This window comes from Kribbella orskensis (genome assembly GCF_004342085.1).
In the GTDB taxonomy this organism is placed as follows: domain Bacteria; phylum Actinomycetota; class Actinomycetes; order Propionibacteriales; family Kribbellaceae; genus Kribbella; species Kribbella orskensis.
On sequence record NZ_SLWM01000012.1, the window covers coordinates 114,066 to 170,368 of the forward strand.

At 69.0% G+C, this 56,303-nt stretch carries 56 protein-coding genes (2 of these 56 cut by a window edge); 23 read left to right on the forward strand and 33 right to left on the reverse strand.

Annotated features, from left to right (window positions below; translation table 11 throughout):
* The 6 genes from EV644_RS27865 to purD all read right to left on the reverse strand — a co-directional run.
* A protein-coding gene (locus EV644_RS27865) for an ArnT family glycosyltransferase (RefSeq protein WP_132191919.1) crosses the window boundary here: on the reverse strand, positions 1 to 84 show its beginning. Its footprint begins 1,995 nt before the window's first position; the window shows 84 of its 2,079 coding nt (coding positions 1-84); it begins with the start codon at positions 82 to 84; the stop codon falls past the left edge of the window.
* A complete protein-coding gene (locus EV644_RS27870) occupies positions 84 to 1,316 on the reverse strand; it encodes a bifunctional glycosyltransferase family 2/GtrA family protein (protein WP_132191920.1) in 1,233 nt (410 codons plus the stop codon). Before EV644_RS27870 ends, EV644_RS27865 begins: the two co-directional genes overlap by 1 nt.
* A gap of 99 nt (positions 1,317 to 1,415) precedes the next feature.
* Complete coding sequence (locus tag EV644_RS27875; protein WP_132191921.1) at positions 1,416 to 1,820, reverse strand: hypothetical protein; 405 nt, start codon at positions 1,818 to 1,820, stop codon at positions 1,416 to 1,418.
* 1 nt (position 1,821) lies between these two features.
* The gene (locus tag EV644_RS27880; RefSeq protein ID WP_132191922.1) at positions 1,822 to 2,178 is read right to left on the reverse strand and encodes a hypothetical protein; all 357 of its coding nucleotides are present in this window, start codon (positions 2,176 to 2,178) and stop codon (positions 1,822 to 1,824) included.
* 3 nt (positions 2,179 to 2,181) lie between these two features.
* On the reverse strand, positions 2,182 to 3,627 hold the full coding sequence (gene purB / locus EV644_RS27885; RefSeq protein WP_132191923.1) for an adenylosuccinate lyase: 1,446 nt from the start codon (positions 3,625 to 3,627) through the stop codon (positions 2,182 to 2,184).
* A 299-nt stretch (positions 3,628 to 3,926) separates the two neighbouring features.
* Positions 3,927 to 5,210, reverse strand: a complete 1,284-nt coding sequence (purD, locus tag EV644_RS27890; RefSeq protein WP_132191924.1) for a phosphoribosylamine--glycine ligase — start codon at positions 5,208 to 5,210, stop codon at positions 3,927 to 3,929.
* A 214-nt stretch (positions 5,211 to 5,424) separates the two neighbouring features.
* Here purD and EV644_RS27895 point away from each other — a divergent pair, with 214 nt between their 5' ends.
* The 6 genes from EV644_RS27895 to EV644_RS27925 all read left to right on the forward strand — a co-directional run bounded on the left by EV644_RS27895 (position 5,425) and on the right by EV644_RS27925 (position 11,463).
* Positions 5,425 to 6,288: a carbohydrate ABC transporter permease gene (locus EV644_RS27895; protein WP_241998901.1), complete on the forward strand. Its 864-nt coding sequence runs from the start codon at positions 5,425 to 5,427 to the stop codon at positions 6,286 to 6,288.
* A complete protein-coding gene (locus tag EV644_RS27900; protein WP_132191925.1) occupies positions 6,285 to 7,133 on the forward strand; it encodes a carbohydrate ABC transporter permease in 849 nt (282 codons plus the stop codon). Before EV644_RS27895 ends, EV644_RS27900 begins: the two co-directional genes overlap by 4 nt.
* A 29-nt stretch (positions 7,134 to 7,162) precedes the next feature.
* A complete protein-coding gene (locus EV644_RS27905) occupies positions 7,163 to 8,572 on the forward strand; it encodes an ABC transporter substrate-binding protein (RefSeq protein ID WP_132191926.1) in 1,410 nt (469 codons plus the stop codon).
* Between the two features lie 862 nt (positions 8,573 to 9,434).
* Positions 9,435 to 10,301 (forward strand): alpha/beta fold hydrolase, encoded by an 867-nt coding sequence (locus EV644_RS27915; protein ID WP_132191927.1) that lies wholly within the window; start codon positions 9,435 to 9,437, stop codon positions 10,299 to 10,301.
* 46 nt (positions 10,302 to 10,347) lie between these two features.
* Complete coding sequence (locus EV644_RS27920) at positions 10,348 to 10,719, forward strand: FKBP-type peptidyl-prolyl cis-trans isomerase (protein ID WP_132191928.1); 372 nt, start codon at positions 10,348 to 10,350, stop codon at positions 10,717 to 10,719.
* A 126-nt stretch (positions 10,720 to 10,845) separates the two neighbouring features.
* Positions 10,846 to 11,463, forward strand: coding sequence for a DUF2238 domain-containing protein (locus EV644_RS27925; RefSeq protein ID WP_132191929.1), 618 nt, complete (start codon positions 10,846 to 10,848; stop codon positions 11,461 to 11,463).
* Here the strand turns inward: EV644_RS27925 and EV644_RS27930 are convergent.
* From EV644_RS27930 to EV644_RS27945, 4 genes are all read right to left on the reverse strand, one after another.
* Positions 11,460 to 11,981 carry a putative immunity protein gene (locus EV644_RS27930; protein WP_241998902.1) on the reverse strand — a complete coding sequence of 174 codons (522 nt, stop codon included), beginning with the start codon at positions 11,979 to 11,981 and terminating at the stop codon, positions 11,460 to 11,462. The two genes, EV644_RS27925 and EV644_RS27930, sit on opposite strands and share 4 nt — an antisense overlap.
* 114 nt (positions 11,982 to 12,095) lie before the next feature.
* Positions 12,096 to 13,004 (reverse strand): ABC transporter ATP-binding protein, encoded by a 909-nt coding sequence (locus EV644_RS27935; protein WP_132191930.1) that lies wholly within the window; start codon positions 13,002 to 13,004, stop codon positions 12,096 to 12,098.
* A gap of 1 nt (position 13,005) precedes the next feature.
* Complete coding sequence (locus EV644_RS27940) at positions 13,006 to 14,052, reverse strand: FecCD family ABC transporter permease (protein WP_132191931.1); 1,047 nt, start codon at positions 14,050 to 14,052, stop codon at positions 13,006 to 13,008.
* Positions 14,052 to 15,137 (reverse strand): FecCD family ABC transporter permease, encoded by a 1,086-nt coding sequence (locus EV644_RS27945; RefSeq protein ID WP_132191932.1) that lies wholly within the window; start codon positions 15,135 to 15,137, stop codon positions 14,052 to 14,054. Before EV644_RS27945 ends, EV644_RS27940 begins: the two co-directional genes overlap by 1 nt.
* Positions 15,138 to 15,266: 129 nt before the next feature.
* Here EV644_RS27945 and EV644_RS27950 point away from each other — a divergent pair, with 129 nt between their 5' ends.
* Entirely contained in the window at positions 15,267 to 16,103 is an 837-nt protein-coding gene (locus EV644_RS27950) for a siderophore-interacting protein (protein WP_132191933.1), read from the forward strand.
* Positions 16,104 to 16,265: 162 nt separating this feature from the next.
* Here EV644_RS27950 and EV644_RS27955 read toward each other — a convergent pair whose 3' ends face one another.
* Positions 16,266 to 16,856, reverse strand: a complete 591-nt coding sequence (locus EV644_RS27955; RefSeq protein WP_132191934.1) for a TetR/AcrR family transcriptional regulator — start codon at positions 16,854 to 16,856, stop codon at positions 16,266 to 16,268.
* A 104-nt stretch (positions 16,857 to 16,960) separates the two neighbouring features.
* On the opposite strand from EV644_RS27955, the gene EV644_RS27960 reads away from it, so the two are divergent.
* Positions 16,961 to 17,662, forward strand: a complete 702-nt coding sequence (locus EV644_RS27960; RefSeq protein ID WP_132191935.1) for an SDR family oxidoreductase — start codon at positions 16,961 to 16,963, stop codon at positions 17,660 to 17,662.
* A gap of 4 nt (positions 17,663 to 17,666) precedes the next feature.
* Here EV644_RS27960 and EV644_RS27965 read toward each other — a convergent pair whose 3' ends face one another.
* Positions 17,667 to 17,975 (reverse strand): hypothetical protein, encoded by a 309-nt coding sequence (locus EV644_RS27965; protein WP_132191936.1) that lies wholly within the window; start codon positions 17,973 to 17,975, stop codon positions 17,667 to 17,669.
* A gap of 134 nt (positions 17,976 to 18,109) precedes the next feature.
* On the opposite strand from EV644_RS27965, the gene EV644_RS27970 reads away from it, so the two are divergent.
* Positions 18,110 to 19,207: an SAM-dependent methyltransferase gene (locus EV644_RS27970; protein ID WP_132191937.1), complete on the forward strand. Its 1,098-nt coding sequence runs from the start codon at positions 18,110 to 18,112 to the stop codon at positions 19,205 to 19,207.
* A 162-nt stretch (positions 19,208 to 19,369) separates the two neighbouring features.
* Here EV644_RS27970 and EV644_RS27975 read toward each other — a convergent pair whose 3' ends face one another.
* The gene (locus tag EV644_RS27975) at positions 19,370 to 19,702 is read right to left on the reverse strand and encodes a DUF1330 domain-containing protein (protein WP_132191938.1); all 333 of its coding nucleotides are present in this window, start codon (positions 19,700 to 19,702) and stop codon (positions 19,370 to 19,372) included.
* A 154-nt stretch (positions 19,703 to 19,856) separates the two neighbouring features.
* On the opposite strand from EV644_RS27975, the gene EV644_RS27980 reads away from it, so the two are divergent.
* Positions 19,857 to 21,941: a serine/threonine protein kinase gene (locus EV644_RS27980; protein WP_132191939.1), complete on the forward strand. Its 2,085-nt coding sequence runs from the start codon at positions 19,857 to 19,859 to the stop codon at positions 21,939 to 21,941.
* A 49-nt stretch (positions 21,942 to 21,990) separates the two neighbouring features.
* Here EV644_RS27980 and EV644_RS27985 read toward each other — a convergent pair whose 3' ends face one another.
* Positions 21,991 to 23,283 carry an adenylosuccinate synthase gene (locus EV644_RS27985; RefSeq protein WP_132191940.1) on the reverse strand — a complete coding sequence of 431 codons (1,293 nt, stop codon included), beginning with the start codon at positions 23,281 to 23,283 and terminating at the stop codon, positions 21,991 to 21,993.
* Positions 23,284 to 23,708: 425 nt separating this feature from the next.
* Positions 23,709 to 24,194 (reverse strand): VOC family protein, encoded by a 486-nt coding sequence (locus EV644_RS27990; RefSeq protein ID WP_132191941.1) that lies wholly within the window; start codon positions 24,192 to 24,194, stop codon positions 23,709 to 23,711.
* 89 nt (positions 24,195 to 24,283) lie between these two features.
* Between EV644_RS27990 and EV644_RS27995 the strand changes: the two genes are divergently transcribed.
* Positions 24,284 to 25,105 (forward strand): AraC family transcriptional regulator, encoded by an 822-nt coding sequence (locus EV644_RS27995; protein WP_132191942.1) that lies wholly within the window; start codon positions 24,284 to 24,286, stop codon positions 25,103 to 25,105.
* A gap of 4 nt (positions 25,106 to 25,109) precedes the next feature.
* On the opposite strand, the gene EV644_RS28000 is transcribed toward EV644_RS27995, so the two are convergent.
* From EV644_RS28000 to EV644_RS28015, 4 genes are all read right to left on the reverse strand, one after another.
* Entirely contained in the window at positions 25,110 to 25,544 is a 435-nt protein-coding gene (locus tag EV644_RS28000; protein ID WP_132191943.1) for a MarR family winged helix-turn-helix transcriptional regulator, read from the reverse strand.
* Between the two features lie 567 nt (positions 25,545 to 26,111).
* Positions 26,112 to 27,458: an MFS transporter gene (locus EV644_RS28005; RefSeq protein WP_132191944.1), complete on the reverse strand. Its 1,347-nt coding sequence runs from the start codon at positions 27,456 to 27,458 to the stop codon at positions 26,112 to 26,114.
* A 163-nt stretch (positions 27,459 to 27,621) separates the two neighbouring features.
* On the reverse strand, positions 27,622 to 28,374 hold the full coding sequence (locus EV644_RS28010; protein ID WP_132191945.1) for a 2-phosphosulfolactate phosphatase: 753 nt from the start codon (positions 28,372 to 28,374) through the stop codon (positions 27,622 to 27,624).
* 43 nt (positions 28,375 to 28,417) lie between these two features.
* Positions 28,418 to 28,825, reverse strand: a complete 408-nt coding sequence (locus EV644_RS28015; RefSeq protein ID WP_132191946.1) for a DUF3151 domain-containing protein — start codon at positions 28,823 to 28,825, stop codon at positions 28,418 to 28,420.
* A gap of 145 nt (positions 28,826 to 28,970) precedes the next feature.
* Here EV644_RS28015 and EV644_RS28020 point away from each other — a divergent pair, with 145 nt between their 5' ends.
* Positions 28,971 to 29,420 carry an HNH endonuclease gene (locus tag EV644_RS28020; RefSeq protein WP_132191947.1) on the forward strand — a complete coding sequence of 150 codons (450 nt, stop codon included), beginning with the start codon at positions 28,971 to 28,973 and terminating at the stop codon, positions 29,418 to 29,420.
* A 79-nt stretch (positions 29,421 to 29,499) separates the two neighbouring features.
* Positions 29,500 to 30,522 (forward strand): type IV toxin-antitoxin system AbiEi family antitoxin domain-containing protein, encoded by a 1,023-nt coding sequence (locus EV644_RS28025; protein WP_241998903.1) that lies wholly within the window; start codon positions 29,500 to 29,502, stop codon positions 30,520 to 30,522.
* 22 nt (positions 30,523 to 30,544) lie between these two features.
* On the opposite strand, the gene EV644_RS28030 is transcribed toward EV644_RS28025, so the two are convergent.
* Positions 30,545 to 31,576, reverse strand: coding sequence for a saccharopine dehydrogenase family protein (locus EV644_RS28030; RefSeq protein ID WP_132191948.1), 1,032 nt, complete (start codon positions 31,574 to 31,576; stop codon positions 30,545 to 30,547).
* A gap of 97 nt (positions 31,577 to 31,673) precedes the next feature.
* On the opposite strand from EV644_RS28030, the gene EV644_RS28035 reads away from it, so the two are divergent.
* The gene (locus EV644_RS28035) at positions 31,674 to 32,621 is read left to right on the forward strand and encodes a helix-turn-helix domain-containing protein (RefSeq protein ID WP_132191949.1); all 948 of its coding nucleotides are present in this window, start codon (positions 31,674 to 31,676) and stop codon (positions 32,619 to 32,621) included.
* Between the two features lie 98 nt (positions 32,622 to 32,719).
* On the opposite strand, the gene fbaA is transcribed toward EV644_RS28035, so the two are convergent.
* A complete protein-coding gene (gene fbaA / locus EV644_RS28040; protein WP_132191950.1) occupies positions 32,720 to 33,745 on the reverse strand; it encodes a class II fructose-bisphosphate aldolase in 1,026 nt (341 codons plus the stop codon).
* Between the two features lie 395 nt (positions 33,746 to 34,140).
* Positions 34,141 to 34,860: a GntR family transcriptional regulator gene (locus EV644_RS28045; RefSeq protein WP_132191951.1), complete on the reverse strand. Its 720-nt coding sequence runs from the start codon at positions 34,858 to 34,860 to the stop codon at positions 34,141 to 34,143.
* A 111-nt stretch (positions 34,861 to 34,971) separates the two neighbouring features.
* Between EV644_RS28045 and EV644_RS28050 the strand changes: the two genes are divergently transcribed.
* Complete coding sequence (locus tag EV644_RS28050; protein ID WP_241998905.1) at positions 34,972 to 36,027, forward strand: SIS domain-containing protein; 1,056 nt, start codon at positions 34,972 to 34,974, stop codon at positions 36,025 to 36,027.
* A 56-nt stretch (positions 36,028 to 36,083) separates the two neighbouring features.
* On the opposite strand, the gene EV644_RS28055 is transcribed toward EV644_RS28050, so the two are convergent.
* Complete coding sequence (locus tag EV644_RS28055) at positions 36,084 to 36,761, reverse strand: hypothetical protein (protein WP_132191952.1); 678 nt, start codon at positions 36,759 to 36,761, stop codon at positions 36,084 to 36,086.
* Positions 36,762 to 36,893: 132 nt separating this feature from the next.
* Complete coding sequence (locus EV644_RS28060; protein WP_132191953.1) at positions 36,894 to 37,676, reverse strand: IclR family transcriptional regulator domain-containing protein; 783 nt, start codon at positions 37,674 to 37,676, stop codon at positions 36,894 to 36,896.
* Between the two features lie 60 nt (positions 37,677 to 37,736).
* Between EV644_RS28060 and EV644_RS28065 the strand changes: the two genes are divergently transcribed.
* The 6 genes from EV644_RS28065 to EV644_RS28090 are packed head-to-tail and all read left to right on the forward strand — an operon-like array spanning position 37,737 to position 44,257.
* Complete coding sequence (locus EV644_RS28065; protein WP_132191954.1) at positions 37,737 to 38,588, forward strand: CoA transferase subunit A; 852 nt, start codon at positions 37,737 to 37,739, stop codon at positions 38,586 to 38,588.
* On the forward strand, positions 38,581 to 39,333 hold the full coding sequence (locus tag EV644_RS28070) for a CoA-transferase subunit beta (protein WP_132191955.1): 753 nt from the start codon (positions 38,581 to 38,583) through the stop codon (positions 39,331 to 39,333). Before EV644_RS28065 ends, EV644_RS28070 begins: the two co-directional genes overlap by 8 nt.
* On the forward strand, positions 39,326 to 40,423 hold the full coding sequence (locus tag EV644_RS28075) for a maleylacetate reductase (RefSeq protein WP_132191956.1): 1,098 nt from the start codon (positions 39,326 to 39,328) through the stop codon (positions 40,421 to 40,423). The genes EV644_RS28070 and EV644_RS28075 overlap by 8 nt, the downstream gene beginning before the upstream one ends.
* Positions 40,420 to 41,634 carry a thiolase family protein gene (locus EV644_RS28080; RefSeq protein WP_132191957.1) on the forward strand — a complete coding sequence of 405 codons (1,215 nt, stop codon included), beginning with the start codon at positions 40,420 to 40,422 and terminating at the stop codon, positions 41,632 to 41,634. The genes EV644_RS28075 and EV644_RS28080 overlap by 4 nt, the downstream gene beginning before the upstream one ends.
* A gap of 11 nt (positions 41,635 to 41,645) precedes the next feature.
* Positions 41,646 to 42,518, forward strand: coding sequence for an intradiol ring-cleavage dioxygenase (locus tag EV644_RS28085; protein ID WP_241998908.1), 873 nt, complete (start codon positions 41,646 to 41,648; stop codon positions 42,516 to 42,518).
* Positions 42,515 to 44,257, forward strand: a complete 1,743-nt coding sequence (locus tag EV644_RS28090) for an FAD-dependent oxidoreductase (protein ID WP_132191959.1) — start codon at positions 42,515 to 42,517, stop codon at positions 44,255 to 44,257. Before EV644_RS28085 ends, EV644_RS28090 begins: the two co-directional genes overlap by 4 nt.
* A gap of 156 nt (positions 44,258 to 44,413) precedes the next feature.
* Here the strand turns inward: EV644_RS28090 and EV644_RS28095 are convergent, their stop codons facing one another.
* Positions 44,414 to 45,082, reverse strand: coding sequence for a TrmH family RNA methyltransferase (locus EV644_RS28095; protein WP_132191960.1), 669 nt, complete (start codon positions 45,080 to 45,082; stop codon positions 44,414 to 44,416).
* 24 nt (positions 45,083 to 45,106) lie between these two features.
* Here EV644_RS28095 and EV644_RS28100 point away from each other — a divergent pair, with 24 nt between their 5' ends.
* A complete protein-coding gene (locus EV644_RS28100; RefSeq protein WP_241998909.1) occupies positions 45,107 to 45,778 on the forward strand; it encodes a DedA family protein in 672 nt (223 codons plus the stop codon).
* Here the strand turns inward: EV644_RS28100 and EV644_RS28105 are convergent.
* The 8 genes from EV644_RS28105 to EV644_RS28140 form a co-directional block, all read right to left on the reverse strand.
* Entirely contained in the window at positions 45,749 to 46,156 is a 408-nt protein-coding gene (locus EV644_RS28105) for a hypothetical protein (RefSeq protein WP_132191961.1), read from the reverse strand. The genes EV644_RS28100 and EV644_RS28105 overlap by 30 nt on opposite strands.
* Positions 46,157 to 46,311: 155 nt before the next feature.
* Positions 46,312 to 49,296, reverse strand: a complete 2,985-nt coding sequence (locus tag EV644_RS28110) for an AfsR/SARP family transcriptional regulator (RefSeq protein ID WP_132191962.1) — start codon at positions 49,294 to 49,296, stop codon at positions 46,312 to 46,314.
* Between the two features lie 267 nt (positions 49,297 to 49,563).
* Positions 49,564 to 50,382 carry a LemA family protein gene (locus EV644_RS28115; protein ID WP_132191963.1) on the reverse strand — a complete coding sequence of 273 codons (819 nt, stop codon included), beginning with the start codon at positions 50,380 to 50,382 and terminating at the stop codon, positions 49,564 to 49,566.
* A 55-nt stretch (positions 50,383 to 50,437) separates the two neighbouring features.
* Positions 50,438 to 51,409 carry a quinone oxidoreductase family protein gene (locus EV644_RS28120; RefSeq protein ID WP_132191964.1) on the reverse strand — a complete coding sequence of 324 codons (972 nt, stop codon included), beginning with the start codon at positions 51,407 to 51,409 and terminating at the stop codon, positions 50,438 to 50,440.
* Positions 51,410 to 51,421: 12 nt separating this feature from the next.
* Entirely contained in the window at positions 51,422 to 51,781 is a 360-nt protein-coding gene (locus EV644_RS28125) for a hypothetical protein (protein ID WP_132191965.1), read from the reverse strand.
* Positions 51,778 to 52,641 carry a DODA-type extradiol aromatic ring-opening family dioxygenase gene (locus EV644_RS28130; protein WP_132191966.1) on the reverse strand — a complete coding sequence of 288 codons (864 nt, stop codon included), beginning with the start codon at positions 52,639 to 52,641 and terminating at the stop codon, positions 51,778 to 51,780. The genes EV644_RS28125 and EV644_RS28130 overlap by 4 nt, the downstream gene beginning before the upstream one ends.
* A gap of 26 nt (positions 52,642 to 52,667) precedes the next feature.
* The gene (locus tag EV644_RS28135) at positions 52,668 to 53,489 is read right to left on the reverse strand and encodes a citryl-CoA lyase (protein ID WP_132191967.1); all 822 of its coding nucleotides are present in this window, start codon (positions 53,487 to 53,489) and stop codon (positions 52,668 to 52,670) included.
* On the reverse strand, positions 53,486 to 54,706 hold the full coding sequence (locus EV644_RS28140; protein WP_132191968.1) for a CaiB/BaiF CoA transferase family protein: 1,221 nt from the start codon (positions 54,704 to 54,706) through the stop codon (positions 53,486 to 53,488). The genes EV644_RS28135 and EV644_RS28140 overlap by 4 nt, the downstream gene beginning before the upstream one ends.
* A 200-nt stretch (positions 54,707 to 54,906) precedes the next feature.
* On the opposite strand from EV644_RS28140, the gene EV644_RS28145 reads away from it, so the two are divergent.
* Positions 54,907 to 56,303, forward strand: the 5' portion of a protein-coding gene (locus tag EV644_RS28145; protein ID WP_199240028.1) for an amidohydrolase family protein. 121 nt of this gene lie beyond the right edge of the window; only the first 1,397 of its 1,518 coding nucleotides appear in the window; its start codon is at positions 54,907 to 54,909; the stop codon falls past the right edge of the window.

Below are 56,303 nucleotides of genomic sequence, written 5' to 3' on the forward strand. Positions count from 1 at the left end.
GTACGCCGTGACGAAGGGTCCCGCCCGACGGTCGGCGTGCGGGGACGCCGGGGGGACGTTGCGAGGTTCGGTGATCGTGCTCATCAGTTGCTCCGGGTGGTGTCGAGAACCGCCGGGGGTTCGAAGGTGGGAAGAGTGGGCGCGTCGTCGTCGAAGACCCAGGTCTGGAAGAGGCAGAACCGGACCACCGTGGCGGCCAGGTTGGCGACTGTGAGTACCGCGATCTCGACGCCCGGAGCCGGTACTGCGACCGCCGTATGCAGCAACCACAGCGACGAGGCGGTCAGGCTCCACCCGATGGCGAAGGTGACGAGGCCGCGCAACTGGTGGCGGCCGCGGTTCTCCACGCCGCGGACGCCGAAGGTGATCCGGCGGTTCAGTGCGGTGTTCCCGACGGCGGTGATGAGCAGTGCGAGAACGTTGGCGATCTGGGCCGGCATCGCGTGGCGCAGCCCGAGGTACAGCAGGGCATAGGCGACGGTGCTCAGCACGCCGATACCGGCGAAGCGCAGTACGCGAGTAGCCAGCGCGGTCCGCGGATCGGCGATCGCGGGACGCCCGAAGGCTTGCCGTACCGGCTCGAGCGGGATGCGGCCGCGGCCGAGATCCCTGCTCAGCCTGGCGATTCCGCGGAGGTCTTCGACCGCCGTCTTGACTATGGCGACCCGCGAGTCCAGGTCGTCCACCCAGTCCACCGGGACCTCGTGGATCCGCAGTCCCGCGCGCTCGGCCAGCACCAGCAGCTCGGTGTCGAAGAACCACTCGGTGTCCTGCACGAGCGGCAACAGCTCAGCCGCCACATCGGCACGGATAGCCTTGAACCCGCACTGCGCGTCGGAGAACCGCTGGCCCAGAGTCGCCCGCAGCAAGAGGTTGTAGCCGCGCGAGATGAACTCCCGCAGCGGCCGCCGGACCACCCGGGAGGCAGGGACCAGACGGGTGCCGATGGCAACGTCGCTGTGGCCGGCCACCAACGGCGCGACCAGCGGCAGCAGCGCGTTCAGATTTGTCGACAAGTCAACGTCCATGTAGGCGAGCACGTCGGCCGTGCTCTCGGACCAGGCCTGCTTCAGCGCGCGGCCACGGCCCGGCTGCTCGAGCCGGACGATCCGGACCCCGGGCAGCTCGGCCGCCAACTGGCAGCCGATCTCCCAGGTGGCGTCGGCACTGCCGCTGTCGGCGATGCAGACCTCGGCCGGGAACGGGAACGCGGTGTCCAGGAATTCCCGGAGCCGCCGGACGTTCGGGCCGAGGTCGTACTCCTCATTCAGAACGGGTACGACGATCTCGACCCGAGGGTGACCTGGTATCTGCATGCCACCGATGCTGTCCGGCGAACCTTAGGCAGCCCCTGCGCTCGGCTGGCAGTTCCCTGGGAGTCCACCGCAGCCACCACGACCGGCGGGCGGGTCAGCTCAACGCGTCCCACCAGCGGTACGCCGGAGCCAGAGCAGGCCGAGGACCGGAAGAACTACTGGGATGAAGAAGTAGCCCTGGCCGAAGTGGGACCAGACGGTCTGGTCCGGGAAGTCGTCGGGCGCCAGGTAGCTGAAGGCGCCGATCGCGAGGACGCCGACGAGCTCCACCACGATCGCGACAAAGGCGACCTTGCGGGAGACGACCGTTGCCTTCGCCAACGCGAAGGTGGCCGCGCAGTAGATCACCGCGGCAACGGCCGACAGGATGTACGCGATCGGTGCCTCGGAGAACTGCGTGGCGATCTGTACCGCGGCACGCGAGGTCGCCGCCAACGCGAAGATCCCGTACACCGCGATCAGGATCCGGCCCGGCCCGTGCCTGGTCGCCTCCGCATCCGCCATCTCAGGCGACCCAGATGTCGTGCAGCCGGAGTTCCAGCACCGGGATCACCAGACAGGCGACCGCCAGCGCGCCCGCTCCCCAGCGGCTGCTCTCCGCCAAGGCCCACAGGGCACCGACCGGCAGGACGATCAGCGCGCCGATCAGATACCCGACGAAGAACGGGCCCGACACGTCCCGGTCAGTGCCGACGAGCTGGACGATCCCGACCACCAACTGGGCCAGCAGCGCCACCTCGACGACACCCAGCAGGCCGAGCAACCACCAGTTGATCCGGCGATCGAGGGCAGCCAGCACCACGGCGAAGACCATCGCGGCCAGCGACAGGGCGACCAAGGCCCAGGTGAGCGGATCGAACACGAGCTAGAGGATGTCACCCGGCGTGTAGGCGGCGGCTTCGGGGTAGCGCTTGGCGAGCAGGTCGATCGAGGCGACCACGCTGTTCACCTGGGCGAGCGCCGCGCCGGTGAACGACAGCGGCTCGCCGACGATCCCGACGATCTGCTCCTCCGTCAGGCCGAGCCGGCCGTCCTCGCCGAGCCGACGGAACAGGTCGTTGCCCGGCAGGCCCTTGCGCAGGTCCAGCGCCGTCCCGACCGCGTGCTCCTTGATCACCTCGTGAGCGGTCTCCCGGCCGACGCCGTTCTTCACCGCGGCCATCAGCACCTTGGTGGTGGTGAGGAACGGCAGGTACCGCTCCAGCTCACGCGCCACCACGGCCGGGTAGACCCCGAACTCGTCGAGCACCGTCAGGAACGTCTCGAACAACCCGTCCAGCGCGAAGAACGCGTCCGGCAGCGCGACCCGCCGTACGACGGAACAGAAGACGTCGCCCTCGTTCCACTGGTTACCGGCCAGCTCGCCGGTCATCGAGGCGTACCCGCGCAGGATCACGGCGAGGCCGTTCACTCGCTCGCAGGACCGGGTGTTCATCTTGTGCGGCATCGCGGACGAGCCGACCTGGCCCTCCTTGAACCCCTCGGTGACCAGCTCGTGCCCGGCCATCAGGCGGATCGTGGTCGCCAGGCTGGACGGCCCGGCCGCCAGCTGCACCAGCGCGGTGACCACCTCGTAGTCGAGGGACCGCGGGTAGACCTGGCCGACGCTGGTCAGCGTCCGGCGGAACCCGAGGTGTTGAGCCACCTCCGACTCGAGCCCGGCGAGCAACTTCTCGTCGCCGCCGAACAGGTCGAGCATGTCCTGCGAAGTACCGACCGGACCCTTGATGCCGCGCAGCGGGTACCGGTCGATCAGCTCCTCGAGCCGCGCGATCGCCACCAGCAACTCGTCGGCGGCCGACGCGAACCGCTTGCCCAGCGTGGTCGCCTGCGCGGCGACGTTGTGCGAACGCCCGGTCATCACCAGCGCCGCGTGGTCCGCCGCCTTCTGCCCCAGCTGTACCGCGGTCGCCACCGCGCGATCGCGGACGAGCTCCAGGCTCGCGCGGATCTGCAGCTGCTCGACGTTCTCGGTCAGGTCCCGGCTCGTCATGCCCTTGTGCACGTGCTCGTGCCCGGCGAGCGCGTTGAACTCCTCGATCCGCGCCTTCACGTCGTGCCGGGTGACCCGCTCGCGCGCGGCGATCGACTCCAGGTCGACCTGGTCCATCACCCGGTGGTAATCCTCGAGCACCCCGTCCGGCACGGCGACCCCGAAGTCCTTCTGAGCGCTCAGCACAGCCAGCCACAACTGCCGCTCGAGCACGATCTTGTGCTCCGGCGACCACAGCTCGGCCATCGACGGACTGGCATAACGAGCAGCAAGAACGTTCGGGATCCGGGGCTTACGGGAAGTCGACACGTCCCCCATTGTCCCTGGTACCACGGGTTGGCCGGTACGGCGGGTAGAACCTCCCCACACAGCTCCTCCGTCCGCCAACACCGGGCGGATCCTCGGTGACGCCCCTCGGCGTACCGAAGGACAGGAAATAGTCGCCGATTGGACGGCCGCCGGGCACGGCGCACGCCTCAGCCCTCGGCGATCACCCCAGTACTACCTGCCGCTCCGTACGCTCCACCTCGGAATGAACTCCGACCGGCCCGGCCTGCGTGATCCACCCCGGGACAGAACGCCGCGACCCTGTGGGCCGCGGCGTTCTCAGTGGACTCTTACTGGGCGAGTTCGATCTCGCCGCGGGATGCCTTCAGGGCGATGTCGGTGCGGTGCTGCGAGCCCTTGATGAGGATCTGGCCGACGCCGGCGTACGCACGCTGGCGGGCCTCGTCGAGATCCTTGCCGGTCGCAGTGACCGCGAGGACCCGGCCGCCGGCGGTGACCAGCTCGCCGTCCTCGACCGCAGTACCCGCATGGAAGACGCGGACGCCACCCGCCTCGGCCTGCTCGATGCCGGTGATCACGTCACCGCTGCGGGGGTTGGCCGGGTACCTCTTGGCGGCGACCACCACGGCGACGGAAGCGCCTGTGCTCCAGTTGAGCGGTACCTGATCCTCCAGCTTGCCCGTCGCCGCGGCGTACAGGAGTCCGCCGAGCGGCGTCTTCAGCAGCGGCAGCAGGGCCTGCGTCTCGGGGTCGCCGAAGCGGCAGTTGAACTCGATCACCCGGACGCCGCGCGAGGTCAGCGCCAGGCCGGCGTAGAGCAGCCCGCGGAACGGCGTACCGCGGCGGCGCATCTCGTCGACGGTCGGCTGGAGCACCTTCTCGGTGATCTCCTCGACCAGCTTCTCCGGTGCCCAGGGCAACGGTGTGTAGGCGCCCATCCCGCCGGTGTTCGGGCCCTCGTCGTTGTCCGCGAGCCGCTTGAAGTCCTGCGCGGGCTGCATCGGCAGCACCGTGACGCCGTCGGTGATCGCGAACAGCGTGACCTCCGGGCCGTCCAGGAACTCCTCGATCAGCACCTGCTCGCAGCCGGCCGCGTGCTCGAGGGCCTCCTCGCGATCCGAGGTGACCACCACGCCCTTCCCCGCGGCCAGCCCGTCGTCCTTCACCACGTACGGCGGGCCGAAGGCGTCGATCGCCTCGGCGGCCTGCTCGGGCGTGGTACAGACGTAGGCGCGGCCGGTCGGCACGCTCGCGGCGGCCATCACGTCCTTGGCGAAGGCCTTCGACCCCTCGATCTGGGCCGCCTCCCCGGACGGGCCGAAGACCGCGATCCCCGCCGCGCGGAGCGGATCGGCGAGCCCGGCGACCAGCGGCGCCTCCGGTCCGACGACCACCAGATCGCAGCCGACCTCGGTCGCCAGGGCGACCACCGCGTTGTGGTCCGAGATGTCCACCGGTCGGCAAACGACCGTTTGTCCGTCGTACGCCGGTTGCAACGCCGCGATGCCAGGGTTGCCCGGGGCCGCGACGACCTGCTCGACATCAGGGTCCTGGCTCAGTGCCCAGACCAGTGCATGTTCGCGGCCGCCAGAGCCGATGACTAGAACCTTCACGACGCATGAGCCTAGGGCATCTCGTCCGCGGGTGCGCAGGCGCGAGCAGTCACCGGACGCATGTGCCGGGCTGCGTGAGCCCCGGGCGGTGTAAGACTGCGCCTTGACTGGAGGTATTCGCTTGACTACGACTTCCGCCCCGCTCCGCCCCAGCAGCCGGCCAACCGCCACCTCTGCACCGGCCCGCCCTAGCAGGCGGCCGACCGCCGGCTCAGTGGCTTCCTGGCTGATGCTGCTGCCCTGCGTGGTGATCTTCGCCCTGTTCATCGTCTGGCCGCTCGGCAAATCCGTCTCGCTGTCCCTGCACGGCTCTGACCTGTTCGGCCGCCCGGACGCGTTCGTCGGCCTGCAGCACTACCGCGACATGCTGGGCAGCGCGGAGTTCCGGCACGTCCTCTGGGTCACCTTCGCGTTCGTGCTGCTGACCGTGATCCCGGGCGTGCTCGGCGGGCTGGCGATCGTGTTGCTGCTGGAGCAGCACATCAGGGGGATCCGGATCTTCCGGACCGCCTTCGCGCTGCCGTTCGCGTTCTCGGTGGCCAGTGCGTCGGTCATCTTCGCGACCATCTACAACCCGGCGATCGGCCTGGCCAACGGGCTGCTCGGCCGGTTCGGCGTCGACCGGATCGGCTGGCTGACCGACCCTGACTGGGCGCTGATCAGCGTCTCCATCACCACCGTGTGGATGAGCATCGGCTACAACGTGCTGGTGCTGTCGGCCGGGATCGGCGCGATCCCGACCGAGATCAACGAGGCGGCCACCCTGGACGGCGCCGGCGGCTGGCGGGCGGCCCGGTTCATCACCGTGCCGATGCTCGGCCCGCAGTTGTTCTTCCTGATCGTGATCTCGACCATCCAGTCGCTGCAGGGCTTCGGCCAGATCAAGATCCTCACCCCCGAAGGCGGACCCGAGCAGTCCACCAAGACGCTCGTGTACTCGATCTACCACACCGCCTTCGCCAACAACGCCAGCGACTTCGGCGCCGCCTCGGCGCAGGCGATCGTGCTGCTCGTCATCCTGCTCGCCTGTACGGCGATCCAGTTCGGCGTACTCGAGAGGCGGGTGCACTACAAGTGAGGAAGCTGACCGTCGGCCGGCTCGTCACGTACGCCGTACTGGTGGTCGCCGCACTCGCGGTGATCTTCCCGGTGTACTACGTGATCGCGGGCTCGATCATGTCGCCCGGGCAGATCTCGGCGTATCCCCCGGACCTGTTCCCGCACGGCGTGTTCACCGGCAACTACGAGGGGGCCACCTCGACCACCGCGATCGGCCGGCAGTACCTGAACTCGATCCTGCAGACCTCGGTGATCACGCTCAGCCAGCTGATCACCAGCGTGCTCGCGGCGTACGCGTTCGTCTTCATGAAGATGTGGGGCCGGACCCTCCTGTTCGGGTTGTTCCTGGCCACGCTGATGGTGCCGTGGGAGTCGATCGTGCTGCCGAACTACCTGACCATCACCGGGTGGGAGCTCGGCGGCCAGCGGCTGACCACGTCGTACGCGGGCACGATGATCGCGCTGGTGCTGCCGTTCCTGGCGAACGCGTTCGGGGTCTTCCTGCTGCGGCAGTCGTTCCTGCAGTTCCCGACCGAACTACGGGACGCGGCCGTGATCGACGGCTGCGGCCACTGGCGCTTCATCCGGCGGATCCTGCTGCCGCTGAACAAGCCTGCCCTGATGGCTGTCGGTCTGTACGTCTTCCTGGCCGCCTGGAACCAGTTCTTCTGGCCGCTGCTGATCGGCGACAACGCCAACCGGCGGACGCTGCAGATCGGCATCAGCCAGCTGAACGACGTCGAGGCGGCCGACCCGGGCCTGATCCTGGCCGGCGTCACCCTGTCCATCCTTCCCACCCTGGCCATCGTGATCTTCGGCCAGCGCTTCATCGTCCGCGGCCTGACCGCGGGCGCGATCCGGTAAGTGAGCGTTCGATGAAAAGAGGCACAGCGATGCGATCTGTCCGACAACGGCGTACGGCGACCGCGGCGACCCTGCTGGCGGTGGTGGCGCTGGTCGCCGCCGGCTGCGGTGGCGGCGACTCCAGCGGCGACACCGCGAGCGGCGGCCAGGACGCTCCCGGCGCGGACGCGCTGGACAAGGCCACCGGCGTCACCAAGGTGACCTTCTGGCACGGCATGAAAGGCGCGAACGGCGAGGCCGTCGACAAGCTGGTGAAGGCGTTCAACGCCGAGCACACCGGCAAGATCGAGGTCACCGCCGTCTATCAGGGCGACTACGACGACACGATCACGAAGTACAAGACCTCCGTGCAGCAGGGCAACACGCCCTCGGTGGTCCAGATCTACGACATCGGTTCGCGGTTCATGATCGACTCCAAGCAGACCGTGCCGGTGCAGAGCTTCGCCGACAAGGACGGCTACACGCTGGACTCGATCGAGCCGAACATCGCGAACTACTACTCGATCGACGGCAAGCTCAACTCGATGCCGTTCAACACGTCGATGCCCCTGCTGTACATCAACAAGGAAGCGTTCGTGAAGGCCGGGCTGGACCCGAACAAGCCGCCGACAAACCTCGACGAGATCATGGAAGCCGCCAAGAAGCTCACCATCAAGCAGGGCGGCAAGACGGTCCAGTACGGCTTCAACGCCGCGATCTACGGCTGGTTCATGGAGCAGTTGATCGCCCAGTCCGGTACGACGTACTGCGACAACGAAAACGGCCGCAAGGACCTCGCCACCCAGGTGAACTTCGCCGACGAGCAGGGCGTCAAGGTGGCCACCTGGTACCAGCAGATGGTCAAGCTCGGCTACATGCCGAACACCGGCAAGAAGACCGATGACGCGCAGGCGGTGTTCAAGTCCGGCACCTCCGCGATGCACCTGGAGTCGACCGGTTCGCTGCGCGGCTACCTGGACGCCGCGAAGGGCAAGTTCACCGTGCTCACCGCGCCGTTCCCGAAGCTGACCGCCTCCGACACCGGCGGCCCGATCATCGGCGGCGCCTCCCTGTGGGTCGACGGCCCGGGCCACTCCGACGCTGAGAAGCGCGCCTCCTGGGAGTTCGTGAAGTTCGCCTCATCCCCCGCCCAGCAGGCCGCCTGGCACACCGGCACCGGCTACTTCCCGATCAACTCCAAGGCCCTCGACCTCCCCGAGGACAGGGCCTGGGTGGCGCAGTACCCGCAGTTCACCACCGCCATCACCCAACTCCACAACACCAAGCCCTCCAACGCCTCCTCCGGCTGCATCCTCGGCGTCATGCCCCAATCCCGCAAGGCCTCCGAAGACGGCCTAGAGAAGGCAGTCCTAGGCACCGACCCAGCCCAGGCAATGAAGGCCGCAGCCGACTCCATCAAGCCCCAAATCGACCAATACAACAAGACGGTTAAGAAGTAAAGAAGAGATTAGAATAATTCAGAGAATGGTGCGGTCGCGCGTGCGGCCGCACCATTCTCACAGAGAGAAGTGCACGAATGCCAGGCCGCTGGCCGAGGTCAACCGTCATGGAATTCCTCTCCGGCGAGCGAGAGCGCGTTCCGCACAAGAGCATCGCGCAGTGGACGGCTGGATCCAGTCGTCTCGGGCCCGAATCCAAACGGATTTCGGGCGGCGCCTCGCCGAAGCCGCTCTCACCACCTCACCGCGTGCGTGGCGAGATCGCTGACGACTGAGCAGTGTCGACTGATGCCCTCGGCAACGAGCCTCCAAGCGGGTCGGTGCGTTGGATGTTTGCACACATCGCTGCAAAGCGCTCTCCAGCAGCTATCAGCAGAACAAGCCGTCGAGAAGTAAGACGAGAAGCGTCCGCGGCGCCGCGGACGCTTTCTCTTTGATCAACAACGCAGGTACATCTTCGGCATCATCGTGTCGGGCTCACTTCACAGGGTGCCGATGACGTAGGCATAGCCATTGATAAAGGCAGTGCCGTACCAGTAGATCCCCCGGCCACGACCGGCCCAGCCCTCGCGGAGATATCGGAGATCGTGTCGCTCTGCGGGGACCAGGTCCATTGGCCTGCCGGGGTGCCACCTGCCCAGTATTGGCCGGCGGATCGCTCGAACATCAGGGAGTACTGACCGTCGTTCTCCGCCGGCGTCGCGGCAGCGGGCGTATACAGGCGGCTAGCGCGACAGCACTGAGGACTACGAGTTTCATCCCCATGAGCACTGAAAGTAGCGAGGCGGGGGCGGTGAGTGAAGCTGTCCAGAAGGACCTCGTCCGGTCTATGGTCCAGAAAAGTCCGACCTGAGGAGCTGAAATGCCGGATCCTGTCAGCCGCACGCTCGACGTCCCTGGGGCCGTCCTGACCTACGACGTCCGCGGTGATCTCGCCGACCGGCCGGTGTTGCTGGTGATCGGTTCACCGATGGGTGCGAGCGGCTTCCCGACGTTGGCGTCGCACTTCGCCGACCGTACGGTCGTGACGTACGACCCGCGCGGCGTCGAGCGCAGTACGCGGACCGACGGCACCGGTGAGCTGTCGCCGAACGACCACGCCGGGGACCTGGCGGCCCTGATCGAGGCCCTCGACGCCGGACCGGTCGAGCTGTTCGCCAGCAGCGGCGGCGCCGTGAACGCGCTCGCCCTGATGGCGCAGCGCCCCGACCTGGTCAAGACGCTCGTGGCCCACGAGCCGCCGCTGGCCGGAATCGTCCCGGACCGCGAGGCGGCCCTGGCCGCCTGCGACGACATCTACCAGACCTACCAGCGCGCCGGGATGGGCGCGGGGATGGCGAAGTTCATCGCCATCGTCAGCTACGACGGCGAGATCCCTGCGGACTACGGGAACCAGCCGGCACCCGACCCGGCGATGTTCGGGCTGCCGACCCAGGATGACGGCTCACGCGACGACGCGTTGATCGGACAGAACATCCGCGGCTGTACGTCGTACCAGCCCGACTTCGACGCGCTCACCAAGGTGAGCGACAAGATCGTCCTCGGGGTCGGCGAGGAGTCTGGCAACCAGCTCGCCGGCCGCGGCGGGAAGGCGGTTGCTGAGCGGCTCGAGCTCACCCCGGTGGTGTTCCCGGGCAACCACGGCGGGTTCCTCGGCGACGAGTACGGCCAGCCCGGCAAGCCGACCGAGTTCGCCGCCAAGCTGCGTGAGGTGCTGGCCGGCCGGTGACGCCCCGGGAGCCGGTCCAGTCCACTCCATCTGGTTAGCTGGTGACATGACTGAGAAGCCTGAGATCGATCCTCCGGACGGCCCGCCGCCGGCGGATCTGGAGATCACCGACATCACCGAGGGCGACGGCGCCGAGGCCAAGGCCGGCTCCCGGGTGAACGTGCACTACGTAGGCGTGGCCCACTCCACCGGCGAGGAGTTCGACGCCTCCTACAACCGCGGCGCGCCGCTGGCCTTCCAGCTCGGCGTCGGTCAGGTCATCCAGGGCTGGGACACCGGCGTCCAGGGCATGAAGGTGGGCGGCCGGCGCAGGCTCGTCATCCCGCCGCAGCTGGCGTACGGCGACCGCGGCGCGGGCGGCTCGATCAAGCCCGGCGAGACCCTGATCTTCGTGGTCGACCTGATCAGCGTCAGCTGACCCTCCAACCACTCGGTGTAACTTGCGGGACACGGGCCCCCTGATCCGTCACACTGACGGATCAGGGGGCCTTTCACGTAGTTGTACTCATGCGTGCTGCCGCCCCGGCGGGTTGACTCGGGAGGCATGACGACGATGGTTGCCACGAGTGTCCCGGCAACGCGCCAGACCGGCTGGACGAAGTACGCCGCTGTCGCCGCCAAGGGCGCACTCCTCCTGTTGTTGCTCACGGCCCTCATCTGGCCGGACCTCAGCGGCATCAAGGGCAAGGCCTCGACCGCCCGGCTGATCGTCTACCCGCTGGGCGCAATGGTGCTGCCGCTGTGGTGGTTCGCCTACGGCCGCGCGAAGAGCAAGCTGCACAAGACTTTCCCGTGGCACGCGGACCTGCTGATGACGCTGCCCTGGCTGATCGATCTACTCGGCAACCGCCTCAACCTGTTCGACACGATCGACTGGTGGGACGACGCGATGCACTTCATCCTGTGGGCCCTGCTCACCGCCGGTGTGCTGACCGCATTCGCCCCACGCACCCTCAGCCGCGGCCTGACCGCCTTCGTTGCCCTGGGCTTCGGCGCCACCGCCGCGGTGGTCTGGGAACTCGGCGAATACGTCGCCTTCGTCCGCCACTCCTCCGAATTCCAAACCGCCTACACCGACACCCTCGGAGACCTCACCCTAGGCACCCTCGGGGCACTCCTATCAGGCCTGATCGTCTTCCAGGCAAGGCGTACTGCGAACTAGCCGCGAAGGCCTGTCTCAAGCTGCTGAAGGAGCACGCTCCGCCGACTGTGACCAGGGTGGTTGCCGACCGGCAGCCGTCGTACGACCTCGCGAACCGCCGGCGACGCGTGCTCGATCGCCCATCGGATCTCCTCGTCACCGACCCTTGGGGCGTCGCTCGCCGCGAGTTCGCGGGCCTGCGCCTGGGAGAGCGCCGGGCCGAGGACATGGTTCACCTGGTGTGGCGTCGCCAAGGCGTGGATGTAGGCGATCCCCGCCGCGTAACCCGCGGCGCGAGCGGCAGCAGTAGCCACTGGATCACCGACCTCGCGTGCGGCCGCGAGAGCCGCCCAGGCAACAGTGCGCAGCCGGGCCGTCCGCTTCCCCCCGAGCGCGAAGACCCGCAGCTCGTCGATCGCCTCGCGCGGCCGGCTGTCACCGGGAGCCCTCACCTCGAACAGCGGCAACACCCGCTCCGCGCAGTCTGCAGCCCAGAGGCCCAGGAAGCGGCGATCGTCGTCGCTCAGATCCAAGCTCATGAGCCTCAATCGTATCGTTGAAGCAACGCGTTGAGACTTTCACCAGTCCGGCCACTCCGGGCGAGGGTTAAAGCCTCAACGCCGTACGCCGGTTGCCGGGCTGAGGTGGGGGCGTCAGCGGTCGGCGGGGCGGCAGATCCCGTTGGCTGCTGCGCTGGCGGCCAGGGCGCGCGCTGCGGGGTTCTCCGCCGCGGGGTTGTCCGGGGTGACCCGGTCTGTGCGGGTGGTGTGGCGGCCGATGGGGACGACCATGGGGGTGCCGGCGACGGGGTCGGGGATGACCTTCACCGCTAGGCCGAAGACGTCCTGGACGACCTGCTCGGTGATGACCTCGCTGGGGTTGCCCTCGCAGACGATAGCGCCGTCCTTCATCGCGATCAGGTGGTCGCCGAAGCGGCAGGCCTGGTTGAGGTCGTGCAGGACGAGCACGATCGTCCGCTCGTCGCGCTTGTTCAGGTCGACCAGCAGATCGAGTACTTCGAACTGGTGCGTCAGGTCGAGGAAGGTGGTCGGTTCGTCGAGCAGCAGGATGTCGGTCTCCTGCGCGAGCGCCATCGCGATCCAGACCCGTTGCCGCTGGCCACCGGACAGCTCGTCGATCGGCCGGTCCGCGATCTCCAGCACGTCGGTGGACGTCATCGCGTCGGCGATCGCCTCGTCGTCGCCCTTGGTCCACTGCCGGATCCAGCCCTGCCGCGGATACCGTCCGCGGCCGACCAGGTCAGCGACCGTGATTCCTTCAGGAGCAGTAGGTGACTGAGGCAACAGACCGAGCTTCAGGGCGACCTCTCGGGTCGGGATCGACTGGATGCTCTTGCCGTCCAGCAGCACCGTGCCCTTGCTCGGCTTCAGCAACCGGGCGAGCGTCTTCAGCAGCGTGGACTTGCCGCACGCGTTGGCGCCGACGATGACGCTGATCTTCCCGGTCGGGATCCGCACCGACAGGTCGTGGATGATCTCGCGCTGGTCGTAGCCGACGGCAAGGTTCTCGGCCGACAGACTGTGGTCCACCCTGGTCTCCATTTCAGCCACCGCTTCCCACCCGGTTCGTCCGGGCCAGCAAGAACATCAGGTACGGCGCGCCGACGACGCCGGTGACCACGCCGACCGGCAGCTGGGTGTCGCCCAGCGCGTGCTGCGCGATCAGGTCCGACAGCGCGACCACGAGCGCTCCGATCAGCGCGGAGGTGATCAGCGCCGGCCCCGGCGAGCGGGTCAGCCGGCGCGCGATCGGCGCCGCCACGAACGCGACGAACGCGATCGGCCCGGCCGCCGCCGTCGCGATGGCCGCCAGCAGTACTGCGACCACGATCAGCCCCAGCCGCGCCCACTCGACCTTCAGGCCGAGCCCGTACGCCGTTTCGTCGCCGAGCTGGAGGATCCTCAGCCGGTTCACCAGCATGATCATCGCCGGGGTGAGCACGACGAGCGTGATCGCCAGGGAACGCACGTTCGACCAGTCCCGCCCGTTCAGGCTGCCCGTCAGCCAAATCAACGCCTGCTGGGCGACCTCTACCCGCGCCTTGGTCAGCAGGTAGGACGTCAGGCTGGTGGCGATCGCCCCGATCCCGATGCCGACCAGGATCAACCGGTAGCTGGAGACTCCCTGCCGCCACGCGAGCAGGTACATGAGGAACGCGGTCAGCAGGGCCCCTGCGATCGCCAGTGCCGACACCGCCGTACCGGTGAGGCCGAGGGTGATGATGGCGAACACCGCGAACGCGCTGGCGCCGTACGTGACGCCGATGATGTCCGGGCTCGCCAGCGGGTTGCGGGCCACGCTCTGGAAGATCGCGCCGGACATGCCGAGGGCGACACCGACCAGGATCCCGGTCAGGGCTCGCGGCAGCCGGAGCCGGTTCACGATGAACTCCGTCGCCTTGTCGCCCGCGCCGAACAAGGTCTTCACCACGTCGATCACGGGGATCTTGAAGTCGCCGAGCGAGAGCGAGACGCAGAAGGTGACGAACAGGAGTACCGCGAGCACGGCGATGACTGCGAGCGACCTCGCCTGCCGGGCGGCCCGTGCTCGCGCGATGACCTGGCCGCGCTCGGCCGTCGCAGTCGCCATCAAAGGTCCGCCAGCTTGCGTCGGCGTACCAGGGCGATGAAGAACGGGGCGCCGATCACGGCGGTGACGATGCCGACCTGGAGCTCACCGGGCTGGGCGACGACCCGGCCGATCACGTCGGAGCCGAGCAGGAGGATGGGTGCCATCACCATCGAGTACGGCAGGATCCAGCGGTAGTCGGGGCCGGTGATCAGCCGGGCCACGTGCGGGATGGTGAGACCGACGAAAGCGATCGGTCCGGCGGCGGCGGTCGCCGCACCACAGAGCAGTACGACGGTCACCGCGGTGAAGAGGCGGGCCAGGCCGACCCGCTGTCCGAGGGAGCGCGCGACGTCGTCGCCGAGGGACATGGCGTTCAGTACGCGGCCTGAGACGAGGGCAAACACGATGCCGATCAGGATGAACGGCGCCACCTGACTGGCGACGTCCGAGCCACGCCCGGCCAGCGACCCCACCGCCCAGAACCGGAACTGGTCGAACGTGTTCACGTCGCCGATCAGGAGGCCCGTGGTGAGTGAGCCGAGCATCGCCGTCATCGCCGCGCCGGCCAATGCCAGCTTGACCGGTGTCGCGCCCTCGCGGCCCAGCGACCCGAGCATGTAGACCACCACCGAGGCGGCCGCGGCTCCGGCGAAGGCGAACCAGACGTACGACGTCAGGCTGGTGAGGCTGAACCAGTAGATGCCCACGACGACGAAGAGCGCGGCGCCGGCGTTGACTCCGAGGATGCCGGGATCGGCCAGCGGGTTGCGGGTGACGCCCTGCATCAGCGCGCCGGCCAGGCCGAGGGCGGCGCCGACGAGCAGGCCGATCACCGTCCGGGGGATGCGCAGCGAGTGGATGATCACGTGGTCCGTGTTCGCCGAGTTGTAGTGGCGGAGGGCATCGATCACGGTCGACAACGGGATCTGCTTCGAGCCGACGGCGATGCTGAGCAGGGACACCACGAGCAGCAGGGCGACGCAGCCGAGCAACCCGAGGATCAGGGTTGCGCGACGGGTACGCGGACGACGTCGGGGAGCGTCGGCGACAGCGGGTCCGGGTCGCGGCGCGGCGGCGGTCCGCTGGGCGGGCAGCGGTGGCATTGGACTTTGGGATCCTCTTAGGTAAGGCTAACCTCTAGGTGCTTCACCATAACCCGCTCGCCCTCCGGGTCGCACCTGAACCCCCGCTATGTCACGACTTTTGCAGAATACCCCTGACGGAGAGACGGCATGACGACAGTGCTCGAGCGGCCGATCGCGTTCGACTCGGTGCTCGCCACCGTGGCCGCGATCGACGACCTCAGCCCGCACCTGCGCCGGGTGACCTTCGTGGCGCCCCGGATCGCGGAGGCGGTGACCGCCGGCCCGGACCAGCGGATCAAGGTCCTGCTCTCCCCGCCCGACGGCGGCGAACTGCGGCTGCCGACCGGCCCCGAGTGGTACGCCGAGTGGTGCGCGATGCCGGTCGAGGAACGCTTCATCATGCGGACGTACACGGTGCGCGCGCTCCGGCTCGAGGTGGCCGAGCTCGACATCGAGTTCGTCCTGCACGGGGTGAACGGACCCGCCTCAGCATGGGTGAGCGAGGCGGCTCCCGGTGACGAGATCGGGCTGATCCTGCCGTTCGCGGTGGACACCACCAGCACCAAGGGTCTGCTGCAGTCCGGGGTGGACTACGTGCCTCCGGCAACCAGTGTCAGCCGGGTCCTGGTTGCCGACGAGACCGCCTTGCCTGCCCTCGCGGGGATCCTGGAGGAGCTGCCGCCCGCCGTACAGGCGACGGTCTTCGTCGAGGTACCGGACATCGCCGACATCCGCCGACTGCCGACGCCCGGACACGCGGACATCACCTGGATCGCGCACACCGGCGGCTCCGCCGACGGTCCTGGTTCGTTGCTGGAGGCCCTGAAATCGGCGGCCCTGCCCTTCGACGTCGACTACGCCTGGGTGGCCGGCGAGTCCGGCATGATCAAGCAGGTCCGCCGCCACCTGGTCAACACCGTCGGTCTCCCCAAGCCCGCCATCTCCTTCCAGGGCTACTGGAAACGCGGTGAGCCCCAGATCTAGTACTGCGGAACCGGGGCTCGCCGCGTCAGACGGTCAGCCCCGGCCCGGGCAGGGCTCTTCGGCCGCAGGTCTCGACCGAGGGTCAGCTCGGGCGCCGGGTGTCGCAGAACCCGGCAGAGGGCCTGGCGATGGATTGCCGCGCCGGCGTTTCTTGGCGTCGTACTAGCGGGTCTGGCCGGCTAACGCCGCCGCCTTGATTCCGGCGGAGTCCAGCACGGACGCCGCCAACGTGACACCGACGCCCCCGAGCGCCTGGGCCCGTACGACGGCCCGGGCGCTCGCGCCGTCGAACACCATCGTCAGCTGCACGGCGAGCAGTTGCGGATCCTCGGCGCCGGCAGCCACCAGCTCGGACTCGAAGAAGTCCGTCAGCCGCTGCTTGAAGTGCCGCGCGACCACGCTGCCCGGGTGCTCGGGGTTCTTCAGCTCGACCGCGGTGCTCACGAACGGGCAGCCGCGGAAGCCCCCATCGGTCAGCGCCGTGTCCTGCCGCTCGAAGACGGCCAGGATCCGCTCCCGCGGCGTGTTCCCGTCCTCCGGACCTGGCTCCAGCACCCGCTGGTACGACGGGCCGTGGCTGGCCAGGCTCTCGGCGATCAGCTCATCCTTGGACCGGAACAGCTGGTACATCGACTTCTTCGAGACCCCTGCCGCCTTGCAGAGCGCGTCCACGCCGATGTGCACGCCGTCGCGGTAGATGAGTTCGCCCGCCGCGTCCAGCAGCCGCTCGCGGGGTGTCGCCTGGGTCGTCATGGGATCGAGCGTACCGGCTCGACTTGCGGGAGGAAACAGATCGGTTTAGGCTCTGGAAACAGAACGGTTTCCTTCCGCACCTCCCATCTCTCTGGAGTTCATTCATGACCACACTCGAAGGCGCGACCGTGCTCGTCACCGGCGGCAACCGCGGCATCGGCAAGGCGATCGTCGACGACCTGCTCACCCGCGGCGTGAAGAAGGTCTACGCGACCGCCCGCGCCCCGCAGCCGAGCACGGACGACCGGGTGGTGAGCCTTCCCCTGGAGGTCACCGACGAGGCGTCGATCGACGCCCTGGTCGCCGCGGCGCCCGACGTGACCGTGCTGATCAACAACGCCGGCGGCAGTTCGCCGGACACCTATCTCGACGTCGACTTCGCAGACATCCGGACCGTCTTCGAGGTGAACTTCTTCGGCCCGCTGAACCTGACCCGTCGCTTCGTCCCGGTGATCGAGGCCAACGGCGGCGGCCACATCCTGAACGCCCACTCGGCGTTGTCCTGGCTGTCCGCCCACGGCGCGTACTCCGCCACCAAGGCCGCGTTCTGGTCCCAGACCAACGGGATCCGGCTGGAACTGCTCGACCGCGGCATCAGCGTCACCGGACTCCACATGGGCTACGTTGACACCGACATGACCACAGCCGTCACCGCGCCGAAGGAGAACCCCGCCGACATCGCCAGGGCGGCCCTGGACGGGATCGAGACCGGCGCTTTCGAGGTGCTCGCCGACGAGACCTCGAGGCAGGTCAAGGCCGGGCTGCCGGACGACCTGAACAACTTCTACCCGCAGCTCAAGGGCTGAGGAGTCAGTTCGCGAACTTCAGCAACCAGGCGGTCAGTTCGACCTTGCCGGTGGTCCCGATATCGGTGACCACCGGCCGGACGACCGGGGCAGCTCCCTTGCCTCGGGCAACGGACAGGTAGGTGCCGGCGACCGCGCCGCCGTACACCTCCACGGTGTTGCTCCAGGACACCGCCGCCAGGGCCGACTCGCCTTTGCCGAGCCGGATCCTGGCGGGTCCTGGATCCGTTGCCAGATAGAACGAACCGCGCGCGACGGCTACCTTCTTCATCACGAGGACCGCGAGCACGCCCGGCCATCCCCACCTCGTCACCTGTTGAACCTATGCGACACGTGGGCGCAGCCCGTCCCGCGAGGCTGAGCGAGTCACCGGCCGGACCTCTGCCGTGCGGGTTCCCGACACGCGTCGGACAGCTTTTCGTAGAGAGTTTGCATAAGATTGAGCGGATGATCGATGTCGTCGCAGTGCTCCGTCCGGAAGATGTCGTAACCGATTTCCTGTCAGTCCTCGATCCACGCCAGGGCCGTGAGGTGCACCTGGTCATCGCCGACCGCGGCGCCTACCTGAAGCTCCCCGCCGCAGTCCCGCTCGCCGGCCGCCTGGCTCCACTGGCCGAACTCCTGGCGACGACCGGCGCGGGTGACAAGCCGTGGCCGACAGGCGCAGTCGCGGATGCGATCGCCCTGGAGACCGGTGACGTCGCGGCGACCGTCTGGACACACTCGCCCGCCGATCCGCGGGAACGCCGCGGCCGCTGGGGACTCGACCTGGCCGGGCTGGTCCGGGCGCCGGTGAAGCACGCCGTCGGCGATACCCGCTCGTTCGAGTGGATCACCGATCTCGACGAACGACACGATCAGCCGTTGATCGACGCCAAGCTCGACTTCGTCAACTCCCACAGCCCGGAGCTGCTCGAGAACGACAACTCCCAGCGGGTCTCCTCGGTCGAGCGGTTCTTCGTGTCCGACCCGGAGGAACGCGCCCGGTTGTTCGCGCTGACCGCGAGCGATGCCGAGGAGCCCTGGGACTCCATCACCTCGCAGTACGAGAACGAACGGCTGGACGCGACCGCGGCGTGGGTGCGGAGTCACCTCGATCCCGCGGCGGGCCGGGTGATCGAGGTAGGCGCTTACGAGGGCGCGTTGACCAGCCGCCTGCTGCAGGACGGGTACTCCGTGGACGCGACCGAGCCGAACCCCACCTTCCTCTCCCGCCTTCGCGAAGCGGTCGAGGGCGACGGCGACATCCGGGTCCACCCGCACAGCTTCGAAGAACTCACGACCACCCGGCGCCTGACGGGCTCGGCGTACCTGCTGATCGAGTTGCTGTACTACGGCCAGGACCTCGGCCTGCTCGACCGGTTCCCCACGGACCGGGTGTTCGTGTCGATGGATCCGGCCGAGCTCGCCGAGCGGACGTGGCCGCCGGGCTGGTCGGTCGAGGAGGAACTCGACCTCGTCATGCCGCGGTTCGAGCCGGTCGTCGGAGGCCGCGTCTACCTTCGCAAACCGGGCAGCCGCGGTCTGCTCCTCCGCCGCCGCTGACAGGGCAGGCGACCACTGGGCGCAGGAATCGGACCGCTGGGCGCAGAAAGCTCGCACGATGGGTGATCGGTTCGCTACCCATGGTGGAGACACCCGCCCTCCGGAGGTCCGCCATGGCGGCCGGCGCCCACCGCCCCGAGGCACCGGCCGCGCCCAGTTGTGTCAGGTGAGGATCTCGGTGAGGACGTCGGTTGCCTGGTGGGAGCGGTCGACGCCTTCCAGGAGCATCGTGACGCCGTCGGCGTTGTCCGTGCGCAGCGGCAGGATCTTCCGGTACTCCGGCGAGTCGTACCAGCCCCGAGCGTGCCCGTAGCTCGGGAACTCGATCACGATGAGCGAGCCCTCCCAGACACCCTCCACATTCTCCGGGACGCCGCCGTGCACGATGAAGTGCCCGTCGAACGGCTCCAGCGTGGCGTCGATCCGCTGCAGGTACGTCACGATCTCGGCGCCCACCCGGACGTTGCGAAGGTTGGCGATCGCGTAGTGGGTCATGGTCTGGCTCCTTGGTCCCTGTCGTTGTCGTTGTCGATGTCGTTGCGACAAGGCTGCCGGTGATAGTGCGGCCCGGCGATTACGTCCGAGGTCATGCGGACGCGTTCGGTCACGGAGCCCGCCGGTGCACTGCTGCCGACGTACCGTAGATGGCATGTCAGCAACAGGGGGACAACCTGCGACGCCTGTCGAGGCGGAGGAACGGGTGGGGCCGTACCGCTTGATCAGGCGGCTCGGGCAAGGCGGCATGGGCGTCGTCTACCTGGCTGAGGGCCCGCAGCACAAAGAGGTCGCGCTCAAGGTACTGCGGCCGCACGTGGCCCATGACCCCACCGCGCGCGCCCGCCTGCAGCGCGAGGCGACCACGCTGCAGAAGGTGAATCACCCAGGGGTGGCAGCCCTTCTCGACCATGACCTCGAGGGCGACCGGCCGTACCTGGTGACGCGCTTCGTCCCGGGCCGGCCGCTGGACGAGCAGGTGGACGAGCGCGGGCCGCTGACCCCGCAGCGCTGGCTGCCGCTGGCCGGCTGCCTCGCCGAGTCCCTGCAGGCGATCCACCAGGCCGGTGTGATCCACCGGGACCTCAAGCCGGGCAACGTGATGATGTTCAACGGCAAGCCGGTGATGATCGACTTCGGCATCGCCCAGGCCGCCGATGACCTCCGACTGACCCAGACCGGCCTCGTGATCGGTACGCCGGGCTACCTCGCGCCGGAGCTGATCGAGGGCGAGATGGTGTCCGAGTCCGCCGACTGGTGGGGCTGGGCAGCCACTGTGGCCTACGCGTCCACCGGGCGGCGTCCGTTCGGCAAGGGACCCTTCGAGATCGTGCTACACCGGGTGCGCAGCGGCGAGGCCGACTTGGAAGGCCTCGACCCCCGCCTGAAGCCACTGCTCGCCGCGGCACTCTCACCCGACCGCCGCGACCGCCCGAACCAGGTCGAGATCATGGCCGGCCTCAACCGGTACGCCGAGGGCCGGGAGGCCCTGATCCCGAACCCGCACACCTCCACCGAGGAGGTCGCCAAGTCGCCCGAGACGGTGGTCATCAACCCGCCGACCTCGGTGATGACCCGGGTGATGCCGGAAGAGTCGGCCGCCGCCGCGCCGAACCGGCACGACCCGGCGGAGGTGGCGCAGTTGGTGCCGCCGGTGATCCCGCCGCTGTCCGCGTTCACGCCGCTACGGGACAAGCTGCGCGACGTGGCAGCTCAGCAGAAGGCGAAGAGCGCCGTCGTGCCGAGCCACCCGGCGACGTACAGCCCGAATCCCACCTCTGCGGCGCCGGCGGCTCTGCCCCTGCCGTACCAAGGTGCTCCTGCCGCTGGTCCTACGTTTGCCGGCCCTGGTACCGCGCCGAACTTCGCCGGGTACGCGGCGCCGCCCCTGCAGCCGACGAACTACCCGGGCCAGGGCCTAGCGCCGTACCAGGCTTCCTATCCGCAGAACTACCAGCAGCCCTATCGGCCGGAGCCGCAGCCGCAGTACCGGCCGCCGCAGCCTCAAGGCCCGTACAACAATCAGCCACCACAGCAAGGCACGGTGGCGAAGCGGCCGCAGGGTGCGGACGGAGTCGTGCGGCCTGAGCAGCAGGCCGCTCGCTCGGTGCTGCTGGTGGCGCTGATGCTGGCTCTGGCCGGGCTGATGGCGCTCGTTCCGGGCTTCGGGTTCCTGGTCACTGCCCTGTTGATCGTGCTCGCCCGGACTGTCGATCGCGGCAGTACTGCGTTGATGCGACGTCGGCAGGTTCGTGGCGGACGCGGCAAGTCGGACGGGCTGGTGGCTGCCGCCGCGAGCCCGGTCCACCTGATCGCGGCGACCTTGATCACGCTGTTCTGCCTGATCCTGCCGGTCATCGTGGGCTTCGTGGTCGGCGGGATGTTCACGGCCAGCGCGGCGAACACGCACGGGCTGGACTGGCAGCCGTTGTCCGCCGTGGGCTTCGCGACCGGAGGCATCGCCGGGCTCCTCTGCGCCTGGGTCGGGCCGGGCGGCACGTCGCTACGGCGCGGCTCCAAGATCACCCTCCGCAACCTCATCGGGCCGGCCTGGCTGAGCCTGATCGTCGCCGCCCTCCTGGTGGCCGCCGCGACCGCGGCCTTCACCAGCGCCGCTACCGGCGGCGGCTCCGACTGGGCCCGCGCTCCGATCCACGCACCGGACCTGCCCAACCGCCCGGGGTTCGGCGACATCCGCGAGTATCCGGTGATCCGGGACCTTCCCTTCCTCGGCCGCTAGAACGACAGAACCACCCGGGCCGTGGTGGCCCGGGTGGTTCTGCTCGGCCTCAGATGCGGTTGTCGAGGATGACGATCTGCGAACGCTCGGGACCGACGCCGACGGCGGAGATCGGCGCGCCGCTCATCGCCTCGACCGCCTTCACGTAGGTCTGCGCGTTCTTCGGCAGGTCCTCGAAGCTCCGGGCGCCGGTGATGTCCTCGTCCCAGCCCTCGTAATCCTCGTAGACCGGAGTCGCGTGGTGGAAGTCGGTCTGCGTCATCGGCATCTCGTCGTGCCGCACCCCGTTGACCTCGTACGCCACGCAGACCGGGATCTTCTCGCGCCCGGTCAGGGTGTCCAGCTTGGTCAGCACGAAGTCGGTGACACCGTTCACCCGGGCGGCGTACCGGGCGATCACCGCGTCGTACCAGCCGCAGCGGCGCGGGCGGCCGGTCGTCGTACCGAACTCGAAGCCCTGCTGCCGCAGCCACTCACCGTCGGCGTCCAGCAGCTCGGTCGGGAACGGGCCCTCGCCGACGCGGGTGGTGTAGGCCTTGATCACGGCCATCACCCGGTCGATCCGGGTCGGCGGGATGCCGGACCCGGTGCAGGCGCCTGCCGAGATCGCGTTGGAGGAGGTGACGAAGGGATAGGTGCCGTGGTCGACGTCCAGCAGCGTCGCCTGGCCGGCCTCCATCAGTACGGTCTTGCCCGCGTCGAGGGCCCGGCCCAGCAGCAGCGGGGTGTCGGCGACCATCGGCTTGAGGCGATCGGCGTACGCGAGCAGCTCGTCCATCACCTCGCCGATCTCGACCGCGCGCCGGTTGTAAACCTTCACCAGCAGCTGGTTCTTCTGCTCCAGCGCGCCGGTGACCTTCTGCTCGAGGATCTTCTCGTCGTACAGGTCCTGGACCCGGATGCCGATCCGGTTCATCTTGTCCGCGTACGTCGGGCCGATGCCGCGCCCGGTGGTACCGATCTTGCGGCTGCCGAGGAACCGCTCGGCCACCTTGTCCAGCGTCCGGTTGTACGGCGGGATCAGGTGAGCGCTGGCGCTCACCACCAGCCGGGACGTGTCGACGCCACGGGCCTGCAGCGCGTCGAGCTCCTCGAACAGCACGCTGAGGTCGACCACCACCCCGTTGCCGATCACCGGAGTCACGCCCGGGGTCAGGATTCCGCTCGGCAGCAGGTGCAGCGCGTACTTCTCGTCGCCGATCACGACCGTGTGGCCGGCGTTGTTGCCGCCGTTGAACTTCACCACGTAGTCGATCTCGGCCCCGGTGTTCCCGAGCAGATCGGTCGCTTTGCCTTTGCCCTCATCGCCCCACTGGGCGCCGACGAGCACGATTGCGGGCATCTCAGCCCTCCTCTTCACGCGTCGGCTCCGACGGCTCCAAAGCCTGCGCGCAGCCGGACGCTGGAAACGGTGAAGCCCGGACACGTTCACCGAAACTTCATCTCGGCACCGCGTCCAGGCTCTTGCGACCAAAGCCTAGCGGAACTGCGCGTTACCACGCCAAAGACCGTCCGCGTGCGCAACACGTGACACCGTGTGCGGCAATCATCGACGACGGGTTGCCATTTTCCGTGATCGCGTGCACACTCTTAGTCAGCGGCCCGCCGAAACTGCCGCAGGGGACGGTTCCGGCGGGCCGCTTCCTCGTTGTCCCGGGCTGACCGATCGCCCCGAACTCCTTACCCGCAAGGGTTCTCGCCGCTTTCACAAGCGCGCATGATCACCGCGCCCGGGCTCGGTGCCCGCCTGGTTGTCTGCAGCTTCTATCAGGCGTCCAGGCCCTCCGGGTTCGACGCCAGCCATTCCTTCACCCGACGGTCCGCCTCCTCCGGCGAGACGTCCTCCACCTTCGTCAGGATCGCCCAGCGATGCCCGAACGGATCGATCACCGTGCCGTACCGGTCGCCGGTCATGAACGTCTGGACCGGCTCCACCTGTCGCGCCCCGGCCTCGATCGCCCGGGCGAACGTCGCGTCCACGTCCGGCACGTAGTGCACCAGCGACGAGTGCACCCACTCGCCGTTCGGCGCCTTCAGCCCGATCTGCGGCATTTCGTTGCTGAGCTGCAGCATCGAGTCACCGAACCTCAGCTCCGCCTGGCCGAGCCGGCCGTCGGGCATGTCCTGCCTGCTGATCACCTCGGCCCCGAACACCTGCCGGTAGAACTCGATCGCCTTCGGGCCGTCGGAGACCGCGAGGTACGGCGTGAGCGAGTGGTAGCCGGGCGGGATGGGGTTCACCGTGTTCGTCATACCCCGCATCCTTCGCCGGCCGCGGCGGGTGGGTCTTGTAAGAACGCGACAGGACCGCTTCTGTCGGCGGGCTGTCGTAGGTTTGGATCGTGCCCAGCCAGCCGTTCGAGAGTGACCGGGGCATCCTGCATCCGCGCGAGCAGGCCCGGCACCGCACCCTGAGCCGACTCCTACCCGGACCCGGCATCAGCCGGTTCGTGGAGTGGTATTGGATCGTCGAGTGGGACCTGCAGGAGCCGTACGTCGCCGAGGTGCTCCCCTACCCGAGCGTCAACGTGACGTTCGAGCAGCCGGGTGGCGCCTTCGTGAACGGCGTCTGCACGGCCAAGTTCGAGCGGGAGCTGACCGGGCGTGGCCGGGTCTTCGGGGTGAAGTTCTGGGCCGGCGGGTTCGGCGCGGTGACCGGGCTCGACGTCGGCTCCTTCCGCGACCAGGTGCTACCGCTCCGGGACGTGTTCGACGACGCCGACCGGCTGGCCGACCTGGTTTTCGCCGAGGAGGACGACGTCCGCCGCCGGGCGGTGTTCGAGGCGTTCCTGAAGGACCACCTAGTGGCGGCGGACGCGCAGTACGAGCTGGTCCGGGCCATCATCGCGGCCATGGCCGAGGACCGCACGATCACCCGGGTGGACCAGCTCACCGAGCGGTTCGACCTGCCGATCCGCACCCTGCAGCGACTCTTCCGCCGCTACGTCGGCGTCGGCCCGAAGTGGGTACTGCGCCGCTACCGCCTGCACGACGGCGCCGACCTGCTGGCCCGCGGCCAGGCCGCCGAGCTGGCCGACCTGGCCCTCGCCCTCGGCTACTTCGACCAGGCCCACTTCTCCCGCGAGTTCAAGGACCAGATCGGCCTCACCCCCGCCGAATACGCCACCCGAAACCAGGCCGAACACCAAATCACCTACCGCTGAGGCGTCACCCCTCGGCGAGGAGCTTGGTGAGGAGAGTGCGGAGCTGGCGATGGCCGCGGTCGCCGAGGATGGCGGTGAGGTGGTCTTCCAGGCCCTGGATGGTGGTTTGGGCGGCGTCGATGCAGGCGTTGCCGCGGTCGGTGAGGACGATCAGCTTGGCGCGGCCGTCGGTGGGGTCGGGCTTGCGTTCGACGTAGCCGAGCTCGACGAGCTCCGCGACCAGCTCGCTCATCGACTGCGGGGTCATGTTGGCGCCCTTGGCCAGGTCCGTCAGCCGGGAGCCCTCGCGCTTGATCTGGGCGAAGACGGCCGAGTGCGATGGTTTCTGCGGGTAGCCCGCGCCCACGACGCCGTCCACGATCTTGAAGCCGAGCAGGCTGTACGCCTGACCCAGCATCGCGATCGTGTTGGCGGCCTGGGGCCGATCCGTTGACGACATGAATTCCTTAAGGTAAACCTGAATATCAGGTCTACCTTAGTATTTTTCGCAGCGGATGTGGGGGGACACACCGTGAGTACTGACAGCGCCGCAAGACTTCGCCCGGCGGACGCGGTCACCAGCCGACGTTTGGGCGCCATCGGATTCTGGGCCGGGCTGGTGGGTGCCGCGTCCGGGCTCTTCCTGATCGCCTATCCGGCCGCGGTCGACGACGGCCGGTACAGCTATCCCTTCACCGCAACGGGTTTCACCATCGCCCAGACGGTGTTTTTCGTCCAGCATGTCTGCCTGGCCATCCTCCTGGCGGGGTTGTTGACCTCCGGCGCCGCCGGCCGTTCGGGGCTCGGCCGGATCGGCGTCGGAGGCAGCATGCTCGCGATGCTCGGGCTGGCCGCGGTCGAACTGGCCGCGATCAGCGCCAGGGACTCGCTCTACCCGAGTCCTCGCACCGACACCCTCGACCTCTGGTACGGCGTGACGTCGATCGCGATCGGCGTCTTCCTCATCATCGCGGGGATCGCCGTACTGCGGGCCAGGGTCTGGTCCGGCTGGCAGCGGTATCTGCCGCTAGTGCTCGGCATCTACGTATTCGTGCCGCTCACGCCCGGCATCCTCGGCCCGTTCGTGGTCGGCCGCCTGGTGATCACGGTGTGGATGGTGCTCTTCGCCCTGCTCGGTTGGGTTCTCATGCGGAGGCCGGTGCGCGGGTCCTGAGCTCCGGACGACGACACCCATCGCGCTCGCCACAAGTGTGGCGAGCACGGCCAGCCCGAAGCCCCAGTGAGGGCTGTGGGCATCGACTACGCGGCCGGTGATCCCCGCACCCGCGGCGATCCCGGCGGCGGTGCCCGAGTTGAGCCACGTGAAGGCCTGCGTCAGTACTGCTGGGGCGACGCGCGACTCGGTCAGCACAGACGACAACACCATGTACGGCGCCAGCGCGGCACCGGGTAGCGCCAGGGCGATGCCGAGCGCGAGTGGTTGGTCCACGGTCAACAGCGGCAGGGAAAGTACGAACAGCGAGCCCAGTGCAAGCACCAACTGGGTAGGAGCCGGCAGCCGCCAACGCCTTGCACCATAGGCGAATCCGACCAGCAGGCTGACCAGACTCGTCACGCTGTAGAGCGGGCCGGCCAGTTCGCCTGTCCCCCGGCCTACAGCGAAAGCGGTCACCGAAACCTGCATGGCGCCGAAGAACAGCCCGACGCCGATGCTCGTACCAACCAGGGCGAGGAACCCCGGGCGCATCAGGCGCACCCGCTTCTTCCGGGAGACCCGTGCACCCGGCGGAGGCGCAGTACGGCGTTGTAGTGAGAGGGACAGCCCACCGGCTACGACCAAGATGGTTGCGAGCCCGGAACCGACTACTGGTGAGACGAGTGCGCTGACGGTTCCGATAAGGGCTGGGCCGACCAGGAATGCGAGTCCTGTCCCCAGAGACTCCAGTGCGAAGGCGGACGACAGCACCGGGCTGCCGCGAAGCGCGTGCGACCAACGAGCCGCGGTCTGTGCTCCGATCTGCGGCAGTGAACCACCTGCAAGCACTCCAGCCCCAACCAGCATCCACAGGGGCGCCGAGGAGACGGCCAGGCCGATCAGGAGGGCCGCTGCGCCCGTGTGGAGGAGCAACGTGAGCGGCAGCATGCGGGTCTGGCCGAAGCGGTCGATCAGCCGGGCGACCTGCGGACCACCGATGGCCTCGGCGACGGCGAAGCCACCCGTCACCGTGCCCGCAGCGGCGTACGAGCCTGTGGCTCCGTGGATCAGCCAGACGATGCCGAGACCGGTCATCGCGATGCCGATGCGAGCGGGCGCAGCGGCCAGATAGAACTTCCACGCTCCGGGAGTGCGCAGGGCGGTGCGATAGCCGCTCTGCTGTTTGGGCGTGCGAATCCGTCCGGTGAGAGCCGGCACGGTGATACCTTCCGCTGCCCGGTGGGGCGGTGATCTGACCGCGGGCGCCCTGCTTCGCCGGTCCGTCTTGCCGCCTACAACCGTCCATTTTCGGCAGGAAGCGGGGACGCACGCCGCCTGCCGGCTATGTCACCGGGCAGTACCTCGGGTTCGGGTGACTGAATCACTCTACTGGCTTGAACACGCCGCCCTGAAGAATTGATACCAGGCGGCTGCTGTTCACCTCCGCAGCGATCGCCACATCCTCCGGGAATCCGTACTGCGTCAGCTCGCGACCACCCGCGCAGTCGTGCAACAGCGTCGGCAACTCACCCGCGACATCCCTGTACGCGGCTGCTGCGGCTCGGGCCTCCGGGGACAGCGGCCCGGCGCCACTGTCGGCCAGTGCGGCCAGGAACGCACCCGCGCCCCACAGGTCTTCCACGGCCGGTCGCAGGGACCCGTCCTTCCACCTCTCCCCCGCAGCGATTGCCACTACGGTCAGCGACGGGTCTTCTGCCAGCTTGGTGGCGACCCAGGCCGCAGCAGCTGCCGCATTGCGCAGTGAGACCGCCAGGACAGTGGATCCGCTGTCGCTGAGTTGCTGGCAGATCGTGGAGCCGTTGGGCGACGGCAGCACCAAGCGCCGGACTCTGGCCCGCCTGATCGTGACAGGCGAGAGGCTGATCCCGTCGTCACCTGCCTGACCGCGCCCGACAGCCAGCGCGGCTTCGTGCTGCTCGGCGAAGGTCCTCGCGGAGTCGTCACGCCACCGGTAGGGCAGCACCTCGATCCCCGCGTCGACGGCGACCGTGACCGCCGTGGTGAACGACAGCACGTCCACCACCGCGACCAGGTCGCCACGAACCTCAGCCGCCCCGATCGGGCTCCAGTCGAACGCGACGCGGTATCCGTCCTGCGCGTAAGGGCTGGTCACCGACGGATCATCGCCCGTCGGCCCAGCCCTCACCAAACAGGTTTCAGCTGAGGACGTCCGCGGCGGTCGGGGACGAGTCGCGCAGGAAGGTGGCGCAGCGCTCGGCCTCGTCCTTCTCGTCGATGATGGCCGCCGCCTTGCCCAGGACGGCCAGGCAGCGCAGGAAGCCGCGGTTCGGCTCGTGCTCCCACGGAACCGGCCCGTGACCCTTCCAGCCGTTGCGGCGGAGCAGGTCCAGACCGCGGTGGTACCCGGTCCGGGCGTAGGCGTAGGCCTCGATGGTGCGACCCTCCGCGAGGGCCGCCTCGGCCAACTCGGACCAGGCCAGCGACGAGGTCGGATATTTGGCCGCCGTGTCGACCGCGGAGGCCCCGGCGGCGAGTTCCGCGGCCGCGGGATCGACGGGGAGTAGTGTCTCGGGTGGACCTGACAGCAGATTGTTCAATTCCATAGGCACATCTTCGCCGATCACGCAGCCGAACCGGCGCGTGACCGTCTGGCGAAATCCGTTGACCGTTCACCGGACGGCCACGGATGCTTGAGACCCTGCGTCGAGACCGCCGTGGTTCCCAGCTACGGCCGGAAGGAGGCACCGGATGAGCGTGATCGTCCTCAACGCGTCATACGAGCCGCTGCACACCGTGTCGATCCAGCACGCCATCCGGATGCTGGTCCGCGAGGTCGCAGTGGTCGAAGAGGCGCACGGCGAACGGACCATCGGCCCTTTTCCGGTGCCACGCGTACTGCGGCTGGTCCGCTACGTGGTGACTCACTGGCGCTACGCCGCGGGCCGGATGAAGTACAGCAAGCATGGCGTGCTGAGACGGGACAAGTTCCGCTGTGCCTATTGCGGGCTGGACAACGCCGACACGATGGACCACGTCCAGCCCAGATCCAGAGGTGGGCGGACAGAATGGCTGAACGCGGTCGCCGCGCATGCCTCGTGCAATGAGCGGAAAGGCAATCGCACGCCTGCCGAGGCCAACATGCCCCTCCTCTGGCAACCCTGGGTACCGACCCGCGCCGAGCTCGTCATACAGACATGACGGGCTTTTTTCTTGCCCTCTTTCCACAGGATTGAGGTCCGTTCCGGGTTGAGGGTCTGATCGCTGCATCTTCTTGGGTGTGAACCCACAACTCAGCGTGATGACCCACATCCGCGGCGGAGTGTTCACCCGTGCGGACGCCCGCGCGTGTGGTTACCCCGACCCGGACATCGACTCCCTGCTGGACACCGGCGGCTGGCGCCGGATCCGGCCGGGCACCTATGCCCCGCACCAGACCCTCACCCTCGTCGACGACGAGATGCTGCACCTCCGCCACCTCTACCAGGTACTGCGGTCCGGCGAGCCCGGGTTGATCGCCAGCCACCAGTCGGCCGCCGCACTCCATGCGCTGCCGCTCTGGGGCTTCGACCTGAACCGCGTCCATGTCACCGCCCGGACAGGCCGGTGCGGCTGGCACTCCGATGGAGTGCACCGCCACGTCCGTGACCCGGTCGGCCCAGGCGTCCGCACCTGGAACGGTCTGCGCCTGGTCTCGGCCGCCCGCGCCATCGCCGAACTATCGGTCGCTTCGGCTCTCGCCCCAGTGGTAGCCCTGGCCGGGGCAGCGATCTACGCGGGCCTGGCGACGCCGGCCTCGCTGAAGCGTGCGGCGAACCAACTGGAGCGAGGCGTCGAGCGGGCTCGACTGGTCGCGTCCCTGGCAGGGACGGGCTCTGCCTCGGTCGCCGAATCCCGGCTCCGGTTGATCCTGCACGAGGCCGAACTCCCGGCCCCTTCGCCTGATCCACCGCCGATGCCCGAGCCCACAGGGGACTTCGGCACAGACCTCTCGGGCTCGTCCCTCTGGTTCCCGGACGAACGCACGGTGGTCGAGTTCGAGCCGCGCATCCCCTTCTGGAGCCCGCACCCTGACGACTCCTTGGAGGACGCCGCCGCCCAGGCCTTCGCGCCCGACCCTGGCGAACCAGCTGCACCCGCGCCGCTCGAGTACTGCTGGATCTCCTGGCCCGACTTGGATCAGCCCGCCGCCGTCAGCTCGCAAGTCCGTGCGGCCTTCACCCGGGCAACTCGCCGTACCGGCGTCCGGCCGTTTCCCTTGTCCCGGCTGCCCACCAATGCCTCCAAGCCTTCACCCGCCTAACCCGCCGCCTCTTGTGTGCGGGTCAGTCTGAAAGGTCGACCGAGAGATGTGGAGTCAGCGAGCGGAGGAAGTCGGGCGCGTCGAAGATGGCGCCAGCCGAGGCGACACCTGTTGTCCGTGTCTGGCCGGCCAGGATACGACGGACGGCCTCCACTGCCAGTGGTGCGGTGACCGCGTAGATGTCCTGGCCGCGGGCGGTGGCTCGCCGCTCGACGCCACCTGCGCTGACGATCACGTCGACCACGAATGTCTGGTCCGAACGACCCAGAGCGTCGACGGCCTCGGGTGCCGGCGTGTCCTCGCTGGCAAGGTCCCTCGCGGCCTCGACGGCCATGTAAGTGCGGACTTCGGGGACGGCCAGATGGCTGGGAACGGTGACGACATCGGCCATAGTGAACTCCGCGATCACCGCTCGCCGGCCCAAAGGCTCCGGGAAGTCCCAGTCCTGCTCTTTCGGCTTGTCATCGTGGTACTGCAGGGCGCCGTCCTTGAACCGCACCCGACGGCCCGCCCGACGCTGATGCGACACCTGACCCGCCGTCCGAGTGCCCGGCGTGGGATGCCAACTGCTCAACCCGTACGCGACGTGCGCCACGTCGGCCGCGGTCCACTCCCCCATGGTCGCGGTCACCAACAGGTCGCCCAATCCGCCGTAGAAGGCCATCGCCGGCAGCACCGGGATGCCTGCCTTCCGAGCTGCCTCCGCATGGTCGGCGAACATCGCGAGGTTCGCCTCGATCTCTGCCGCGACGTCGACGTACGGGATCCCCGCGCGCAGGGCTGCCTCGACTACGGGGCCTGCGGTCAGTGCGAACGGCCCGGCACAGTTGATGACGGCCACCGCACCTGCGAGTGCCCGGTCCAAGGAGGCCGGGTCATCTACCGTGGCCGGCCGCACCGCCAGCTCGCCCAACTCCTTGGCCAGCACCTCCAACTGAGCTGCGTCACGCCCGGAAAGGATTGGTGTGAAGCCTCGCTCGAGCAGTTCGGCGACGATGAAGCGTCCGGTGTGCCCCGTCGCTCCGTAGACGACTACTGCGTCCGCTGTGCCCATGATTCCCCTGATCTCGTTGTTCTGGAGGGTCAACTCTCGCGGTCCGGCGGACCTCACCGTGATAGTCCGGAACGACATCATGCGTACACTTTCGGACATGCATACCGTCGCGCTCGCGACTGCCGGTCATCTGCTGCACTTCGAGCTGGCAGTGGCCTACGAGATCTTCCGCACGCCCCCGCAGGAAGTCACGGACGGCTGGTACGACGTCCTGCTCTGCGGGCCAGGACCGGTGCGGATCGGGCCGTTCATGGTCGAGCCCGACCATGGGCTGGAACGCCTCATCAGCGCCGACACCGTGATCGTGCCCGCCTGCGCGGACATCGACGAGCCGCCACCACCGGAACTGGTCGAAGCCGTTCGTGCTGCCCACGAGGCGGGTGCGCGGGTTGCGTCGCTTTGCACCGGGGCGTTCGCGCTCGGTGCTGCGGGACTGCTCGATGGTCGGCGGGCCACCACTCACTGGGCTCATACCGCGGAGCTGAGTGCCCGTCATCCACAGGCTGTGGTCGATCCGGACGTGCTGTACACCGACAACGGCAGCGTGCTCACCGCTGCTGGGAAGGCCGCCGCCGTCGATCTCTGCATCCACCTGATCCATCTCGACCACGGCGCGGGCATCGCCAACACGGTCGCCCGTCGCCTCGTGATGCCGCCGCATCGGCCGGGCGGTCAGGCGCAGTTCGTGGCGACGCCGATGCAGGTGTCGGGCGACCACATGCTGGCCAGCCTGCTCGCTTGGGCGCGGGAACGGCTGGACCAGCCGTTGACGGTGACGGACCTGGCGCGGCGGGCGAACACGAGCCCGCGCAATCTCGGGCGGCAGTTCCGCGCCGTGACCGGGCAGACCCCGCTCCAGTGGCTCCTCACCCAGCGCGTACGCCGCGCCCAGGAACTGCTGGAGGCCACCGACGAGAGCGTCGAGGCAGTCGCCGTCGCCACCGGCATGGGCACCGCCACCACGCTGCGCCGCCAGTTCAAACGCATCGCCGGAGTCCCACCCGACTCCTACCGCCGCTCCTTCCGCACCACCCGGACCAGCTGACCTCAGAGCTTGAGACTCCAGGGCTTTCAACACTCCAGAGCCTTGGAAAGAGAAGAACCCGCCGCGGAGTGCGACGGGTTCTTCGGGGTGTTTGCGGGTCAGGCGAGGAGGGAGGTGCCCTGGGAGCGGAGGTGCTCGCAGGCCTCGACTACGCGGTTGGCCATGCCTTGCTCGGCGGCCTTGCCCCAAGCGCGGGGGTCGTAGGCCTTCTTGTTGCCGACATCGCCGTCGACCTTGAGGACGCCGTCGTAGTTGCTGAACATGTGACCGGCGGCCGGGCGGGTGAACGCGTACTGGGTGTCGGTGTCGATGTTCATCTTGACCACGCCGTAGTCGACCGCGGCGCGGATCTCCTCGAGCGTCGAGCCGGAGCCGCCGTGGAAGACCAGGTCGAACGGGCGCTCCTTGCCGACCTTGGCGCCGACCTGCTCCTGGATCTCCTTCAGGATCTCGGGGCGCAGCTTGACCGAGCCGGGCTTGTAGACGCCGTGCACGTTGCCGAAGGTGAGCGCGGTCAGGTAGTGGCCGTGCTCGCCGGTGCCGAGCGCCTCGACCGTGGCCAGGCCGTCCTCGACGGTGGTGTACAGCTTGTCGTTGATCTCGTTCGCGACGCCGTCCTCCTCGCCGCCGACAACGCCCACCTCGATCTCCAGCACGATCCTGGCGGCCGCGGCCTTGGCGAGCAGGTCCTTGGCGATCTCGAGGTTCTCCTCCAGCGGCACCGCGGAACCGTCCCACATGTGCGACTGGAACAGCGGGTTCTCGCCGCGCGCGACGCGCTCGGCGGAGATCTCCAGCAGCGGCCGGACGAAGCCGTCCAGCTTGTCCTTCGGGCAGTGGTCGGTGTGCAGCGCGATGTTCACGTTGTAGTTCTTCGCGACCTCGTGCGCGTACGCCGCCAGCGCGACCGAGCCGGTGACCATGTCCTTCACGGTCGAGCCGGACAGGTACTCCGCACCGCCGGTGGAGACCTGGACGATGCCGTCCGAGCCGGCCTCGGCGAAGCCGCGCAGCGCGGCGATCAGCGTCTGCGAGGAGCTGACATTGATGGCCGGGTAGGCGAACTGGTTCTGCTTCGCCTTGTCCAGCATCTCGGCGTAGACCTCAGGGGTGGCAATAGGCATGTCTCGCGGTACTCCTCACAGCAAAGTTCATGTGGGTTTGAGCTCCAGTGGTGTGTCTCGCTCCTGGCTTGAGTGCTGGCGGTGTCCAGGCGGGTAGCTCGCAAGGCGGAGGGAAGGGCTCGATGCTTTTCCATCGTGCCCTTTCCTCCAACGCCGCGAGGTGCCCGCCTGGGCGCCGCCAGTGCCAAGCCAGGAGCGAGACACACCACTTAGTATTACCGTCGCGCACCTCGTCGTGCGCGGCGGGCCTGCTGCCGGGCCGGCCAGGTGGCCGGGAGCGAACGGCAGCTGAACAGACCAGTTGATGAACAGGACCGGTCCAGTTTGTTGCTGGCCACCTGGCTCCGGCGCCCGCTGGGCGGCCGGGTTCAGGCGGCTGAGTCGGGTCGGCTGCTTCAAGCCGAACCTGATCGCGGGCCCCGGGGTGTCAGGGCCATGTGCAACCGGTAGCGGTCGGCCCGGTACGCCGACCAGGACAGCTCGACGACCTTGCGGCCGGCGAAGGTGGTGCGCTCGAGGACCAGCAGGGGTGCCCGCCGGGCCACGCCGAGCACCCGGGCGACGTGACCGTCGGCGTTGTCCGCCCGGACGGTCTGCTCACCGGAGGTGACGACGACGTCGTACTCGCTCGCGAAGACGTCGTACAGGGTGCCGAGCTCACGGCCGAGCAGGCCGGGGAAGAGCGCGGACGGGTAGAAGCCGACCTCGTAGGCCATCGGGGAGGCGTCGGCGGTGCGCAGCCGCTCGACCCGGATCACCTTGGTGCCCTTCGGGACCCGCAGACCCTTGGCGGTCTCGTCGGACGCCTCGATCTCGGTCGCCGAGAGCACCACGGTGCCCGGCTCGAGACCGCGGGCCCGCATCTCGCGGGAGAAGGACGTGAGGTGCAGCTGGGAATCGACCTGGGGACCGGTGACGAAGGTCCCCTTGCCGTGCACGCGTTCCAGCGCGCCGGACTCGACCAGGTCGCTGATCGCCTGCCGGACGGTCACCCGGGACACGTTCAGCTTGTCCACCAGGGCACGCTCGGACGGGATCGGGTCACCCGGGTGCAGCTCGACGTCGATCAGCCGTTCCAGCACCGATCGGACCTGGGCCCGCTTCGTCGCAACCATCGAAACTCGGTCCTCCTGACCTGGGCGGAGCTTCGAGGGGTGCCCCGGTGCGCCGCTCACTGCTATCGTGCGCAGCATACCTGTTAAGACCAGATAGGACCAGTGATCGTCGTGGTGTCAACGCCCGTCCCCGCCCCCGCCACCCAGATGGCGCGCGAGATCGCCGAGCAGCCCGCGGCGCTGGCCGCGACCTTCGAGCACGTGCTGCCGCTGCGGCACGAGATCACCCGGCTGGCGGCGGGCCGCCGGCACGTGATCTTCGTGGCCCGGGGCTCCTCCGACAACGCCGGCGTCTACGGGCGGTACCTGACCGAGATCCATGCCGGCCGCCAGGCCTCACTCGCCGCGCCCTCGGTGGCCACCCTGTACGGCGCGAACCTGGACCTGTCCAACTCGCTGGTCGTCGCGATCAGCCAGTCCGGCGCGACCCAGGAGATCGTCGACACCGCCGAGTGGGCCAAGCGCAACGGCGCCGCGGTCGTCGGCATCACCAACGACGGCAACAGCCCGCTGGCCTCGACCGCCGACGTCGCCCTGATCACCCAGGCCGGCAAGGAACTGGCGGTCCCGGCGACCAAGACCTACACGACGCAGCTCGCCGCGATCACCGTCGCGGTCGACGCGCTCGCGCAGAAACCGGGCACCCTCGACGCCGATATCGCCCGCGTCCCGGAGGCCGCCGCCCAGATGCTCGAGGGCTCGGTCGACGCCGCCGCGGACCTGCTCGCCGGCGCGCACGATGTGCTGTCCAGCGGCCGTGGCCTCACCTTCGGTACGACGCTCGAGGTCGCCCTCAAGCTGGAGGAGACCTGCCTGCAACCGGTCCGCGGACTCTCGTACGCCGACCTGAAGCACGGGCCGATCGCCGTGGTCGACGCGGACCTGGTCACCATCCTGGTCGCGGCCGGGGACGGTCCCGCACTGCCGGGGATGACCGAACTGGCCTCGATCGTCCGGGAGAAGGGCAGCAAGATCCTCGGCATCGGCGGCGACGCGACCTTCGCCTCCCGCTGCGACGTGAACCTGGCCGGTCCGGACCTACCCGAGACCCTGGCCCCGCTGGCGCTGATCATCCCGGCCCAGCGCGCGATCGAGGCCCTCGCCCGCAAACTCGGTCTCGACCCCGACGCCCCCCGAGGCCTCCGCAAGGTCACTCAAACCGACTGACCTCCACCTCCCGACCAGAGCCCCACCGCTCAGATCGCTCGAGCTGTGGGCTTTGGTCAGGAGCTGGCGGTCCCGCGGCGTTGGTAGTCGGGACGGCGGCGGCGGAGGCGCTGGTCTGCGAGGGTTTGCAGGAGGAAGGTGCCTTGCTCGTCGTCGGCGCGGCCGGTCAATTCAGGCTGCCGGAGGTGCACGGTGCAGCGTCCCGCTTTCAGCACGTCTTCATCGCCCGTCTGCGGCGACGGCTTGTGCAGGGCCACGACGGAGCAGATCGGGGCGAGCGCGGTGCTCCAGTTCCGCACGGCGTCCGGTCCGTCGTCGGCCACCACGTCGATCCGCCCGTTGTGCACAGCAGCCGCGACCGCGGCCAGTTCGGGATGGGCGGTGAGCAGATCGCACAGCCAGATCAGGTCTGCCGTGGTCAGATCAGCCGCGTCGAACTCGGCCGGCGCCGGCTCCGACAGCCCGACAGCAGGCCTCAACTCAGCCCCGAAGCGCCCACCTGACCCCACACCGAGGCGACCGCCCGATCCAGCGCCCGATCCAGCACCGGAAACCGCGCCGGATCCTCGGGGCCGCCGGGCGAGCGGGCGGGCAGGGCCGCGGTCCTGGACGTCGGAGACGATCGTGTCGAAGGTGGCGCTCGCGTCTCGCAGGCGGTGTTGGGCCACGACGGCGACGATGATCGCCACCGCCACCAGCAGCGCGGCAACGGCGGCCCACCAGGTCCCGGGCATGGGGTGCTCTTTCCCGCGGGAACCCGCCTGTCGCGGACCCCTCACTCCAGGCCTTACCTCTTTACCCGGTCAGATAAACGGAACTGGCCGTTTCAGTTGATGAATCAAACGTTTCCTGAGGCAACGGTCGGGTCAGATCCGCCCCCGCCGGCGGAGCGCCGTACCGATCTGGTCGGCGCACTCTCGCAACGGCTCCAGCACATCTTCGCGCAACGAGTCCGGGGTGGAGCGGGATGCGTGCGCAGAAACGTTCAGGGCGGCGACAGCCCGGCCGCGCGAGTCCCTGATCGGTACTGCGATCGACCGCAACCCCAGCTCCAACTCCTGGTCCACCAGGGCATACCCGTCGACATCGGCCTTGGCGATCACGTCCCGCAGGTCGTCCACCGAGGTCACCGTGTACTCCGTCAGCGCCTCTGCCTCGAACGACGAGAGGTACGCCGACAACTCGTCCTCAGCTAGTCCGGCCAGCAGCACCCGCCCCATCGACGTCACGTACGCCGGGAGGCGGGCTCCGACGCCCAGGGCAACGGTCATGATCCGGCTGGTCGGCACGCGCGCGACGTACACGATGTCCGGCAGGTCCAGCGTCGCGATCGAGCACGACTCGCGGGTCTTCGCGCTCAACTCCTCCATGAACGGCCCGGCGATGTCCCCCAGATCCAGGGACGACAGGTAGGCCCAGCCGAGCGCGAGCACCCGGGGCGTGAGGGAGAACCGGCGCCCGTCGCTGCGCACATACCCGAGTTGCTCGAGCGTGAGCAGGATCCGCCGCGCGGTCGCCGGGGTGATCCCGACGTCGCGGGCCACCTCGCTCAGCGTCAGCGACGGCGTGTCCGCGGAGAACGCCCGGATCACCGCGAGCCCGCGCTCCAGTCCTTGCAGGAACGTCCCTGTAGACGCGTCACCTGGCATCGGCTAGCCTTTTCGTTGAAAGAAGAATCTTTCGCTGAGCGAAATCCTAGCGGAGAGCCGATGACAAGTCCAGTTCCCCTGGCCGACGCGATCGCCGCGCACGTGCACGACGGGGACACGGTGGCGCTCGAGGGCTTCACCCACCTGATCCCGTTCGCCGCGGCCCACGAGATCGCCCGGCAGGGCCGCCGCCACCTGACCCTCGTCCGGATGACGCCGGACCTCGTCTACGACCAGCTGATCGGGCTGGGCTGCGCCGACGAACTCGTCTTCTCGTACGGCGGGAACCCGGGTGTCGGCTCGCTCCATCGCCTCCGCGACGCCGTGGAGAACCACTGGCCGCACCAGCTCACCGTCCACGAGCACAGCCACGCCGGGCTCGCGAACGCCTACTCGGCCGGGGCCGCCCGCCTGCCCTTCGCGGTACTGCGGGGCTACCGCGGCACGGACCTGGAGGAGCAGCGGGACATCATCAGCCGGGTCACCTGCCCGTTCACCGGCGAGGAACTGGCGGCGGTGAAGGCGGTGAACCCCGACGTGACGATCATCCACGCGCAACTCGCGGACCGCGACGGCAACGTGATGCTCTGGGGAATCACCGGGGTGCAGCGCGAGGCGGTGCTGGCCGCGAAGCGCGCGATCGTGACCGTCGAGGAAGTGGTCGACGAGTTCCCCGAGCACACCGGCGCGGTGATCCTGCCGAACTGGGTGCTGGCCGCGGTGAGCGTCGTACCGAACGGAGCCTGGCCTTCGTACGCCGCCGGCTACTCGGTTCGCGACAACGACTTCTACCAGCAGTGGGACGCCACCTCCCGCGACCGCGAGCGCTTCCTCGCGTGGGCAGAGCAGAACGGCCTGGCGCCGGGCAGCGTCGGCGGGCCGGTTGAGCCGAAGGAGAGCACCCATGTCTGAGTGGACCAGCGCGGACATGATGAACGTGGCGGCCGCGCGCGAACTCCACGACGGCGACGTCTGCCTGGTCGGCGTCGGCCCGCCCAACCTCGCCGCGAACCTCGCGCGCCGGACCCACGCGCCCGGCTGCCGCCTCGTCTACGAGTCGGGTGCCATCGACGCACGGCCGAAGAAGCTGCCGCTGTCGATCGGCGACGACGACCTCGCCGCGACGGCGACCACGGTGGTGTCCGTGCCGGAGATGTTCAACTTCTGGGTCGGCGCCGGCCGGATCGACGTCGGGTTCCTCGGCGCCGCGCAGATCGACCGCTACGGGAACATCAACACCACCGTGATCGGCGACCATGACAACCCGAAGGTCCGGCTGCCCGGCGCGGGCGGAGCACCCGAGATCGCCGCCGCCGCGGGCCGGGTGATCGTGATCGTCAAGCAGTCGCCCCGGACGTTCGTGGAGCGCGTCGACTTCGTCTCCTCCGTCGGCTACGGACCGACCGGCCGGGAGCGGGTGGCTCGGGGTGCCGGCCCGACGCTGGTGATCACCGACCACGGCGTGCTCGAACCGGATCCCGAGACCAATGAGCTGACCCTGACCCGCCTGCACCAGGGCGTCACCGTTGAGCAGGCGGTCAAGGCGACCGGCTGGCCGCTCAAGGTTGCCGACGACATCGAAGCGGTGCCGCCACCGAGTGACGAGGAACTGACCGCGCTGCAGAAGCTCAGGAACCGGGAGGCCGTCGATGCCTGAAGCCTTCACCCACACCTCGCTGCCCGGCCGGATCGTGCTCGGCCCCGGCAGCCTCGACCAGGTGCCCGACGAGGCGGACCAGTTGGGCATCAGCAAGGTGTTGCTGATAGCAACGAGGTCCGCGCGCGACGCGGCGGATCTGCTCGAGGTCGGACTCGGCGACAGGTTCGCCGGACGCATCGACGAGGTCCGTCAGCACGTGCCGAAGGAACGGGCCGACCAGGCGCGGGCGAAGGCGAGCGAGGTCGGCGCCACCGGCCTGGTCGCGATCGGTGGCGGCTCGGCGATCGGGTTGGCCAAGGCGATCGCCCTCACCTCCGGCCTGCCGATCGTCGCCGTGCCCACCACCTACGCCGGCTCGGAGATGACTCCCGTCTGGGGTGAGACCGCCGAGGGCGAGAAGACCACCGGTACGGATCTGGTCGTGCTCCCGAAGACGGTGGTCTATGACCCGCTGCTCAGCCGTGGACTCCCCCTCGAAGTCACCGCTGCGAGCGTCGCGAACGCGATGGCTCACTGCGTCGAGGCCACCTGGACTCCCAAGGCCGACCCGATCACCGAGGTCACCGCGGTCGAAGGCGTCCGCGCCCTTCGCGAGGGGCTGCTGAGTGTTCTTGCCGAGCGCACCGATCTGGAGGCCAGGAGCAACCTTCTCTACGGCGCCTCTCTCGCCGGCTCAGCACTGGCGACTGCGGGAACCGGCCTGCACCACAAGCTGTGCCACCTGCTCGGTGGTTCCTACAACCTGCCGCACGCCGAGACCCACGCCGCAGTACTTCCACAAGTCACCAGGCTGAATGCCGGCGCCGTACCGCGGGCCAAGGCTCGCCTCGAGACAGCGCTGGAGACGGACGACCTGGCCAGCGGGCTGTTCGATCTGTTCGCCCAGGCCGGGGTGCCGACGAGCTTGCGGGAACTCGGGCTGACCGAGGAGCAAGCCCGCGAAGCAGCCTGGAAGTTCGCCGCGAAGGCTCCGGCCAATCCGGTGCCGCTGGACGAGGACACCGTGACCGAGATCCTGCTTCGCGCCTGGGCTGGTGAGCGTCCCACGCCGGCAGCGGCGGAGCGACCCGAAGGAGTAACTCAATGAGATCTGCCTACCTGCTGGATGCTGTCCGGACGCCGGTCGGCAAGCTTGGTGGGGCGTTGTCCGGCGGCCGTCCCGACGACCTGGCTGCCGTCACCCTCCGCGAACTGCTGGTCCGGCACCCGGGCCTCGACCCCGCGCTGATCGAGGACGTCTTCCTCGGCAACGCGAACGGCGCCGGCGAGGAGAACCGTGACGTCGCCAGGATGGCCGCTCTGCTGGCCGGCTACCCCACCAGCGTCCCCGGTACTACGGTCAACCGGCTCTGCGGGTCCGGCCTCGAAGCCGCGATCCAGGCGGCTCGTGCGATCGAGACAGGCGACGCGTCCCTGCTGGTGGCAGGCGGCGTCGAGTCGATGAGCCGTGCACCCTGGGTGCTCCCGAAGCCCGACAAGGCCTTCCCGCACGGCAACGTGACGGCCGAGTCCACCTCGCTCGGCTGGCGCTTGGTCAACCCCCGGATGCCGAAGGAGTGGACGGTCTCGCTCGGAGAAGCCACCGAGCAACTGGCCGAGCGGTACCACGTCGGCCGCGAAGCGCAGGACCTCTTCGCGCTGGAGAGCCACGAGAAGGCGGGCAAGGCCTGGGCGGCCGGCCGGTTCGACGCCGAGGTGGTGCCCTGGGAGCACCTGGCCCCGATCCTGCCGCAAGGACGCAACGCGCCGCAGCCGCTCAGCCGTGACGAGTCGATCCGCGACGGCGGCACGCTCGAGGTGATGGCCGGACTCAGGCCCGCCTTCCGGGACCAGGGCACGGTCACCGCGGGCAACTCCTCGACCCTCAACGACGGCGCGTCCGCAGTACTGGTGGCTGATGAGGACACCGCACAGCGGCTCGGCATCCCGCCGCTGGCGCGGATCGTCAGCCGGGCGGTGCACGGCGTCGACCCGCAGTACTTCGGGATCGGTCCGGTCGAGGCATCCCGCAAGGCATTGGCCAAGGCCGGGATCGGCTGGGACGACCTGGCGCTGGTCGAGCTCAACGAGGCGTACGCGGCGCAAAGCCTTGCCTGCTTGGGGGAATGGCCCGAGCTGGATCGCGCGAAGGTGAACGTGAACGGCGGGGCGATCGCGCTCGGGCATCCGCTGGGCAGCTCCGGGACACGAATTCTGACCACGCTCGCGCATGAACTGCACCGGCGCGGCGGCGGCTACGGCCTGGCGACCCTTTGCATCGGGGTCGGCCAGGGATTGGCGATGGTGATCGAGGCATGAGGAGCGACAGGATGGATCTCGAAGGCGAGGAACTGACCGACGCGGTGGTGGCCAGTTTCGACGGCAGTCCGGAGGAGCGGACCAAGACGGTGCTGAGCGCGCTGGTGCGACACCTGCACGCGTTCGCCCGGGAGGTCGACCTGACCGAACAGGAGTGGTTCACCGGGATCGAGTTCCTGACCCGGACCGGGCACAAGTCCACCGGCACCCGGCAGGAGTTCGTGCTGCTCTCCGACGTTCTCGGCCTGTCCATGCTGACGGTCGGACTGGGCAACAGGAAGCCGGCCGGAGCCACCGAGTCGACGGTGTTCGGCCCGTTCTTCGTCGAGGGTTCGCCGGAGATCAAGCTCGGGGAGGACCTGTCCAACGGCGCCCCGGGACAGCCCTGTCTGGTGACGGGGCGGGTCCTGGACCTGCAGGGCAACCCAATCCCCGGCGCCCTGGTGGAAACCTGGCAAGCCGACCAGGACGGCTTCTACGACGTCCAGAAGGACCTCGACAGCCCGCAGAACCGCGGCCATCTAGCAACCGATGCTGAGGGCAACTACTCGTTCTGGGCCGTGCGCCCGGTGGCCTATCCGATCCCGGACGACGGCCCGGTCGGCGAACTCCTGCGGGCCGGTGGCCGTGGCCCGATGCGCCCGGCCCACATCCACTTCATGGTGACCGCGCCCGGCTTCTCCCGCCTGATCACCCACGTGTTCGCGGCCGGTGATGAACACCTGCAGGACGACGCCGTGTTCGGCGTGAAGGACTCCCTGATCGCCGACTTCACCGAGCACCCGGCCGGCACCGCACCCGACGGCCGCCAGCTCGACCAGCCCTACTCCACCGTCCAGTACGACTTGGTGCTCGCCACCACCGAGGAGACGAAAAACCTATGATGACCACGGATGTGCTGATAGTCGGCACCGGCCCGGCCGGTGGCGCCGCCTCGCTGTTCCTGTCCAGCTACGGCATCGACAACGTCGTACTCACCCGCTACGGCTGGACCGCGAACACCCCGCGCGCCCACATCACCAACCAGCGGACGATCGAGCTGATGCGGGACATGGGCATCGAGGACCAGATCATCGACAAGGGCACCTCGCACGGGCTGATGGGCCAGACCGCCTTCTGCACCAGCCTGGCCGGCGAGGAGATCGGCCGGATCCGCACCTGGGGAACGCATCCGCAGCGCCTGGCCGACTACACCGAGGCCAGCCCGACCCTCCCTTGCGACCTGCCGCAGACCCTCTTCGAACCGATCCTCGTCAGTACTGCGGCCAGCCGGGGCGCACGTTTGCGCTTCGACACGGAGTACGTGTCGCTCGAGCAGGACGAGGACGGGGTGACCGCGACGGTCCGGGACCGGCTGTCCGGCGAGACCTACCAGATCCGGGCGAAGTACCTGATCGGCGCGGACGGCGGCCGCAGCAAGGTGGCGCAGGATATCGGGCTGCCGATGGCCGGCTCGATGGACATCGAGGGCTCGATGAACATCGTCTTCGAGGCCGACCTGTCCAAGTACGTCGCGCACCGGCCGAGCGTCCTGTACTGGGTGCTCCAGCCGGGCGCGCAGATCGGCGGCATCGGCGCCGGCCTGGTCCGGATGGTCCGGCCGTGGAACGAGTGGCTGATCGTCTGGGGCTACGACATCAACCAGCCCGCGCCGGTGGTCGACGAGGCGATGGCGACCGAGATCGTGCACAACCTGGTCGGCGACGACACCATCGACGTCAAGCTCAAGGGCACCTCGGTCTGGAGCGTCAACCACATGTACGCCGAGAAGGCGTCCGTCGGCCGGGTGTTCTGCATGGGCGACGCGATCCACCGGCATCCGCCGAGCAACGGCCTCGGCTCGAACACCTCGATCCAGGACGCGTACAACCTCGCCTGGAAGCTGGCCCTGGTACTGCGCGGGCAGGCGTTGCCGAAACTGCTGGACACCTACGACGAGGAGCGGACGCCGATCGCCCAGCAGATCGTGGAGCGGGCGAACAAGAGCCGGACCCAGTTCGGGCAGATCTTCCACGCGCTCGGGATGACGCCGGACGCGCCGGCCGGACGCACCATCGACTCCCGCAAGGACGACACTCCCGAGGGCGCGGCGCAACGCGAGGAACTGCGCAAGGCGATCGAGCTCAAGGACTACGAGTTCAACGCGCACGGGGTCGAGCTCGGCCACCGCTACCGGTCGGCGGCCGTGGTACCGGACGGGACGCCGGAGCCCGCCCATGACAGGGATCCCGAGCTCTACTACCACCCGACCACGTGGCCCGGGGCGCGCATCCCGCACTGCTGGCTCACCCGGGGCACCGAGACGGTCAGCACGCTGGACGTCGTCGGCAAGGGCCGGTTCACCCTGCTCACCGGCATCGGCGGCGACGCCTGGGTGAAGGCCGCCGCCACCATCGCCGAGCACACCGGCGTCGACGTCGAGTCGTACGTCGTCGGCCCCGGCCGCGAGCTGGAAGACCTGTACGGCGACTGGGCCCGGCTCCGCGAGATCACCGACACCGGCTGCCTCGTAGTACGGCCAGACGGGCATGTCGCATACCGCGCGGCGTCGCTAGCCGAGGATCCGACCGCAGCCCTGACCGACGCGTTCGAGTCGATCCTCGGAGTCCGCGCTGGTTCATGACCCACCGCTGTCCGAGGTGGGTGCTGGATGCCCACCTCGGACAGCGGCGAGTTCTTGAGCAGCTCGCGGGCGGTACCGCGAGGAGCGGCCGGCAGACCTGGCGGAGCAACTCGGACACCTCGGCGGTCTCGGCGTGGCTGGGAGTTACGGCCCGATTCAGGGCTTTTGGCCGAAGGTGTGGTGGCGGATCCAGGCGTGCATGGCGATGGCGGCCGCGGCGCTGGCGTTGATGGAGCGGGTGGAGCCGAACTGGGCGATCGAGAGGACGTCGGTGCAGATCGCGTGCGCCTCGTCGGTGAGGCCCGGGCCTTCCTGACCGAAGAGCAGCACGCACTCCTCGGGCAGGTCGTACGTCTCCAGGGGAACCGCGCCAGGCAAGTTGTCGATGCCGATCACCGGAAGACCTTTCTCGGCGGCGTACGTCGCGAGGTCCTCCAGGCGCGGGTGGTGCCGGACATGCTGGTAGCGGTCCGTCACCATCGCGCCCCGGCGGTTCCACTTCCGGTTGCCGACGATGTGCACCTCCTGAGCGAGGAACGCGTTTGCCGTCCGGACCACGGAACCGATGTTCAGGTCGTGCTGCCAGTTCTCGATCGCGACGTGGAACGAGTGCCGCCGGGAGTCCAGGTCCGCGACGATCGCCTCGAGCCGCCAGTACCGGTACTGGTCCACCACGTTGCGGCGGTCGCCGGTCGCGAGCAGGTCCGGATCCAGGCGTGGATCGTCGGGCAGCGGGCCCTGCCAGGGGCCGACGCCGACCTCCGCCGGGCCGACCAGGTCGGCGCCGATCAGGTCCGCGGGCTTCTCACGATTCGCTTCCTCCACAGGTCGGGACGCTACCCTGTGCGCGTGCTTCCTCTTATCGCGATGCTGATGCCGAACTGGATGGATCCGGAATTCCTGCTGAACTGGCTGGGAGACTGGGCCCTGTGGGGTACCGCCGCGGTCGTCTTCATCGAGTGCGGGCTGCTGTTCCCGATTCTGCCCGGTGACTCGCTGCTGTTCGCGGTCGGCCTCTTCATCGCGCTCGGCACGATCGGCGTCCCGCTCTGGGTGGCCTGCGTGGTGCTGACCGTCGCGGCCTTCGCCGGCAACGTCTCCGGCTACTACATCGGCCGGGCGCTCGGGACCACGTTGTTCAGGAATCCGGACGCGAAGTTCCTGAAGCCGAAGTACATCGAGCAGACCAACGCGTTCTTCGTGAAGTACGGGCCGCGGGCGCTGGTGCTGGCCCGGTTCGTGCCGATCGTGCGGACCTTCATCACCGTCACCGCGGGCGCCGGCCGGATGGACCCGAAGAAGTTCTTCCTGTGGACCGGCGTCGGCGCTGTCCTCTGGGGCACCGGCGTCACCCTGCTCGGCCACGCGCTCGGCCGGGTGAAGTTCATCCACGAGCACCTCGAGTCGGCGCTGATCCTGCTCGTGCTGATCTCGGTCATCCCGATGATCGTCGAGTACGTGCTGGCCCGGCGCCGCGAGCGCAACGCTTCCTCAGTCGGCGAAGGGGAAGTGCGGGTCTGACCAGACGAAGTCGGTGCTGAGGTCGGTCAGCAGGACGACGCCCACCTCACCGGTGGGCAGCGGGCCGATCACCTGACCGGACCCGAGCGAACACGCCACCCGGATCCGGTCCGCCGCCGCCTGGTACCAGACCAGTGCCCCCCGTGGCATCGCCCCCTCGTGCAGCAGGGCGTGATGGTCGAGCCACTTCAACGCGTCGGCCGAGTCGTGCCAGCCGCTGTCGTGGGCATAGCCGAACGCCATCCGCTGGAACTTCAGCGTCCAGTCCTGCCACGCCGTCGAGCCGACCCGCTCCAGTTCCCAGGTCAGCGCGGCTTCGGCGTCTCGCGGGTTCGAGACCCGCTCCACCGACCGGCGTCCCACAACGATCTCCCCCATGGCCGCACATCCCCCATCCTCCGGCCCCTGCCGTGGCATAGGAAATACTCACCCGGCCGCATACAGCCGCCGTACATTGGGAACATCCGCTACTGTGCGCCACAGAATTTCACCCGCAGTCGCGGGAACCCCTGTGACAGCAGGGATTGCCGGCATCAGCCGACCGCGCGGTCGGTGCTCAGAGCGGCCAGTTCGGCGCGCGCCTCGGCGGTCTTCGTGTCGTTGCCGGCCAGCTGCCAGACGCGGGCCGCGCGGTTGAGATAGCGCTTGGCGAACTCGACGTTCCCGGTGGAGGCGTACAGCTGACCGAGGTGGTGGGCGGCCTGGCCCTCGACGCTGCGGTCGCCGAGCCGGTGACCGATCTCCATCGCGTCCATCAGCATCCGGCGCGCGGCCGCTTCCTCGCCGAGCGGGATCAGCGCGTGGCCCAGCTCGGAGCGGGTGTAGGCGCCGCAGTGGTCGTCGCCGATCCCCTTGAAGATCGCGAGCGCCGCGTGCAACTGACGGACTGCCTGGTCGTGACGGCCTTGCTGCATCCGCAGTGCGGCGATCCGGCGGCGTACCTTCGCCTGCCGGTGCGGGTCGCCGAGGCGGACTCCGAGCAGGAACGCCTCGGCCAGGAAGCGCCCGGCCGTGACGGTGTCGTTGCGCCGTAGCCAGATGGAGGCGTTCGCGCTCCGGGCCACCGCCTCGCCGTTCTTGTCCCCGACTTCCACGAATGCGTCGACAGCCAGCTCGAAATGCGGGAGCGCCTCGTCCGGGCGATCCCGTTCGCGCAGCCAGGCGCCGAGCCCGATGGCGGTGATACCGGTGCCGAGCCGGTCCCCGATCTCGGCGAAGATCTCGGCCGCGGCAGACAGGTGCTGCCAGGCGGGCTCCCAGTCGTCCTGGTAGAGCGCGAGCTGGCCGAGGTTGCGGTGCATGATCGCCTCGCCGTGCCGGTCCCCGCAGGCGATCGCGCTGACCAGGCCCGGCTGGTGCGACTCGTTCCAGTCGTCGAAGTACGCGCGCATGTCCAGGTACGGACCCCAGGCGGCGGCGATCCGCCAGGCGTACTCGTGCAGACCGTTCTGCGCGGCGGCCCGGATCGCGGGCACGAAGGTGCTCCGCTCACTGTCGAACCAGGCGATCGCGTCGGTGTCGTTGAACGGCGCCGGGTCCGGGAGGTCCGGCGGACCGGAGTGCTCCAGCACGCCGAAGTAGACGAACGGCAACGCCGCACTGGCCCGGCGGAGCTTGTGCAGCAGCGAGTCGAGCACGGTCCGCAGGTCCTTGACCGCCTGCGCCTTCTGCTCGTCGTCACCCGCGCCGATCGCGTGCAGGCGGAGCAGGTCGTGCACCCGGTACCGGGCCTTGCCGGAGGCATCCACCGAGCTGATCTGCACGAGGTTGACCTCGATCAGGCGATCCAGGCTGCGGCGTACCGTGGCCGCTGACGCGACCGTCTCCAGCACCCGGGCGGAGAACTCGCCGACTGCGAAGTGGCCGATCAAACGGTAGAGCCGAGCTTCCTCGGCGCTCAGAGAGCCGTAGCTGAGGTCGGCGCTGGTCCGGACCGCGAGCTCGCCGATGCTCAGCTCGTCCAGCCGGTGGGTCTCGTCGCGCAGGCGCCGGGCCAGCTCGGTCGGGCTCAGATCCGGCCGTTGGGCCAGCCGGCTGGCGACGATCCTGATCGCGAGCGGCAGGTTGCCGCAGGCCGAGAGGATCTCGGCCGCGGCGGACGAGGCACTGTCGACGCGACCGGTGCCCGCGACGCGGCGCAGCAGCTCGGCCGCCTCACCGTCGTCGAAGGTGTCGAGCGGCATGCTGTCGGCCCCGGCCAGGTCCATCAACCGGTTGCGACTGGTGATGACGACCGCCGAGGCTCCGGTACCGGGCATCAGCGGCGCCACCTGGCTGGCCGCGGCGACGTCGTCCAGGACGATCAGGACACGGCGGCTGGCCAGCTCGGAGCGGAGTGCGGCCGAGCGCCGGTCGGGATCCGCCGGGATCGCGAAGTCGGGCACGTTCAGGCTGAGCAGCAGATCGGTCAGCGCGCCACCTGGATCCCTGGGCTCGGTGGCGCCGCGCATGTCCAGGTAGATCTGGCCGTCGGGGAAGTACTCCCGGACCAAGTGGCCGAGCCGGACCGCCAGCGAGGTCTTGCCTGTTCCCGGCGCTCCCGAGATGACGGCTATCGGAGGACGGACCGGGTCACGTCCGCAGACCAGATCCCGCAGTTGCTCGAGGTTGTGCCGCCGGCCGCTGAAGTCGGCGAGGTCCAACGGTAACTGGCTCGGCGGTCGCTGCGGCTCGGTGAGCACCGGCGCCGCCATCGGTCCGGTGGGTTCCGCCGGCACCTCGCGTTCCGGAGTACGGGCTGCGGCGGGAATGCCGGGGTCGGGCCAGTTGGCGGAGGGGCCGTTCTCGGCGCGGGCGCCGGCGGCCTGGAGCTCCTCGCCGGGCTTGACGTCCAGTTCGTCCGCGAGGGTCTGAACGGCCTTGGCGTACGCCGCCCGCGCCTCGCCGGCTCGGCCCGCTGCCAGCAGGGCGTCGACGAGCCGCCGCCACAACTGCTCGTCGTACGGGTCCTCGGTGAGGCGGCCGCTCAGCAGTACTGCGGCGCCGCTGGCGTCGCCGTGTTCCAGGCGGAGGTCCAGCAGGGTGTCGACCAGCCCGCGGTACTGCGCGTCGAGCCGCGCGATCGAGCCTTCCCAGGCCGAGGGGATCGTGAGGTCGTCCAGCGGGTGGCCGCGCCACAGGCCGTACGCCTGGGACAGCACCAGCATCGCTTGGCGCTTGTCACCGGCGTCGCGCAGGTGGCCGCCCTCGGCGATCAGGGCCTCGAACATGCTCGAGTCGAGCTCGTCGACGCCGACCTCGATGCTGTAGCCGGCCGCGGAGGTGTCGATCGGCGCGGGCAGGCCGGCCTCCTGCAGGACACCGCGCAGGGCCCGGACGTAGGTGCGGATGTTCGCCGTCGCCGAGCGCGGCGGAGTGCCCTCCCAGAGGGCGTCGGCGATCAGTTCGGTGGAGACGAACCGGTTCGGGTGCAGCAGCAGAGTGGCCAGCAGTTGGCGCGGTTTGCTTGCCCGCAGCGGCTGTCCGTGGACGTGAGTGAGGCGTAGAGGTCCGAGGATCTCGTACCTCAGACTGTCCACTTTGCTGCCCTCTCAACTATCGACCCGCCCCATGGTGGCATCCCGCCGGGCCTGCCGGGAAGGTTCAGGTACCACGATGTATGTCGCGATGTACGCCGGATGTATCCGGGCCGGGCAGGGTGGGACACGGTACCGGGGGGAGGGCAGGCCCGGGAGTGACGAATGACCATCGTCGCACCCGGGCCTGAATTCGGGACCTGGTTGCTGAGCTTCGGCCGTGGGGGCACGGGCCGGGGGGAGCTCGGCGACCCAGGGTGCACCCTCCCTTTACTGGCCACCGGTGAAGGGCGGCTGTCCGTCTTGCGGTCCAGGGGCTCCCGCAGGGGGGCCGCCCACCGGTGGCTGTCCCTGGTACGGGGACTGGCCCGAGGGCGGGAGCTGCTGGCCCTGCGGGTAACCGCCCGCCTGCTGCTGGTAACCACCTTGGTCGTTGCCCGGCATCTGCGGCTGGATCTGGCCCGAGGACTGCGCGCCCGGCTGCATCTGCGGCGGCGTCTGCTCGCCCGGCACCGAGCCGATCGTGCCGAAGGAGACCTGCGGGACGGACCGCACGGCCTCGTCCTTCACCTCGAAGTAGCCGGCCTTCTCGAACTTGAAGCTGCCGGCGATCAGGTTCGACGGGAACGCCTCGATCCGGGTGTTGTAGTCGCCCACGTTCGCGTTGTAGAAGCGGCGGCCGGCGGCGATCCGGTCCTCGGTGTCGGTCAGCTCGCGCTGCAGGTTGAGGAAGTTCTGGTTCGACTGGATCTGCGGGTATGCCTCGACCGAGATCATCATCTGCCGCAGCGCGCCGGACAGCTCGCCCTCGGCGGCCGCGCGCTGCTCCGGCGAGGCGCCCTGCACGTTCACCGCCTGAGTGCGCAGCCGGGCGACCTCCTCGAACACGTGCCGCTCGTGCGCCGCGAAGGCCCGGACGGTCTCGACCAGGTTCGGGATCAGGTCGTAGCGCCGGTGCAGCTCGACATCGATCTGCCGCCACGACTCCTGGATCAGGTTCCGCTGCTTGACGAAGCGGTTGTACGAGACCATCAGCGCGATGGCCAGAATCACGACGATCGCCACGATCACGATGATGACTACGGTCATTCCCTGCTCCCGAGTGTCGATGAGGCTCGGAAGTGACTCTACGGTGCTGCCGGGCCTAGATGGTGAGTACGAGGCGGCCCGAGGTCTGGCCTGCGGCCTGGCGTTGCCACGCTGCTGCGACGTCAAGGAGCGGCACGGTCTCGTGCGCGACCGCGATCCGGCCGGCGGCCGCGTACCGCAGTACTGCGGTCAGGGCGTCCCGGCGCTGGTCGGGCGTCAGGGAGTTGTTTGTGTAGCCGAGAATGCTCGCGGAGCGACTACGCAGTACCGATGAGGAGAAGGTTGCCTCGTCACCGGAGGCGCCGCCGAGGTTCACCAGGCGCCCTCCGTTCGCCAGGATCCGTGCGGCCGCGGTGGCTGCCACGCCGAAGACCGGGTCGATCACGACATCCACGGCACCACCGGTCGCGTGGGCGAGGAGGGAGGTGAGCTCATCCACGTCGGGGGTCATGGCAACCACTTCGTGAGCACCCGCCGCCAGAGCGCGCTGCCGGGCGTCCTCGGAGCGGCACACGGCGGTGATCCGGCCCGCCTCGAGGACCCGCGCCACACCGATCGCGGCCTGGCCGACCGCACCTCCGCCGCCCAGCACGAGCACCCGCTCGCCCCGTTGGAGCTGGGCTCGCCAGGTCAACGTCATCCAGGCGGCGACCCCCGACAGCCCGATAGCGGCGACCACGGTGTCCTCGACCGGTGCTTCGAGCGCGATCAGGTCGACGTCAGGGACCGCGCACCGCTCGGCGAAGCTGCCGTCGCCCGCGGCCATCCCGGCCGACGTCGCGAAGAACACCCTGGTCCCTGGATCCAGGACGGCCGAGTACTCCACCACACCGACTCCCTGTACCCCAGGCACGTACGGGAGCGGCGGCGCACCGAAGTACGACGTACCGGAGGCGCAGAGCAGGTCCAGCGGTACGACGGGCGCGGCGGTGACCCGGACGATGCTCTGTCCCTCGGTGGGGACGGGGTCGGGGTGTTCGGCGTGTGACGGGGGTTCGCCATGGACGCCCAGGATGGCGGCTCGCACGCGGGTCTCCTCTCAGGTGGCGATGTCCGGATACGGCAGCCGCAGGTGCTCCATGGCCTTGCCGTAGGCCTTCTGGTACTCCAGCGGGCCGTGGTCCCGCTCGAACATCGCGATGAACAGTGTGAGGGTGAGGAACGGGTGGGCGCCGAGTTGGAACAGCGCCACATGGTCGTGGTCGCGCAGCGCCCGGCGCTCCTCGTCGGTGAAGGCGAGCCAGGTCGACTTCTCGGTTGTCGTGCAGTTGAGGAGCTTGTTGGCGAACTCCTCCTCCCACCAGGTCACCGTGCCGGCTGCGTCCGCGCGGTACCGCTCGACCAGATCGGGATCGCGATCCACGGTGTAGAGGAACTTGTCCAGCAGGTACTTGCTCATGCCGGTACTCCGCTCGGGTACCAGGTGAAGTAGGCCTCCATCGTGTGGAACAGGTCGAGGGAGTCGACGTGGTCCGCCTTCGCACCGTCGCCGGCCACGCCCATCATCAGCATGAAGTCCATGAACCCGTGGGTCGCGTTGCCCGGCAGGTGCAGGCTGTCCAGGGTCACCTCGGCCAGGCAGCCCTCGACGTCGCCACTGGCGATCCACTCGACGGCCTTGCGGTCGAACGCCGGGTCGGGCCCGTGCTCGCCGAACTGCCGGGGACCGCCCAGCTCGAGCGACAGGTGACCGGTGCCGATGATCGCCACCCGCTTGTCCTCCGGCCACGACTCGACCAGCTTCCGGATCGTCCGGCCGAGCTCGACGAACCGCTTCGGCCGCGGCAGCGGCGGCGCGAAGATGTTCGTGTAGATCGGCACGATCGGCAGGTCCGCCTCGGGGCGCAGCGTGATGATCGGGCAGGTGATGCTGTGGTCGATCCGCAGTTCGTTGCTGAAGGCAAGGTCGAAGTCGGCGTCCAGGCCGTTGCGCAGGATGTGCGCGGCCAGCTTCTCCTCCCCCGGCAGCGTCATCCGCGGCAGGCCGAACTCGCGCTCCTCGTTGTGCCAGTTCGCGTCGAAGAACGGCGCCTTGCCGACCAGGAACTGCGGCATGTTGTCCAGCCACAGCTGGTGGAAGTGGTCGCTGCCCACCATCACCAGGATGTCGGGCCGGGCCTTGGTCAGCGTCTCGCGGAACGCCTCGATCTTGGCGACCCACTCGTCGGCGAAGGGCGGGCGGTCGGCGCCGGTGGCGGTGCTCGCGCGGTAGTAGAACGGGTGGTGCGTCGAGGCGATGACCGCGACGACGGTGGCCATGTGGTGCTCCTCTGCGTCCGGATGGGTCAGGGTGTCAGGTCGGCGGTGGAGTCGGGGGTTGGGTCGACGTACACGGCGTTGCGGTCCACGGTCAGGTAGGCGTCCATGCCGATCGGGCGGCGGCGCTCCTCCGCGAGCTGGCCGAGCAGGCCGGCAGCCCTGGCCAGCAACGCGAAACCGCGCAGCAGCTCGACGGGTAACCCGAGGTCAGCCAGCGCGGCACCACAGACACCAGCGCCGTTGAGCGGCAACCGGCGCCCGAGGACCTGCTCGTGCACCCGCCCGATGGCCTCGAACAACCGCAGGTGCGGCCCGCGCAGGCCTTCCTCCTCGGCGATCCCGATCAGCACCGGCGTCCGCGGATCCTGCACCTTGTGGACCGGGTGTCCAAGCCCAGGGACGAACTTCTTCGCCTCCCGGGTCTCCTTGACCACCGTCAGCGCGAGCTCGTCCCAGCCGGCATCGTCCTGCGGCAGTTGACCATCGAGTCGCTGCAGAGCCTCGTGCAGGAAGATCCCGCAGTCCTCAGTGACGCCGAGGAACCGGGAACCACCGCCGAGCAGACCAGCAGCCAGGGCGCCCTGAAGCGAGTCGGGCGCGGACAGATACGTCAGCCGGGCGGCGATCGCCGTCGGAGTGAAGCCGTGGTCGGCCAGGGCGACCAGTACAGCCTCGAAGACCCGCGTCTCCGATGGCGTCGGGCGGCGGAGTGCGACCAGCCAGAAGGCCAGCTCGCCGAAGCCGACCTTGCCCATCAGGTCGGCGGTCAGGTCCTGCCCGAGCAGCCGGATCTCGTCCGCTGTCGAGGTGCCCAGCGAGGTCGGGAAGGACAGCCCGTCATCCGTCATGCCGAACGCTCCTCGTCCCCAGTGCGGTTCTCCGGTGGTGTGGCCAACCACTTGCGGAGCTCGGCGCCGTGTTCGTCGAGGGACGGCGGCGGCAGCCGGTACTCCGGGGCTGTCTCGGAGAAGGTGATCGGATTGCGCACCGATGGCACCGCGCTCGCGCCGGATCCGACCGTCACGACCGGATCCAGGCCGATCTCCTCGGCGAACGCCACTCCTCCGTCGACCGTGTTGATCGGCCCACACGGAACTCCGGCGGCGATGATGTCGCGGAACCACTCGAGCTTGGTCCGGGTGCGCAGCCGCTCGACCAGGAGCGGGCGCAGTTCGTCCCGGTTGGCCGTTCGCTGTTCGTTGCGGTCGAACCGCGGATCGTCGGCGAGCTCCGGCACCCCGAGGACCTCGACCAGCTTGCGGAACTGGCCGTTGTTCCCGGCCGTGATGATCAGCTCGCCGTCGGAGCACGGCAACGGCTCGTACGGGAACAGGCTCGGGTGGCTGTTGCCCATCCGCATCGGGACGACCCCGCCCGCGACGTACGCACTCGACTGGTTGACCAGGCCCGAGAGCGCCGACGACATCAGGTTCACCTCGACGTGCTGGCCCCGGCCGGTCTCGTGGCGGGCGTTCAGCGCGGACAGGACGCCGATCGTCGCGTGCATCCCGGCCATCACGTCGAAGACCGAGATCCCGGCCCGGAACGGTTCGCCGTCCGGGTCGCCGGTCAGGCTCATCAGCCCGGAGATGGCCTGGACGATCAGGTCGTACCCCGGCAGCGCCGCGCCTTTCGGTCCGCTGCCGAACCCGCTGATCGACGCGTAGATCAACCGCGGATTCGCGGCCGCGACCGACTCGTAGTCCAGCCCGAACCGGGCCAGGCCGCCGGGCTTGAAGTTCTCCACCAGGATGTCGGCGCGCCGGGCCAGTTCCTGCGCCGCGGCCAGGTCGTCCGGGTCCTTGAGGTCGAGCGCGATCGACCGCTTGTTGCGGTTGACCGCGAGGTAGTAGGTCGAGATCCCGTCGCGCACCGGCGGCTGCCAGGACCGGGTGTCGTCGCCGCCGGGGGCCTCGACCTTGACCACCTCGGCGCCGAGGTCGGCGAGCAGCATGGTCGCGTACGGGCCGGCCAGGATCCGGGAGAAGTCCGCGACCAGCAGCCCGGAGAGCGGGCCGCGACCAGCGTCGCCGGCCGAGCCGTTCGGAGCGGGCGTTGCAGGCACGGAGGGCCTTCTCCCATCGTCACTAAAGCGAAAACGGACAATCGTCCGCCGAATCAGTCTCCGGTCGCCCCACTCCGGCTGTCAAGCGCCCGATGGGCACCGAGCGCAGGCTTCGGAGTACTGGTGGTGACGGGGTATTGACACGCCTGGGCGGCGCTTCGATAGTGGCCGTATCGCGATCATGACCGGCATACGGACGCATGTCCGAGCCTGGCAGCCTGGAGGAGACCATGTCCGATGCCGAGGTGCCGGCCACCGGCCGGCCGGTGGTTCTGCGAGGCGGCACCGTCCTGACCATGGACGACAGCCACACCCTGCTGACCGACGCGGACGTCCTGGTCGTCGACGACCGGATCGCCGCCGTCGGCGCGTCGCTGGACGTCCCGGAGGGCACGCAGGAGATCGACGCCCGCGGGGGCATCGTGATGCCCGGCATGATCGACACCCACCGGCACATGTGGCAGACCGCGATGCGCGCGTACGGCGCCGACTGGACCCTGACCCAGTACTTCGTCTGGTACTACCTCGAGCACGGCAAGATCTTCCGGCCCGAGGACATCTACGCCGGCAACGTGACGTCGGCCTGGGAGTCGCTCGAAGCGGGCGTGACCACCACGGTGGACTGGTCCCACGGGTTGCAGAGCGTGGATCACGCCGAGGCGGCGGTGGACGCGCTGCAGGCCGTGCCCGGCCGGTTCGTCCTTGCCTACGGCAACATCCAGGCCGGGCCCTGGGAGTGGACCGCCGACGCGAGCGTCCGGTCGTTCCTGGAACGTCGTCAGTCGTCGGCGAGCGACCTGCTCGGCCTGCAACTGGCCTTCGACGTGACCGGCGACCCGTCCTTCCCGGAGCGCGGCGCCTTCGAGGTGGCGCGCGAGCTCGACCTCGCGGTGACCACGCATGCCGGAGTCTGGGGCGCCACCAATGACGACGGCATCCGGCTGATGCACGAGAACGGCTTCATGACGCCGAAGAACATCTACGTGCACTCGGCAACGCTGACCAGCGATTCGTACCAGCGGATCGCCGCGAGTGGCGGCTCGGTCTCGGTGTCGACGGAGTCCGAGCAGAGCGCGGGCCAGGGGTACCCACCCACCTGGCAGGTCCGCCGGTACGGGATCCCCGTGTCGCTGTCGATGGACACCAGCGTGTGGTGGAGCGGTGACCTCTTCTCGGCCATGCGCACCACGCTCGGCGCCGACCGCTCCCGCGAGCACCTCGAGGCGCACGTGAAGGGCGACACCGTCACCCACACCCACCTGCGCGCCGAGCACGTGGTCGACTGGGCCACCCGCGGCGGCGCCCGGGCACTCGGCCGCGACGACCTCGGCAGCCTCCAGCCGGGCAAGAAGGCCGACGTCGTGCTGATCAAGAACGACGACTCCCCGGTCTCCTTCCCACTGCTCAACCCCTACGGTCATGTCGCGTTCCAGGCGCAGCGCGGCGACGTCCACACCGTGATCGTCGACGGCCGGGTGGTGAAGCACGAGCACCGGCTGGTCGGCGTCGACCTGCCCGCGGTACGCAGTTCCGTCGAGGCGACGGTGGATTACCTCCGGTCGGCGATGGGCGAGGAGGCGTGGGCCGGCGGGATGAA

Coding starts and splice junctions, on each gene's coding strand:
- EV644_RS28125 (WP_132191965.1), bottom strand. CDS start 51,781: ATGAGCAAGTACCTGCTGGACAAGTTCCTCTACACCGTGGATCGCGAT.
- EV644_RS27960 (WP_132191935.1), top strand. CDS start 16,961: ATGACCACACTCGAAGGCGCGACCGTGCTCGTCACCGGCGGCAACCGC.
- EV644_RS28015 (WP_132191946.1), bottom strand. CDS start 28,825: ATGGAATTGAACAATCTGCTGTCAGGTCCACCCGAGACACTACTCCCC.
- EV644_RS27920 (WP_132191928.1), top strand. CDS start 10,348: ATGACTGAGAAGCCTGAGATCGATCCTCCGGACGGCCCGCCGCCGGCG.
- EV644_RS27990 (WP_132191941.1), bottom strand. CDS start 24,194: ATGACGAACACGGTGAACCCCATCCCGCCCGGCTACCACTCGCTCACG.
- EV644_RS28070 (WP_132191955.1), top strand. CDS start 38,581: ATGTCTGAGTGGACCAGCGCGGACATGATGAACGTGGCGGCCGCGCGC.
- EV644_RS27935 (WP_132191930.1), bottom strand. CDS start 13,004: ATGGAGACCAGGGTGGACCACAGTCTGTCGGCCGAGAACCTTGCCGTC.
- EV644_RS27970 (WP_132191937.1), top strand. CDS start 18,110: ATGATCGATGTCGTCGCAGTGCTCCGTCCGGAAGATGTCGTAACCGAT.
- EV644_RS28075 (WP_132191956.1), top strand. CDS start 39,326: ATGCCTGAAGCCTTCACCCACACCTCGCTGCCCGGCCGGATCGTGCTC.
- purB (WP_132191923.1), bottom strand. CDS start 3,627: ATGGGGGACGTGTCGACTTCCCGTAAGCCCCGGATCCCGAACGTTCTT.
- EV644_RS28135 (WP_132191967.1), bottom strand. CDS start 53,489: ATGACGGATGACGGGCTGTCCTTCCCGACCTCGCTGGGCACCTCGACA.
- EV644_RS28115 (WP_132191963.1), bottom strand. CDS start 50,382: ATGACCGTAGTCATCATCGTGATCGTGGCGATCGTCGTGATTCTGGCC.
- EV644_RS27905 (WP_132191926.1), top strand. CDS start 7,163: ATGCGATCTGTCCGACAACGGCGTACGGCGACCGCGGCGACCCTGCTG.
- EV644_RS28085 (WP_241998908.1), top strand. CDS start 41,646: ATGGATCTCGAAGGCGAGGAACTGACCGACGCGGTGGTGGCCAGTTTC.
- EV644_RS27870 (WP_132191920.1), bottom strand. CDS start 1,316: ATGCAGATACCAGGTCACCCTCGGGTCGAGATCGTCGTACCCGTTCTG.
- EV644_RS27915 (WP_132191927.1), top strand. CDS start 9,435: ATGCCGGATCCTGTCAGCCGCACGCTCGACGTCCCTGGGGCCGTCCTG.
- EV644_RS27985 (WP_132191940.1), bottom strand. CDS start 23,283: ATGCCCGCAATCGTGCTCGTCGGCGCCCAGTGGGGCGATGAGGGCAAA.
- EV644_RS28030 (WP_132191948.1), bottom strand. CDS start 31,576: ATGGGCACAGCGGACGCAGTAGTCGTCTACGGAGCGACGGGGCACACC.
- EV644_RS27955 (WP_132191934.1), bottom strand. CDS start 16,856: ATGACGACCCAGGCGACACCCCGCGAGCGGCTGCTGGACGCGGCGGGC.
- EV644_RS27925 (WP_132191929.1), top strand. CDS start 10,846: ATGACGACGATGGTTGCCACGAGTGTCCCGGCAACGCGCCAGACCGGC.
- EV644_RS28035 (WP_132191949.1), top strand. CDS start 31,674: ATGCATACCGTCGCGCTCGCGACTGCCGGTCATCTGCTGCACTTCGAG.
- EV644_RS28130 (WP_132191966.1), bottom strand. CDS start 52,641: ATGGCCACCGTCGTCGCGGTCATCGCCTCGACGCACCACCCGTTCTAC.
- EV644_RS28020 (WP_132191947.1), top strand. CDS start 28,971: ATGAGCGTGATCGTCCTCAACGCGTCATACGAGCCGCTGCACACCGTG.
- EV644_RS28060 (WP_132191953.1), bottom strand. CDS start 37,676: ATGCCAGGTGACGCGTCTACAGGGACGTTCCTGCAAGGACTGGAGCGC.
- EV644_RS28055 (WP_132191952.1), bottom strand. CDS start 36,761: ATGCCCGGGACCTGGTGGGCCGCCGTTGCCGCGCTGCTGGTGGCGGTG.
- EV644_RS28045 (WP_132191951.1), bottom strand. CDS start 34,860: ATGGTTGCGACGAAGCGGGCCCAGGTCCGATCGGTGCTGGAACGGCTG.
- EV644_RS28090 (WP_132191959.1), top strand. CDS start 42,515: ATGATGACCACGGATGTGCTGATAGTCGGCACCGGCCCGGCCGGTGGC.
- EV644_RS27875 (WP_132191921.1), bottom strand. CDS start 1,820: ATGGCGGATGCGGAGGCGACCAGGCACGGGCCGGGCCGGATCCTGATC.
- EV644_RS27945 (WP_132191932.1), bottom strand. CDS start 15,137: ATGCCACCGCTGCCCGCCCAGCGGACCGCCGCCGCGCCGCGACCCGGA.
- EV644_RS28065 (WP_132191954.1), top strand. CDS start 37,737: ATGACAAGTCCAGTTCCCCTGGCCGACGCGATCGCCGCGCACGTGCAC.
- EV644_RS28080 (WP_132191957.1), top strand. CDS start 40,420: ATGAGATCTGCCTACCTGCTGGATGCTGTCCGGACGCCGGTCGGCAAG.
- EV644_RS27980 (WP_132191939.1), top strand. CDS start 19,857: ATGTCAGCAACAGGGGGACAACCTGCGACGCCTGTCGAGGCGGAGGAA.
- EV644_RS27975 (WP_132191938.1), bottom strand. CDS start 19,702: ATGACCCACTACGCGATCGCCAACCTTCGCAACGTCCGGGTGGGCGCC.
- fbaA (WP_132191950.1), bottom strand. CDS start 33,745: ATGCCTATTGCCACCCCTGAGGTCTACGCCGAGATGCTGGACAAGGCG.
- EV644_RS27940 (WP_132191931.1), bottom strand. CDS start 14,052: ATGGCGACTGCGACGGCCGAGCGCGGCCAGGTCATCGCGCGAGCACGG.
- EV644_RS28000 (WP_132191943.1), bottom strand. CDS start 25,544: ATGTCGTCAACGGATCGGCCCCAGGCCGCCAACACGATCGCGATGCTG.
- EV644_RS27930 (WP_241998902.1), bottom strand. CDS start 11,981: ATGAGCTTGGATCTGAGCGACGACGATCGCCGCTTCCTGGGCCTCTGG.
- EV644_RS27950 (WP_132191933.1), top strand. CDS start 15,267: ATGACGACAGTGCTCGAGCGGCCGATCGCGTTCGACTCGGTGCTCGCC.
- EV644_RS28105 (WP_132191961.1), bottom strand. CDS start 46,156: ATGGGGGAGATCGTTGTGGGACGCCGGTCGGTGGAGCGGGTCTCGAAC.